Annotated in this window: 53 protein-coding genes (1 of these 53 only partly in view); 19 read left to right on the plus strand and 34 right to left on the minus strand. The window is 37.3% G+C overall.

The window, feature by feature from the left end; genetic code table 11:
* Nucleotides 1–99 precede the first annotated feature (99 nt).
* From AC1RJ8_RS01880 to proS, 4 genes are all read right to left on the minus strand, one after another.
* Nucleotides 100–714 carry a Crp/Fnr family transcriptional regulator gene (locus AC1RJ8_RS01880; protein WP_492952039.1) on the minus strand — a complete coding sequence of 205 codons (615 nt, stop codon included), beginning with the start codon at nt 712–714 and terminating at the stop codon, nt 100–102.
* Between the two features lie 115 nt (nt 715–829).
* On the minus strand, nt 830–1,681 hold the full coding sequence (locus AC1RJ8_RS01885) for a TIGR02757 family protein (RefSeq protein WP_492952038.1): 852 nt from the start codon (nt 1,679–1,681) through the stop codon (nt 830–832).
* Between the two features lie 206 nt (nt 1,682–1,887).
* Complete coding sequence (locus AC1RJ8_RS01890; protein ID WP_492952037.1) at nt 1,888–3,027, minus strand: cystathionine gamma-synthase; 1,140 nt, start codon at nt 3,025–3,027, stop codon at nt 1,888–1,890.
* A gap of 104 nt (nt 3,028–3,131) precedes the next feature.
* Nucleotides 3,132–4,604: a proline--tRNA ligase gene (gene proS, locus AC1RJ8_RS01895; RefSeq protein WP_492952036.1), complete on the minus strand. Its 1,473-nt coding sequence runs from the start codon at nt 4,602–4,604 to the stop codon at nt 3,132–3,134.
* 198 nt (nt 4,605–4,802) lie between these two features.
* Here proS and AC1RJ8_RS01900 point away from each other — a divergent pair, with 198 nt between their 5' ends.
* Both AC1RJ8_RS01900 and AC1RJ8_RS01905 read left to right on the plus strand, forming a co-directional pair.
* On the plus strand, nt 4,803–5,816 hold the full coding sequence (locus tag AC1RJ8_RS01900; RefSeq protein ID WP_492952035.1) for a hypothetical protein: 1,014 nt from the start codon (nt 4,803–4,805) through the stop codon (nt 5,814–5,816).
* 20 nt (nt 5,817–5,836) lie between these two features.
* Nucleotides 5,837–7,366 (plus strand): OmpP1/FadL family transporter, encoded by a 1,530-nt coding sequence (locus tag AC1RJ8_RS01905; RefSeq protein ID WP_492952034.1) that lies wholly within the window; start codon nt 5,837–5,839, stop codon nt 7,364–7,366.
* A 119-nt stretch (nt 7,367–7,485) separates the two neighbouring features.
* Here AC1RJ8_RS01905 and AC1RJ8_RS01910 read toward each other — a convergent pair whose 3' ends face one another.
* The 4 genes from AC1RJ8_RS01910 to AC1RJ8_RS01925 form a co-directional block, all read right to left on the minus strand.
* Entirely contained in the window at nt 7,486–8,883 is a 1,398-nt protein-coding gene (locus AC1RJ8_RS01910) for a SusD/RagB family nutrient-binding outer membrane lipoprotein (RefSeq protein WP_492952033.1), read from the minus strand.
* Nucleotides 8,884–8,907: 24 nt separating this feature from the next.
* A complete protein-coding gene (locus AC1RJ8_RS01915) occupies nt 8,908–11,916 on the minus strand; it encodes a SusC/RagA family TonB-linked outer membrane protein (protein WP_492952032.1) in 3,009 nt (1,002 codons plus the stop codon).
* A 373-nt stretch (nt 11,917–12,289) separates the two neighbouring features.
* A complete protein-coding gene (locus AC1RJ8_RS01920; protein ID WP_492952031.1) occupies nt 12,290–14,128 on the minus strand; it encodes a UbiD family decarboxylase in 1,839 nt (612 codons plus the stop codon).
* Nucleotides 14,129–14,232: 104 nt separating this feature from the next.
* Nucleotides 14,233–14,712, minus strand: coding sequence for a Dps family protein (locus tag AC1RJ8_RS01925; RefSeq protein WP_492952030.1), 480 nt, complete (start codon nt 14,710–14,712; stop codon nt 14,233–14,235).
* Nucleotides 14,713–14,997: 285 nt separating this feature from the next.
* Between AC1RJ8_RS01925 and AC1RJ8_RS01930 the strand changes: the two genes are divergently transcribed.
* The gene (locus AC1RJ8_RS01930) at nt 14,998–16,539 is read left to right on the plus strand and encodes a muramidase family protein (RefSeq protein ID WP_492952029.1); all 1,542 of its coding nucleotides are present in this window, start codon (nt 14,998–15,000) and stop codon (nt 16,537–16,539) included.
* Nucleotides 16,536–17,186: a uridine kinase family protein gene (locus AC1RJ8_RS01935; RefSeq protein ID WP_492952028.1), complete on the plus strand. Its 651-nt coding sequence runs from the start codon at nt 16,536–16,538 to the stop codon at nt 17,184–17,186. Before AC1RJ8_RS01930 ends, AC1RJ8_RS01935 begins: the two co-directional genes overlap by 4 nt.
* 201 nt (nt 17,187–17,387) lie before the next feature.
* On the opposite strand, the gene AC1RJ8_RS01940 is transcribed toward AC1RJ8_RS01935, so the two are convergent.
* From AC1RJ8_RS01940 to AC1RJ8_RS01960, 5 genes are all read right to left on the minus strand, one after another.
* Entirely contained in the window at nt 17,388–18,047 is a 660-nt protein-coding gene (locus AC1RJ8_RS01940; RefSeq protein WP_057934284.1) for a CoA transferase subunit B, read from the minus strand.
* A gap of 57 nt (nt 18,048–18,104) precedes the next feature.
* Nucleotides 18,105–18,806, minus strand: coding sequence for a CoA transferase subunit A (locus tag AC1RJ8_RS01945; RefSeq protein WP_492952027.1), 702 nt, complete (start codon nt 18,804–18,806; stop codon nt 18,105–18,107).
* Nucleotides 18,807–19,103: 297 nt separating this feature from the next.
* Nucleotides 19,104–20,195: a PQQ-dependent sugar dehydrogenase gene (locus tag AC1RJ8_RS01950; RefSeq protein ID WP_492952026.1), complete on the minus strand. Its 1,092-nt coding sequence runs from the start codon at nt 20,193–20,195 to the stop codon at nt 19,104–19,106.
* Nucleotides 20,196–20,450: 255 nt separating this feature from the next.
* On the minus strand, nt 20,451–22,829 hold the full coding sequence (locus AC1RJ8_RS01955; RefSeq protein WP_492952025.1) for an endonuclease MutS2: 2,379 nt from the start codon (nt 22,827–22,829) through the stop codon (nt 20,451–20,453).
* Nucleotide 22,830: 1 nt separating this feature from the next.
* Entirely contained in the window at nt 22,831–23,364 is a 534-nt protein-coding gene (locus AC1RJ8_RS01960; RefSeq protein ID WP_492952024.1) for a DUF4296 domain-containing protein, read from the minus strand.
* Between the two features lie 93 nt (nt 23,365–23,457).
* Between AC1RJ8_RS01960 and AC1RJ8_RS01965 the strand changes: the two genes are divergently transcribed.
* From AC1RJ8_RS01965 to AC1RJ8_RS01980, 4 genes are all read left to right on the plus strand, one after another.
* Nucleotides 23,458–24,159, plus strand: coding sequence for a YggS family pyridoxal phosphate-dependent enzyme (locus AC1RJ8_RS01965; protein ID WP_492952023.1), 702 nt, complete (start codon nt 23,458–23,460; stop codon nt 24,157–24,159).
* Between the two features lies 1 nt (nt 24,160).
* Nucleotides 24,161–24,628: a GNAT family N-acetyltransferase gene (locus AC1RJ8_RS01970; protein ID WP_440824265.1), complete on the plus strand. Its 468-nt coding sequence runs from the start codon at nt 24,161–24,163 to the stop codon at nt 24,626–24,628.
* A 1-nt stretch (nt 24,629) separates the two neighbouring features.
* On the plus strand, nt 24,630–25,898 hold the full coding sequence (locus tag AC1RJ8_RS01975) for an aspartate kinase (RefSeq protein WP_492952022.1): 1,269 nt from the start codon (nt 24,630–24,632) through the stop codon (nt 25,896–25,898).
* A 131-nt stretch (nt 25,899–26,029) separates the two neighbouring features.
* A complete protein-coding gene (locus AC1RJ8_RS01980) occupies nt 26,030–27,217 on the plus strand; it encodes a class I SAM-dependent methyltransferase (RefSeq protein ID WP_492952021.1) in 1,188 nt (395 codons plus the stop codon).
* 258 nt (nt 27,218–27,475) lie between these two features.
* Here the strand turns inward: AC1RJ8_RS01980 and AC1RJ8_RS01985 are convergent, their stop codons facing one another.
* The 4 genes from AC1RJ8_RS01985 to AC1RJ8_RS02000 all read right to left on the minus strand — a co-directional run bounded on the left by AC1RJ8_RS01985 (nt 27,476) and on the right by AC1RJ8_RS02000 (nt 30,345).
* Entirely contained in the window at nt 27,476–27,673 is a 198-nt protein-coding gene (locus tag AC1RJ8_RS01985; protein WP_029276380.1) for a cold-shock protein, read from the minus strand.
* A 208-nt stretch (nt 27,674–27,881) separates the two neighbouring features.
* Nucleotides 27,882–28,517: a peroxiredoxin gene (locus tag AC1RJ8_RS01990; RefSeq protein ID WP_426328957.1), complete on the minus strand. Its 636-nt coding sequence runs from the start codon at nt 28,515–28,517 to the stop codon at nt 27,882–27,884.
* A 160-nt stretch (nt 28,518–28,677) separates the two neighbouring features.
* On the minus strand, nt 28,678–29,772 hold the full coding sequence (locus tag AC1RJ8_RS01995; RefSeq protein WP_492952020.1) for a trypsin-like peptidase domain-containing protein: 1,095 nt from the start codon (nt 29,770–29,772) through the stop codon (nt 28,678–28,680).
* Between the two features lie 6 nt (nt 29,773–29,778).
* Nucleotides 29,779–30,345, minus strand: a complete 567-nt coding sequence (locus tag AC1RJ8_RS02000; RefSeq protein WP_116251787.1) for an RNA polymerase sigma factor — start codon at nt 30,343–30,345, stop codon at nt 29,779–29,781.
* A gap of 202 nt (nt 30,346–30,547) precedes the next feature.
* Here AC1RJ8_RS02000 and AC1RJ8_RS02005 point away from each other — a divergent pair, with 202 nt between their 5' ends.
* The 6 genes from AC1RJ8_RS02005 (at nt 30,548) to AC1RJ8_RS02030 (ending at nt 33,931) form a co-directional block, all read left to right on the plus strand.
* The gene (locus tag AC1RJ8_RS02005) at nt 30,548–30,766 is read left to right on the plus strand and encodes a hypothetical protein (RefSeq protein WP_057934272.1); all 219 of its coding nucleotides are present in this window, start codon (nt 30,548–30,550) and stop codon (nt 30,764–30,766) included.
* Nucleotides 30,767–30,955: 189 nt separating this feature from the next.
* The gene (locus tag AC1RJ8_RS02010) at nt 30,956–31,126 is read left to right on the plus strand and encodes a hypothetical protein (protein WP_493008022.1); all 171 of its coding nucleotides are present in this window, start codon (nt 30,956–30,958) and stop codon (nt 31,124–31,126) included.
* 130 nt (nt 31,127–31,256) lie between these two features.
* Nucleotides 31,257–31,478, plus strand: coding sequence for a hypothetical protein (locus tag AC1RJ8_RS02015; RefSeq protein WP_086545741.1), 222 nt, complete (start codon nt 31,257–31,259; stop codon nt 31,476–31,478).
* A gap of 141 nt (nt 31,479–31,619) precedes the next feature.
* On the plus strand, nt 31,620–31,817 hold the full coding sequence (locus AC1RJ8_RS02020) for a hypothetical protein (protein ID WP_116251791.1): 198 nt from the start codon (nt 31,620–31,622) through the stop codon (nt 31,815–31,817).
* Nucleotides 31,818–31,945: 128 nt separating this feature from the next.
* Entirely contained in the window at nt 31,946–33,292 is a 1,347-nt protein-coding gene (gene purB / locus AC1RJ8_RS02025; RefSeq protein ID WP_492952019.1) for an adenylosuccinate lyase, read from the plus strand.
* Between the two features lie 87 nt (nt 33,293–33,379).
* Nucleotides 33,380–33,931, plus strand: a complete 552-nt coding sequence (locus tag AC1RJ8_RS02030; RefSeq protein WP_121283148.1) for a NifU family protein — start codon at nt 33,380–33,382, stop codon at nt 33,929–33,931.
* Between the two features lie 192 nt (nt 33,932–34,123).
* Here the strand turns inward: AC1RJ8_RS02030 and AC1RJ8_RS02035 are convergent, their stop codons facing one another.
* The 5 genes from AC1RJ8_RS02035 to AC1RJ8_RS02055 all read right to left on the minus strand — a co-directional run bounded on the left by AC1RJ8_RS02035 (nt 34,124) and on the right by AC1RJ8_RS02055 (nt 39,215).
* Nucleotides 34,124–34,912, minus strand: coding sequence for an inositol monophosphatase family protein (locus AC1RJ8_RS02035; protein WP_492952018.1), 789 nt, complete (start codon nt 34,910–34,912; stop codon nt 34,124–34,126).
* Between the two features lie 46 nt (nt 34,913–34,958).
* A complete protein-coding gene (locus tag AC1RJ8_RS02040) occupies nt 34,959–36,107 on the minus strand; it encodes a prolipoprotein diacylglyceryl transferase (protein ID WP_492952017.1) in 1,149 nt (382 codons plus the stop codon).
* Nucleotides 36,108–36,499: 392 nt separating this feature from the next.
* A complete protein-coding gene (gene mtaB / locus AC1RJ8_RS02045; RefSeq protein ID WP_492952016.1) occupies nt 36,500–37,822 on the minus strand; it encodes a tRNA (N(6)-L-threonylcarbamoyladenosine(37)-C(2))-methylthiotransferase MtaB in 1,323 nt (440 codons plus the stop codon).
* Nucleotides 37,823–38,049: 227 nt separating this feature from the next.
* Complete coding sequence (locus tag AC1RJ8_RS02050) at nt 38,050–38,595, minus strand: hypothetical protein (protein ID WP_492952015.1); 546 nt, start codon at nt 38,593–38,595, stop codon at nt 38,050–38,052.
* A 50-nt stretch (nt 38,596–38,645) separates the two neighbouring features.
* Complete coding sequence (locus tag AC1RJ8_RS02055; protein ID WP_492952014.1) at nt 38,646–39,215, minus strand: UbiX family flavin prenyltransferase; 570 nt, start codon at nt 39,213–39,215, stop codon at nt 38,646–38,648.
* Between the two features lie 702 nt (nt 39,216–39,917).
* On the opposite strand from AC1RJ8_RS02055, the gene AC1RJ8_RS02060 reads away from it, so the two are divergent.
* Nucleotides 39,918–41,771 carry a PAS domain-containing sensor histidine kinase gene (locus AC1RJ8_RS02060; protein WP_492952013.1) on the plus strand — a complete coding sequence of 618 codons (1,854 nt, stop codon included), beginning with the start codon at nt 39,918–39,920 and terminating at the stop codon, nt 41,769–41,771.
* A gap of 38 nt (nt 41,772–41,809) precedes the next feature.
* On the opposite strand, the gene AC1RJ8_RS02065 is transcribed toward AC1RJ8_RS02060, so the two are convergent.
* Nucleotides 41,810–42,016 carry a hypothetical protein gene (locus AC1RJ8_RS02065; protein ID WP_492952012.1) on the minus strand — a complete coding sequence of 69 codons (207 nt, stop codon included), beginning with the start codon at nt 42,014–42,016 and terminating at the stop codon, nt 41,810–41,812.
* Nucleotides 42,017–42,313: 297 nt separating this feature from the next.
* Here AC1RJ8_RS02065 and AC1RJ8_RS02070 point away from each other — a divergent pair, with 297 nt between their 5' ends.
* Nucleotides 42,314–42,514: a DUF3606 domain-containing protein gene (locus tag AC1RJ8_RS02070; RefSeq protein ID WP_492952011.1), complete on the plus strand. Its 201-nt coding sequence runs from the start codon at nt 42,314–42,316 to the stop codon at nt 42,512–42,514.
* A 242-nt stretch (nt 42,515–42,756) separates the two neighbouring features.
* On the opposite strand, the gene AC1RJ8_RS02075 is transcribed toward AC1RJ8_RS02070, so the two are convergent.
* The 7 genes from AC1RJ8_RS02075 to AC1RJ8_RS02105 form a co-directional block, all read right to left on the minus strand.
* Nucleotides 42,757–43,077: a hypothetical protein gene (locus AC1RJ8_RS02075; protein WP_492952010.1), complete on the minus strand. Its 321-nt coding sequence runs from the start codon at nt 43,075–43,077 to the stop codon at nt 42,757–42,759.
* Nucleotides 43,067–43,198, minus strand: coding sequence for a hypothetical protein (locus tag AC1RJ8_RS02080; RefSeq protein WP_262711735.1), 132 nt, complete (start codon nt 43,196–43,198; stop codon nt 43,067–43,069). The genes AC1RJ8_RS02075 and AC1RJ8_RS02080 overlap by 11 nt, the downstream gene beginning before the upstream one ends.
* A 212-nt stretch (nt 43,199–43,410) precedes the next feature.
* Entirely contained in the window at nt 43,411–43,992 is a 582-nt protein-coding gene (locus tag AC1RJ8_RS02085; RefSeq protein WP_492952009.1) for an HPP family protein, read from the minus strand.
* 117 nt (nt 43,993–44,109) lie between these two features.
* Nucleotides 44,110–44,973 carry an OmpA family protein gene (locus AC1RJ8_RS02090; RefSeq protein WP_057934262.1) on the minus strand — a complete coding sequence of 288 codons (864 nt, stop codon included), beginning with the start codon at nt 44,971–44,973 and terminating at the stop codon, nt 44,110–44,112.
* A 74-nt stretch (nt 44,974–45,047) separates the two neighbouring features.
* The gene (locus AC1RJ8_RS02095) at nt 45,048–47,558 is read right to left on the minus strand and encodes a beta-L-arabinofuranosidase domain-containing protein (RefSeq protein WP_492952008.1); all 2,511 of its coding nucleotides are present in this window, start codon (nt 47,556–47,558) and stop codon (nt 45,048–45,050) included.
* Between the two features lie 360 nt (nt 47,559–47,918).
* A complete protein-coding gene (locus AC1RJ8_RS02100; RefSeq protein ID WP_492952007.1) occupies nt 47,919–48,311 on the minus strand; it encodes a nuclear transport factor 2 family protein in 393 nt (130 codons plus the stop codon).
* Between the two features lie 110 nt (nt 48,312–48,421).
* A complete protein-coding gene (locus tag AC1RJ8_RS02105) occupies nt 48,422–50,407 on the minus strand; it encodes a sialate O-acetylesterase (RefSeq protein ID WP_492952006.1) in 1,986 nt (661 codons plus the stop codon).
* Between the two features lie 219 nt (nt 50,408–50,626).
* On the opposite strand from AC1RJ8_RS02105, the gene AC1RJ8_RS02110 reads away from it, so the two are divergent.
* Both AC1RJ8_RS02110 and AC1RJ8_RS02115 read left to right on the plus strand, forming a co-directional pair.
* Nucleotides 50,627–50,941, plus strand: a complete 315-nt coding sequence (locus AC1RJ8_RS02110) for an RNA recognition motif domain-containing protein (protein ID WP_492952005.1) — start codon at nt 50,627–50,629, stop codon at nt 50,939–50,941.
* Nucleotides 50,942–51,211: 270 nt separating this feature from the next.
* Nucleotides 51,212–52,462 carry a Na+/H+ antiporter gene (locus AC1RJ8_RS02115; protein WP_492952004.1) on the plus strand — a complete coding sequence of 417 codons (1,251 nt, stop codon included), beginning with the start codon at nt 51,212–51,214 and terminating at the stop codon, nt 52,460–52,462.
* 274 nt (nt 52,463–52,736) lie between these two features.
* Here AC1RJ8_RS02115 and AC1RJ8_RS02120 read toward each other — a convergent pair whose 3' ends face one another.
* Genes AC1RJ8_RS02120 through AC1RJ8_RS02130 form a run of 3 tightly spaced genes read right to left on the minus strand, consistent with a single transcriptional unit; the run spans nt 52,737 to nt 56,676 of the window.
* Nucleotides 52,737–54,413, minus strand: coding sequence for a sodium/sugar symporter (locus AC1RJ8_RS02120; protein ID WP_492952003.1), 1,677 nt, complete (start codon nt 54,411–54,413; stop codon nt 52,737–52,739).
* 39 nt (nt 54,414–54,452) lie between these two features.
* Nucleotides 54,453–55,604 (minus strand): galactokinase, encoded by a 1,152-nt coding sequence (locus tag AC1RJ8_RS02125; protein ID WP_492952002.1) that lies wholly within the window; start codon nt 55,602–55,604, stop codon nt 54,453–54,455.
* A gap of 10 nt (nt 55,605–55,614) precedes the next feature.
* On the minus strand, nt 55,615–56,676 hold the full coding sequence (locus tag AC1RJ8_RS02130) for a UDP-glucose--hexose-1-phosphate uridylyltransferase (protein WP_492952001.1): 1,062 nt from the start codon (nt 56,674–56,676) through the stop codon (nt 55,615–55,617).
* 160 nt (nt 56,677–56,836) lie between these two features.
* Between AC1RJ8_RS02130 and AC1RJ8_RS02135 the strand changes: the two genes are divergently transcribed.
* Entirely contained in the window at nt 56,837–57,535 is a 699-nt protein-coding gene (locus AC1RJ8_RS02135; RefSeq protein ID WP_492952000.1) for an NUDIX hydrolase, read from the plus strand.
* Nucleotides 57,536–57,559: 24 nt separating this feature from the next.
* Here AC1RJ8_RS02135 and AC1RJ8_RS02140 read toward each other — a convergent pair whose 3' ends face one another.
* Nucleotides 57,560–57,671, minus strand: partial view of an SDR family NAD(P)-dependent oxidoreductase gene (locus tag AC1RJ8_RS02140; RefSeq protein WP_492951999.1) — the final stretch only. The gene runs 659 nt beyond the window's last position; only the last 112 of its 771 coding nucleotides appear in the window; its start codon lies beyond the right edge, outside the window; its stop codon occupies nt 57,560–57,562.

Genomic DNA, 57,671 nt, shown 5'->3' on the forward strand with positions numbered 1-57,671 from the left:
GAAAGCTGTTGTTCAGCGATATTATACCCCATTTAACTAAGGATTAAGACCCTTTAAATGCTAAACCCTTATTTAAAAAAACAAGAAAATAATATAGAATTAAATTTTAGCCCTAATTCTACTTAATGTTTCGAGCCTGATGGCTAAAAAAGAAGCAATGTATTTTAAAGAAACACGGTTAATTAAATCAGGGAATGAAAGCAAAAACCGTTTGTATCTTTTTTCGGCCGACGAAATCCGGCACAGGTAAGCACGTTCTTCTGCCGAACGGTAATATAACTCCATCATCTTTCTGCCAACAATATTGGCTTCCGGAAAATTTTCGTAAAGGTATTCTGACAATACATGTGGGATAGCAACTAAATCTACATCTTCTAATGCCTGTAAATACTCATCCGAATCTCCATCTATCCACAAATTACGTATGGTACCTACAACTTCATTTTCTTTGGCAATCCATGTGGTAATCTCATTATTCCCATCCTTAATAAAACCCCTAACTACACCTTTAATAATTAAAAAAAGGAATTTGTTACGGTCTACAGGCGAAACAAGATATTTGTTTTTTTTATAGCTGATCGGAAAGGTATGCTGGTTAATACGCTTTTCTATTTCATCATTAAGTGGGTGGAATTTCTTAAAAATTGAGACTAGAGGAGAAAAATTATTATATTTCTTCCACCTATCTTCATCAGATAAATTAACTGCAATCATAGCGAAACATTGGATAGACACAATCCTGCTAACAGAAGCAGGATCACTACGTAAGTATAGGAAGATTGAATTGAAAAAAGAACTTTTTTTTTGACTTTTCTCAATTTCACAACCTTTAAAGTAATTTTTCTACACCTAATCCAAATAATGCAAAATCATACTTCACCGGATCTGAGGGGTCAAACTGCTTCAAATTGTCGGTTAATTCAATTGCAGTTAGCCAATCGGTCTGCTTTCTATTAATCAGTCCAAGCAATCGCCCTACCCGATCAACGTGCACATCGCAGGGACAGATCAGATTTTTTGGCTGAAGCGTATTCCAGATGCCAAAATCGACGCCTTTTTGATCTACCCTAACCATCCACCGCAAAAACATATTTAAACGTTTACAGGTAGATTTTTGCTTTGGAGAAGAAATATGTTTCTTCGTGCGGTGAGGAAAATCTTCTAAGGAGAAAAAGTATTCCCTGAAATGGTTCAAGGCCTGTTCAATTGAGAAGTTAAGCTCAGCAGCATAACATACCCCAGAAGCGTAGCTTATTTCTTGTTTTATTGATGATCCTTCTAAATACTCCGACCTAAAGACATTTTGTCTTGGTAAAAATGCCTCCTCTAAACTGTCGAAGTTTTGATAATGTTGTTTAAAAAATGAAATAAAATAAAGTAAATCCGTATCGTTAAATGTGCGGTGTTTAAAATTCAACAGGCGCTTCAAATCGTTATCGGTATGGTTAACAACAAAATCGTAAGGTGCATTATCCATCCGGCCAAGCAGTTCCCTGCATTTATTGATAATCGTTTTCCGCTGGCCCCAGGCTAAAACCGCAGCAAAAAAGCCCGCGATTTCTATATCCTGTTTTTTTTCGAAAAGATGGGGAATACAAACGGGGTCGTTTGCTATAAAATTTGGCTGATTGTATTGTTCAACCTTACTATCCAGAAAATTCTTTAACTCAAGAAATTGCATCGTTAGCTTTTTTAGACGTAAATAGCAGCACAATTGTTGCCATTTAAACCGGATTGAAACGGTATCCTTTTTTGTTTCGCTGATTTTGATAAAGCAGATACCTAAACAAAAAAGATTTAGTGTAAAGCCGGGCTACCATTAATTTTAGAATAGGACCTGCTTTACAAAAAAAAACGGGCAAATATTTTGTCTGCCCGCTCGAAATATTATGCTAGTGCATTTGCCAGATCTTCTAAAAGATCGTCGATATCCTCTACCCCAACACTTAAACGAAGTAGATTATCGGTAACACCTACTTTCTCTCTTTCTTCTTTCGGGATAGAACCATGTGTCATCGTTGCAGGGTGATTAATTAGTGACTCTACTCCTCCCAATGATTCAGCTAATGTGAATACTTTAAAATTAGACGAGATTCTAAAAGTTTCTTGCAGATCAGCACCTTTTAAGGTAATCGAAATCATACCGCCAAATCCACGCATCTGTTTCTTAGCTACATCATGGTTAGGGTGATCTTCAAAACCAGGCCAATAAATTTTATCAACCTTTGGATGTGTTTTTAAATAATGTGCAATACGCGCTCCATTTTCGCAATGTGCTTTCATTCGAAGATGAAGCGTTTTAATTCCCCTCAACACTAAAAAAGCATCTTGCGGGCCTGGTGTTGCACCACAGGCATTGTAAATAAACCAAAGGTCTTTATACAATTGCTCGTCATTTGTTACCAACGCACCCATTACCACATCAGAGTGGCCACCAATGTATTTGGTTACCGAGTGCATCACAATATCAGCGCCCAGATCAATAGGGTTTTGTAAATAAGGCGATGCAAATGTATTATCAACCGTAAGGATCAAATTTTTCTCCTTCGTGATTTTTGCCACCCCTTCAATATCGATAATCTGCATGGTAGGATTAGTAGGCGTTTCTATCCAAACCAATTTGGTTTTATCATTAATGTAGGACAATATATTCTCTGGCTTGGATAGATCCAGAAAATGAAATTTGATTCCGTATTTAGTGTATATTTTGGTAAAAATCCGGTATGAACCACCATACAGATCATTTCCGGTAATCACTTCATCGCCAGGCTGCAATAATTTCAATACGGCATCTGTTGCCCCCATTCCGCTCGAAAAAGCCAGACCATATTTGGCATTTTCTAAAGCAGCTAAACAATCTTCCAAAGCTTTACGCGTTGGATTTGTTCCTCTTGAATATTCATACCCTTTATTGTCACCAGGAGATTTCTGCCAATAAGTAGAGGTTTGATATATCGGTGTCATTACAGCACCTGTGGTTGGATCAGGCTCTTGACCTGCATGTATGGCTTTAGTTGCGAATTTCATTTTTTTTTAGTTTTGAGGTACTAGACACGAGATTTGAGACACTAGATTTGAGTTTTGCATTTCCCCTCAGATCTCACGGCTTAAATCTCATGTCTCACATCTAATTAATACGCTCTTGCAAACAGTACCCTTTGGATAGATGGTTTTCCTGAATAAATACAAACGCCATCTTCTAATTTATTATCTAAAGGAATACAACGAATGGTTGCTTTTGTTTCTTCTTTTATCTTTTGCTCTGTTTCTGGAGTTCCATCCCAATGCGCTGAAATAAAACCAGCTTTGGTATCTAACAATTCCTGAAACTCTTCGTAACTATTCGCTTCTGTAATATGCGCATCGCGATAAGCCAAAGCTTTGTTGAACATGCTTTGCTGAATATCTTCCAACAGTTTGATGATGTAAATATCCAATCCTTCCTGAGGTACAGTTTGTTTCACCTTGGTATCTCTACGGGCAATTTCTACTGTTTTATTTTCTAAATCGCGACCACCGATAGCGATACGGATTGGCACACCTTTCAACTCATAATCAGCGAACTTAAATCCAGGGCGCTGTGTATCCCTGTCATCATATTTCACCGAAACGCCTAAACCTTTTAAACGCATGGTTAATTCATTAACGTATGAAGAAATTCTCGCCAGATCCTCTTCACCTTTATAAATCGGAACAATTACCACTTGTATTGGTGCTAATTTTGGTGGAATAATCAATCCGGAATCATCACTGTGCGCCATAATCAAAGCCCCCATTAAACGTGTAGAAACACCCCATGAAGTAGCCCATACATGGTCTAATTTCCCATCTTTTCCGGTAAACTTTACATCAAAAGCTTTAGCAAAATTCTGACCTAAAAAGTGAGATGTACCGGCCTGTAAAGCTTTACCATCCTGCATTAAGGCCTCAATACAATAAGTATCTAAGGCACCCGCAAAGCGCTCATTTGGAGATTTACGGCCTCTGATTACCGGAACAGCCAACCAATTTTCGGCAAAATCGGCGTAGATATGCAACATACGTTCTGTTTCCTCAATAGCCTCTTCTGCTGTAGCATGTGCGGTATGGCCCTCCTGCCACAAAAATTCGGCTGTACGTAAAAACAACCTGGTACGCATTTCCCATCGTACTACATTCGCCCACTGATTGATCAATATTGGTAAATCACGGTACGATTGGATCCATCCTTTATAGGTATTCCAGATAATGGTTTCTGAAGTCGGGCGGACAATTAATTCCTCCTCTAACTTGGCTGTCTCATCTACAACAATATTTCCGTTTCCGTCATTTTTTAAACGGTAATGCGTTACAACTGCACATTCTGTCGCAAAACCCTCAACATGAGAAGCTTCCTTAGAGAAAAATGACTTTGGAATGAATAATGGAAAATAGGCATTTTGATGACCTGTATCCTTAAACATTTTATCTAAAACAGCCTGCATCTTTTCCCATATGGCATAGCCATTTGGCTTTATAACCATACAACCACGCACAGCAGAGTGCTCTGCTAAATCTGCTTTTAACACGATATCATTATACCACTGGGAATAATCTGCTTCTCTACTTGTAATTTCTTTGCTCATCTTATGTATTTGGAACGTAATTTGTACGTTAAAAAGTGTAAAATCCGACGGCAAATTTATAAATTTATGCCTACAAACGATTAACAAAATAATATCAATTATTTTATATCATTTTTTGACTAAATAAATAGTTAATAATTTTTAGTTTTGAAACTTGTTTATTAAATTCGTGAACACACACAACTAAATATAAACACAATGAAACCAATTAAATTTTTACCCATTGTTATGATTGCTGCTGCAGGGTTGGTGGCATCATGCGGTACATCAAAACTGGCTCAAACTAAGCCAGCTGATGATGTTTATAATTCTGTGGCGAAAGCCAGGGAGATTGAAATAGCTCCTCAACCTCAAAACCGACAGGGCCAGCAATATCAGACTCAAGGGCAAGAAGAATATGATGAATATTACGGAACCAGTAATCCTTATTACGATATGGATTACTCCTCTAGGATAAACCGTTTTTATAATGGTTACAGCTTTCAAGGCTATTACGACCCTTACTTTGATAATTATTATTACGGAAGCAGTTATGGCCCTTCAAACTACTTGGGTTATGGCCTGGGTTGGAACAGCGGATACGGTTTAGGTGGCTGGGGCGGTAGCTTTGGTTATGGCAGCATCTGGAGCAATCCCTTCTATTATGGTAATTTTGGCTACGGATGGAACAATCCTTATGGATGGAACGCTTGGGGACCTTACTCTTATTATGACCGTTTTGGTTGGGGCGGTGGATACTACGGCGGAGGCTGGGGTATTGGCGGCGGATATTATGGTGGTGGTTACGCCAATAGAGGTGGTTCTTACAGGCCAAGACCCGGAAGCAATGATAGAGGGGTACCAAGATATGGTGGCAGCACAACTGCCGGAAACGCTGGCAGACCTAGCAGATCTGGTGTTACAAATCCAAATGGTGTAGGTTATGCTCCAAATATTAATGCCGGAAGACCAAGCAGAAACCAAGGTAATGGCAGCTATACACAACCTCAGGGCTCACAAGCTGGCAGACCTACCAGGAATGACAATTATAGTCCTCAAGGTACGCAAAGTAGCAGACCTACCAGAAACGAGAGCTATTCTCCTCCTACCAGAACTGAGAGCAGACCGAGTTATTCACCTCCACCATCAAATGGCGGCGGAAATAGTGGTGGTGGTTCTACCGGCGGCGGCGGTGGTGGCGGTTCAAGACCATCAAGAGCAGGAAGAGGTTAATTTAAATTTAAACACACAACATGAAAAAATATATTTTAGCTTCACTAGTAGCTACAGTAGCTACTATGGGAACAACGTACGCCCAAAGTTACGCCCCTGATGCATTCCGCTTTTCTCAAACCAATTATGGTAGTTCTGCCCGATTTAAGGGAATGGGCGGTGCACAAATCGGCGTTGGAGGTGATATTGGTTCAATTAACGCAAACCCTGCCGGACTAGGCTTATTTACCAAATCTGAGTTTAGTTTAACCCCTGAATTTAATTCTGTATCGAACAATAGTGCATACTTAGGCAATAATACCAAAGCAAGTAAAAGTCAGATTAACCTAAATAACATCGGTGCTGTATTTTACAGCCCGGCAGCAAGAATAAAAGGTGCTGACGTAAATAAAGGATTGGTAAGTACTGTATTTGGTTTAAGTTATACCCGTAACAACGATTTCTTAAATAACATCAACTATAACGGAACAAATAGCAATAGCTCAATAAGAGATTCGTATGTAGACCAGGCCAATAGCGGCGGAATTGAAAATTCGATAGCCGGCGATGCATACAGTAGCTATTTAATTAATAAAAATGCACCTAATTACCCAAACAGGTATTCTGCAGAGCCTTATAACAATGCAAGTTTCAAACAAAACTGGGATGAAGCACGTTTAGGCTCAACTTCTGAATTTAACGTAGCAGGTGCCCTTAATTTTGGCAATAAGGTATACATTGGTGCAACAGCAAGTTTTGTTAATGTAAAATACACCAGCGATGCTACTTTTACCGAGTCGGGTATTGTTAATTCTTTTGATGATGGCTTACCAATACCTGCCTATACCGGCAACGAAAATTACAACTTAACGCATTTCAGAAACCAGGAAACCAAAGGTGGTGGATTTAACCTGAAACTAGGTATGATTTTCAGACCGGTTAATGAATTAAGAATTGGTATAAATTTCCAGACCCCAACCTGGATGAACATTGATGATAATACAAGCGAGACTTTACAGGCAAATTTAGCTGGAAATGCAACAAATGCACCTTCTAACTCAAATAACTCGACAAAATATTATACTTTCAGTTATAACTTACGTACTCCGTTAAAAGCTTCGGCTGGTATTAGCTACGTAATAGGTGGTAAAGCATTAATATCAGCAGATGTTGATTATGTAGATTACGCTTCTATGCGTTTTTCTGATGTTGATGGATATGACCGCAATACAATAAACGACAATAATGCTTTCATTAAAGAATCTTATAAAGAGGCGATTAACTACAGAGTTGGTGCGGAAGTAAAAGTTACTAACGAATTTAGCTTACGTGCGGGTTACGGTGTAAATGGAAACGGCGTTAAAGGTGGCGACAATAAATTTTACCAGGGTCAATACTACACTGGTGGAATTGGATACCGCGTAGATAACTATTATTTCGATGTAGCGTATCAGAACTACAAAACAAACTTCAGTTCAAGTCCGTATTTATTGGATGATTACAGTGAACCTGTTGCAGATGTTAAAAGCAATAGAAACAATGTATTCTTAACTTTTGGGGTAAGATTTTAATAATAGCTGTCATACATAATTAAGAAGCGTCAGTTTTCAACTAGAGAACTGGCGCTTTTTTACAACAAAAAGGATACCCGGTTGGGTATCCTCAACATTATCAATTAACTAGTACCTGTTTAATTAACATCCCACCATAACCTATCGGTAATTTTGGCCTTTTGTTGCGGCTGTGGGTTTGCTGTAATTTCGCTATTTGGGTAAAGTACCCTTCTCGGAATTTCAGAGAGTGCATTTTTAACTTTGGTTAAAGCCGGGAATCCGGTACGGCGCCAATCTGTATAATTTTCAGCATTAAGAAAGTTTGCAACCGACTTTTCTTCCATAATTAAACGGAGTGCATTTGTACTGCTGAGTGTCCCCCGCGAAGCAATGTAGGTATCCATATCAGTTGTGCTCACCCCTACCTTAGTCATGTGCTGTTTAATACCATCCTGATAAACAGGTTGTGCAGCTGCAAAACCCGATACCACAAGCGTGGCTTCGGCTTTTATAAATAATGCCTCGGTGTAATTTACCAGGTAATTATTGGCATTGGCACCCGCGTAAAAATCGGCAGGGATTGAGTAAGCCTCCAGACTCCCAATTTCGTCTAAACCAATCTGCCGGCCCGTATATAAACCGGTTTGTTTGGCGGGTTTAACCATTTTGCTTAATCTTGGATCGTTTCTGGTAGTAAAAGCATCAACAAAGGTATTGGCAAGCACAAAAGTAGTACCTGGTAAAAAATTCTGCTGCCATGGATTTTCTGCTCCTGCTGCACCACCGAAAGCAATTTTTGCATCATCATTATTGCTCTGCATGCCATTTGTTAGTGCAGTCAAAGCCAACTGTGCCTGCGCAGCAGCTGTATTTCCTGGTGCTTTACTCAGGTGCATGTAATAGCGTGCCTTTAAAGTATAAGCCAATTTTTTCCACTTTGCCATATCGCCAGCGTACATCAGATCGTCACTGCCAGGAGCTAAGCCAGCATTGCGACCGATATCTGCAATCCCATCATCTAACAAGCGCTGTAGCTGGGTATATATTTGTTGCTGGGTATCGTAAGTAGGATTGGCTACATCAACTCCCTTGAAAGCCTGACTGTAGGGAATATCTCCCCATGCATCGGTTGCGTAGCCCAAAGTATACGCAGTGAGTATTTTAGAAATCGCAGTATAATTAAAATTGCCGTTTGCAGCTGCTTTTACATTTAGTAGGCTTAAGTTGTTCAGTGTGCGCACGTATACATTATTCCAGTCGCCATCCATATCAATATTGTACATCTGATAAGTGCCAAAATTTGGGGCTACCTGGTTCAGAGCCATTACCTGCAGGTATTGCTGAAGCACTACACTTAAATTCCCATCACCGGATGCATTGATGTTCTGGGAGATCAGCATCTGTACTGGTGGCAGCATGAGCGATTCCTTAACATCTATCGGTCTGTTGGGGTCATAGTTAACATCAATGTATTTTTTGCACCCGGCAAAAGCCATCATAAATGCAAAACTTAAAATGAAATATATCTTTTTCATGTTGATTCTTTTTATGTGTTGGGCCTATAATGTTAATTTTAAACTAAAATCTACCGAGCGGGATGTTGGGGTTGAGAAGGAATAGATCCCCTGAGATCCGTTTGAAGAACCAAAAGAACTTACTTCCGGGTCCCCACCTGTAAAGTGTGGTGCATATATCCACAAATTTCTACCCGTAACCTGCAAGCCAATGGTTTTGAAAGGTGTTTTTTGCAGCCATGTTGGTTTTAGGTTATAACCTATGCTAACATTTCTCAATTTTACATAAGTACCATCCTGGATAACCGATTCTAGTACGCCATTGGCCCGCTGGTAATAGGCCTGTCCTGATACAGATACTGTATTCGGCAAACCTGTAGTCGCATTTACCCCCTCAACAACACGTGGGCCACGGTCTTCGGTAACTTTTGGTGTACCATAAAAATAGCCGTAACCATCTACGTTATTCTGAATATCACCTCCCTTTTTCATATCAAAAGAGAAACTAAGCGTAAACTGTTTATACTTGAAATTATTAACAATACCGCCCATCCAATCTGGATTAATATCACCGATTATGCCTTGTTCATCTGCAGCAAATGGCAGCCCATCATTACCTATTAACAGTTTTCCTTCACTGTTTCTGGCATAACGGGTACCATAGATTACCCCATATGGCTGGTTTCGAAAAATAACGGTAAAGCCATTGCCGATGTATTCCTGATTACCAAAGATTGCAAGGACCTTATTTCTGATCCTGCTATAATTCAAGGTCAGATCCCAGCTAAAATCCTCCGTTTTTATAGGTTTTGCATTTAAAAGCAGCTCGATGCCCCTGTTGCGCATTACGGCTGTATTTACACTCGTAGCGTTAAACCCGGTTGACGGTGCCAGTGCTACATTGGGAATGATCCCGTTTTTTGTCTTTTTATCGAAATAGGTAACTTCCAAGCTTAAACGGTTTTTAAAGAAACCTGTTTCTAAACCGATCTCAAATTCGTTGATCCGCTCATTTTTTAAGTTCGGATTGCCTAGGGTCGGACTGATCAAAAAGCCCGACTGTTGCAGGTACGGAAAGGCAATATTTCTTACCGCTTGTGATTCGTACGGCGTAAGCAGGTTATATGGCCCAATGCTGGCATTCCCCACTGTACTATAAGATAATCTTAATTTTCCAAAGCTCATGATATCCGAAAGTTCTTTCGAAAAGAAATTGGAAAAGATAAAACTTGTAGCAGCAGAACCATAAGGATAAAAACTGTTGCTTTTGGCCAGTACCGAAGTACCGTCGTACCTTCCGGTAAGGGAGAGGATTAAGAACTTTTTATAATCGATATTGGACTGTAAATAGAATCCTACTTTTCTGGTCAGAAAACTTGTTTCCGTAAAATTTATATTTGATGTAGATCCAATGTTCTCAAATCCCGGAACGGTTATACCCAGGCCGTTGGCATTCATAATTTCACTATAGGTTGATAATATATTGTTGCCCAATAGCGCATCGATGGTAAAATCGCCAAAACTTTTGTTTGCACTGATAATCAGGTCATTATTATATTGCCTAAAATTGCTGTTTCTGTTTATAATCCGTCCATTTGGATTTGAAATTGAACCTAACGATTCAATGTATTTGCCCTGTTCAACATAAACATCAGCACCAAAACGCTCCGTTATGGTCAGCCAGCTCAAGACCTTGTAATCAGCATTAAAAGTCGGCAAAAACCTGTTTACTACCGAAGTATTGCTGATGTTATCCAATACCCAATATGGGTTGTTCCTGGAAAAACGGAACAGCCTCTGCGTGCCATCTGGGTTGACGGCAGGCTGTAAATTATAGGAAACTGGCGCTGTAAAAATAGTCCATACAGGGCTTTCAAGGGCATATCCTTCAGGCAGCCTGTTATTTTTGGTATTGGCATAATTTAAGGAGAAAGTAACATTCAGATCTTTAATAATTTGCGTGGTGAATTTCCCAAAAACGGTATTCCGGTCGAAAGAAGTGCCAGGTACCGTTCCATCCTGCGCAAAATTGGTATATGATAAAAAATAAGAGTTGTAAGCCCCGCCCCCATTTACGGCTACCGTGTTAGTATATGTTTTTCCGGTTTTAAAGAATAAATCAGACTGATCATATACCTGTGCAGGCTGGCCGTTAATTTTTAAGGTATCCATTCTTGCCCCCCACGAAGTACTTGTTTTTTGGTTCACACCATCAAAATATACGCCATTTGAGCCAAGAGAATATTTATTCTGAATTTCTGGTAACAGCGGTTTCTCCATTGAAAAAGATGAAGAAAAGCTAATACCAGGCTTTTTATTCAGGCTACCGGCTTTTGTAGTAATAATAATCACGCCTTTTGCACCATCAGATCCATATAGCGCTGTTGCTGCACCACCTTTTAACACATTAATGCTTTCAATAATATTAGGATCAAGATCTGCAATACGATTGGTGCCGGGACCAGAATTAAGGTTGCCGGTTTCATCATTATTAACCGGAATACCATCAATTACCATCAAAGCTTCGTTGTTGCCATAAAGAGAATTGGCTCCCCTGATTACAATTCTGGATGAACTACCCGGCGTACCCGACGAACTTGTAATCTGTACACCCGAAACCTTACCGGCCAGGGCATTTACCAAATTAGGCTCTTTGGACTGGGTTAATTGCTCACCTTTTACCTCCTGAGAACTATAGGTGAGGTTACGTTTTTCCCGCTTTACACCTAGTGCAGTTACTACAATTTCATTCAGGCTTTGCTGGTCTTCACTTAATGTGATGGTTATGTTGCTTTGCCCGCTATAAGCAAATTCTTTGGTTGTATAACCAATGCCACTAAAAACCAGTGTAGCCGGATTTGCAATTTTAATTGAAAAAATTCCGTTCGCATCGGAAGAAGTGCCAATAGCAGTTCCTTTAACTTTTACCGATATGCCTGGGATTGGCTGCCCTGATGCATCGGTAATTTTGCCGCTAATCGGCGACGTTTGACCATAAATCTGCATGCAACAGAGCATAGTCAAAATGAACAAAGTAATCTTTAATCTGGTCATTGTATTCAGTTTAGTTAGTAGTATGACCAAAATTAGGCTTATAAAAAGCCAGATAGAACGATGATTTTAACACGTATTGACCAGAAATTAACGCAAATGTTACAATCGTATTAGATAAGTTAATAAAGTATGTTTTGTTAACCCGATCAAACAAAATTCTGGACACCGAGCCGATGTTAGCGTAATTTGTTGGGTGTTTCAGCTTTCGGCCAACTGATTGTTGTTTTCACCAACCAGATTTTCGCACTGATTCGGTTGGTTAGAAATCAAGCGATTTGCAGATGCACAAAGCAATACTAATAAAAAGTAGTTAACCAGGATGTTGAAAGCATAGCGTATGTATGCTTAAAAATCGGCTTTTTATTTTGATGGTTTAACTAAATATTCCATGCAGGCTACTACCCTCTTGGGCTAAAGTATCAAGTCTCTTTTCAACTTCAGGATCTTTGATCAACTCTGGTGCATGGTGAGGCTTTTTCCTTGCATCAATAATTAACGAACCTTTACAGCCCCAATGTTTATTGATGGTAAAATCGTTGATGCCATATATATCAGCGGCCGGATTGCTTCTTGTAAAAGCTACCCAAACCAGATTATCAATATTGGCCGCCGTAAATTCTGCATCATCAGCCAATATAATTAAAGGTAAGCCCGATAAATCCTGGTCCATCAAAGACATATTCAATAAAGCAATTTCTGCGGCTGTTTTCTCAGGATTTAAATATTTTTCACTTCCTAAAACCAAAACCCCAGGAATGGCTATTTTGGGTTGGTAAAATCCATCGCTCAGTTTTAGTCCAGCAGGAATCTTATCCCAAAGTTCACGCTGCTTCTCCCCTGCTGCCGCAATTACGACCTTCGATCCGCTGTTTAATCCATCACCGCTGTAATCAAGCGTGTCAATTGTAGTATTGGTATAAAAATGAACATCCCTTGTTAAATCGATCCGTTCTAAAATATGTGAAAGAAATGCTTCAATATGGTGTGTGCTTAAATGTTGGTCATCCTCTTTGGCTGCAATAAACAGGTATTTAGCCAGACTCAATTGGTTTTTCCCTAAGATGTGATTAGCTATGGTTAAAATTTCCTGAGGTCTGCGCGCTTTTAAATAAGGCGTATAACGCTCACTGCCGATCGCAAAAAGCAAAGGATGAACGCCAGCCGCATCAACCGCATGAACTTCTTTTAAACCATGAATTTCCTGTGGTATGGCCGAGCCTGTAATTTCATGAATCAAAGCACCAAAACTGGTATCCTCCTGTGGCGGACGGCCAACCACCGTAAATGACCAAATGGCATCCTTTTTATGATATACATTGTGCACCTTCATCAAAGGAAAAGGATGCGTTAAACTGTAATAACCCAGGTGATCGCCAAAAGGCCCTTCTGGTTTATTTTCGTTCGGATAAACCGTTCCCGTAATAATAAAATCAGCATCTGCAGAGATGCAAAAACCTTCATCATCATAAAAATAACGGAAACGCCTATCGCCCAACGCACCTGCAAATGTCATTTCAGACAGCCCTTCCGGTAACGGCATCACCGCAGCTAAAGGATGCGATGGAGGCCCGCCAACAAAGATGCTCACTTTTAAGGGCTGGCCTAATGCATTGGCTTTTGACTGATGTACCCCAATCCCCCTATGAATCTGATAGTGCAACCCGATCTCTTGATCCTGGATATAATCGTTCCCACCCAATTGGATACGATACATGCCCAGATTTGCATTTAAAACACCTGGTTTATCTATATCTTCCGTATAAACCTGCGGCATGGTAACAAAAGGACCACCATCCATAGGCCAGTTTACAATTTGTGGTAACTGACCGATACTTGTTTTTAAAAATTTGCTTTTTGCCGAAGGTGTTTTAAGCGGCAAGGCCGATAAAGCCGACATTGCAGAACCCGCATATTTAAATGGATTTTTTAATGCTTTTATAGGATCATTCCTTAACGATACCAACTGTTGTACTTTTGGTAAAGTGTCTCTAAAAATAAACTTTGATCTTTCTAAGGTTCCAAATAAATTCGAAACTGCAGGGAAAGGGCTTCCTTTAACTTTTTCAAATAAAATAGCTGGTCCTTTATTTTCGTAAACCCTTAAATGGATGGCTGCCATTTCTAAATAGGGATCTACTTCTTCTTTTATTCTGATTAAATGACCGTGCTTTTCAAGATCGGATACACATTCCGCTAAACTTTTGTATGCCATGCCCAAAGATAAATAATTAGATTTTCTCCAAAACAAAAAAGCCTCATATAAGCAGATTTTACAATAAAGCTACTTACATGAGGCTTTTAACCTACCTAAATATATTATTTCTTTCCTGCGAAAGAGCGCAACATCCAGGTGTTTTTCTCTTTAAACTGCATAAAACGGTTAACCATATCGTTAGAACCATCGTCTCCGGCCGTATCTGTAGCTTCTAAAAGTTCTCTTTCCAATTCGATCAATGCAGCCATATCACCTAAAATGGCATCAACCATGTCAAGATCTTTAAGGCCAATAGTATCAATTTCTTTAATTTGAGATTCTTTTATATAATCAGCAAAACGGCTATGCGGTGCTTTACCCAATGTTAATACACGCTCGGCTATCTCATCAATAGTTAATTGTGCATTGGTATATAATTCTTCAAACTTAACGTGTAAAGTAAAAAAGTTCTGACCTTTTATATTCCAGTGGCAGCCTCTTAATTTTTGATAGTGGATATGATAATTAGCCAAATAATCGTTTAAAAGATCTACAACAGGTTTAACTTCTTTTTCGTTTAAGCTTATTTCTTTAGCGTCCATTTTTTTAAATTATTTATGATGTTTTTGATGTCTACGTAACAACCCAAATTTATAAAAGTTTTGCTCAATTTTGTCTTTTGAACAATACGTTATTTATTAGATCGTTTAATATTCAATATTACAGGGAACAACAATTTTATAAACATTTGTTAATGAATAGCATATCAGTATTAAGGTATTAAAGTCATCTTATTTTTACTTAAAAACGAATAGCTGAACATAGGCCGATTAACAATATTATTCGTATAATTGCTCCCTTTGACTTAGAAATTTACATACAAATAAATGCATAAAATATATTTATCTGCTGTCGTGTTATTTGCCTTAAACATTGCAAATGCTAAAGCCAACACAGCAAGAGACTCTATCGGTGTAGAAAATAATAAAGGCAAAAAACTAATTGTTCACCAGACTGTAGCAAAAGACACTTATTATTCAATAGGAAGAAGATATAATATTTCGCCAAAAGAAATTATGAGCTTTAATGACAATAAATACCTCCAGGTTGGGGTAATCATTAAAGTACCAACAAATATTCCTTTTACGGCAACAGGATCAACTAACAGCACGCAAAACCAAAGTGTTTCTTCTGGCAGTATAATAGAGCATACGATCAAGCCAAAAGAAAACTTAAATATGCTCGCCGAAAAATACGGCACAACAATTAATGAAATTAAAGCTTTAAACAACCTGAACAGCAACAACTTAAGCATTGGTCAGGTTTTAAAAATCCCTGTTAAAAATGGAGAACAAACGGCAACAGTTGCACCGGTAACCCCGCCAGCGAAAAATAATACAGATACACCTCAAGCCAATACATCATCTGCTGATCAAACCATGATCGAGCATACTGTTGCGCCTAAAGAGTTTTTAGGCAAAATAGCCGAGAAATACGGCACTACTGTTGAGGAAGTAAAAAAAGCCAACAACCTTTCCGGAAATAACTTGCGCATCGGTCAGAAACTTAAAATTCCGGCAACTAAAAACATAGATGAAAATAAGGTAGTTGCTGCTGAAGAAAAAACTGTACAGGAGAACAAATCTACAGATGCAGCCGGCACACACACGGTTTTAAGAAACGAAACTATTTTCACTATCGCTAAACAATACGGCATTACCGCTTACCAGATTAGAAAACTAAACGATTTGCCTGATAATGCCATTACCATTGGGCAGGTTTTAAAAGTACCTGGAGGTATTATTACTGATGTTCAGGTTCCAAAAGAAAAGCAGGCAGAAGCTAAAGTTAAAGAAGTAGAAGCAAAAGTTAAAGAAGCCCCTGCAGCAAAAGAAGAGAGTTTTATCCATACCGTAGCTTCCGGAGAAAACATTTTTACCATTGCTAAAAAATACAATTTAACCGCTTATCAGATCAGAACGGCAAACAAACTTGAAGATAATGCCATTAAAGTTGATCAAAAACTGATCATTCCTAAACCGCCACAACCTAAATCGGTAAATGATTTATCGAAAGAAGAGCAGGAAAACGAGCCAGATAGTACCATGGTTAAAGACCCTAAACTTCGCCGTGATCCGAGCGTATATGGTTTAAGTCAGATCGAAGAAAAAGGAACCGCAGTTTGGATTGCAGACCAGGATCTGGATGGCACAAAAATGTTGGTCTTACACCGTACAGCACCTGTGGGCAGGGTAATTAAGATTACCAACCCCATGACCAACCGCACTACCTTTGCCAAAGTTGTTGGTAAATTTACGGAGAACGAATCCACAAAAGATGTTATAATTGTAATGACTAAAGCAGTAGCCGATTCATTGGGCGCTTTAGACAAACGTTTTTTCTGCAATTTAACTTATAGTGCTCAATGAGTTCAAACAAAAAACCATTTATAATTGGTATTGCCGGTGGTAGCGGATCGGGTAAAACATTTTTCTTAAACTGCTTTCTTCACCATTTTAAACAGGATGAAGTAACACTCGTATCGCAAGATGATTATTATATCCCTGCAGGTGAGATGACACAGGAAGAAAATAAGTTATACAACTTCGACCTTCCTTCTACCATTGATAGCGAGCAGTTTTTAAGGGATATTAAGCAGTTAATGAGTGGTGAAGTTGTTTATAAAAAAGAATACAACTTCAATAATCCATTGGCCGTTGTTAAAATTCTGGAAATTAAATCGGCACCAATCATTATTGTAGAAGGTCTTTTCATTCTCCACTTTAAAGAAATTGCCGCACTGTTGGATCATACCATTTTTGTTGATGCAGATGAACAGGTGGCTTTAGACCGCCGTATAAAACGTGATGGTTTAGAACGTGGTTACCCAGAAGATGATGTATTGTACAAATGGCACAACCATGTAGTGCCAGCCTATAAAGAATATTTATTGCCGTATCGCGAACAATGTAATAAGGTAATAATGAATAATACTAACGAACCTGAAGAAATTATCGGTATCACAGAAGATATCTCCAACGATTTAAGGAACAGCATTTTGGTAGATATAGCTTAACTTTTTTTTGAATAACATTAAAGCAGCAATGACGGCCGCGATAGATCGTCATTTCGACCGCAGTGTTCCAAAGGAACTCCTTCGGAGGAGAAATCTTTGAAATCTCATTTAAATAATTTGATTCATAGGTCTCTCCATTTCGCTGCGCTCCAGTCGAGATGACGACTACCCCCATGGCTCATGTCCCCGCAAACCACCAGTTTAATCCAGTCTCATTTCAGGAATCTCTCCTTCCACTACCAGTCTTCCAGCTGTAGATTGTTGTATAAATTCGATACTTACACCCGGTGCACGCTCCAAAAGTTTAAAACCACCTTCAGGCAAAATATCCAGAACAGCCAGTTCAGTTACAATTTTTTTGATGCATTTTACACCGGTTAAAGGCAACGTACATTTCGGCAATAATTTACTCTCTCCCGCTTTATTAATGTGTTGCATCGCCACAATAATATTTTTGGCTGATGCTACTAAATCCATAGCCCCTCCCATTCCCTTTACCATTTTACCGGGGATTTTCCAGTTGGCAATATCACCATTTTCTGACACCTCCATGGCTCCCAGAATAGTCAGATCTACCTTTTGTGCTCGGATCATCCCAAAACTCATGGCCGAATCAAAAATAGACGATCCTGGCAAAGTGGTGATGGTTTGTTTCCCTGCGTTAATTAAATCGGCATCTTCCTCTCCTTCGAAAGGAAATGGCCCCATACCCAATAAACCGTTTTCTGATTGTAATACGACGTTAATTCCCTTGGGAATATAATTGGCGACCAAAGTAGGTATGCCAATACCCAGGTTAACATAGTATCCGTCTTTTATTTCTTTAGCAATGCGCTGTGCGATTTCTTCTTTTGAAAACATAATTTTTTAAATGATTAATTGAAAGAATTTAGAATGAGTGAATGATTCACCAATGAACTATTGAACCTTCCTCACCGTTCGCTGCTCAATTCTTTTCTCGTAATCTTTCCCTTGAAAAATGCGATGAACGTAAATGCCCGGGGTATGAATAGAATCTGGATCAAGTTCGCCGGCCTCTACCAACTCTTCTACCTCCGCAATGGTTATTTTACCTGCCATAGCCATAACCGGATTAAAATTCCGGCTGGTGGACCTGAAGATTAAATTTCCAGCGGTATCACCTTTCCAAGCTTTAACGATAGCAAAATCGGCATCAAAAGCATATTCCATTAAATAATCCTTGCCATCAAAATTGCGCACTTCTTTACCTTCTGCCACTTCAGTGCCCACACCTGCAGGCGTAAAAATTGCAGGCATACCGTATCCGGCAGCCAGACAACGCGTAGCCAAAGTACCTTGTGGAATAAGGTCTACTTCGAGTTCGCCACTCAGCAATTGCCTTTCAAATTCGGCATTTTCACCTACATACGAAGAAATCATTTTTTTAACCTGACGTTGTTTCAGCATTAAACCAATACCAAAATCATCAACACCAGCATTATTAGAGATACAGGTTAAATTTTTCACCTGCTTGTTTACCAAAGCATTAATGCAATTTTCTGGAATACCGCAAAGTCCGAAACCACCGAGCATGATGGTTGCACCATCTGATATATCTTTGATAGCCTCCTCAGCTCCAGATACCACTTTATTTATCATTTTATGAATTTTTTGGTTAGTTCGCTAAATTACAAATTGCCTTCAAAAATGTAGCATTTATAATTTTTAAATCTTTGCGGAATATTAATTAATTGGAATTAATCTAAATAACTGTTACCTTTGTACTGCAATGATTTACGAGAGAGAAGAAAGTCTATTCATATTACCTACTGACCCTGAATTCCAAAAAGGAATGGGTTTTATTTTCAGCTGTACGGCTGAGCACAAAAAATGTTGTGAGAAATTTAAGAAAGGTAAACGCTGTAAAAAGTGCCCGGGGCGGAAAAAATAATTAATCTACTTCGCAATTTCTACAATTTTATCATCACTTCCATTACTGGTACAGATATAAATTTTTCCTTCCGGCGACTGGCAAACAGCCCTTATCCTGCCAAAAGTGCTTACATAAAAATCTTTCGTTCCAGTAATTTTTGTTTGAGCATCGTCTAACTTAAGCTGCATCAATTTAGTTCCTTTTAATACAGCCAGCAACAACGAATTTTTAAATTGCGGAATATAATCGGAGTTGTAATAAGTTAAACCACTAGGCGCAATAGTTGGTGTCCAATTGATTAATGGCTCTACCACATTATTGGAACTGCAAAATGATTGCTCTCCACTTTCATTACAAAAACCTTTAATATTTGGCCATCCGTAGTTTCTTCCCTTTTCGATAATATTAATCTCATCATCAGAATCCGGGCCATGCTCTGATGAGAAAATTTTGTTGCCCACCTGGGTTAATCCTTGTGCATTTCGATGCCCTAAAGACCAAACGGGGTTATTTGGATAAGGATTATCAGCAGGAATAGATCCATCTAAATTTATCCTTAAAATTTTCCCTGCTAAAGAATTAACATTTTGGGGATTGCCAGTATCAGCAGCATCGCCGGTACTGATAAAAAGTTTACCGCCACTGATCAGCAAACGCGAGCCGTTATGGATTGAAGCAGCAGGAATCTGATCCAATAAAACCTGCGGACTTGTTAAATTTCCTCCGCTATAAGTATAACGTACCACTTTGGCTTTATATGTACTACCATAGCCATACACTATATAAACGTAAGGATTAGTGCTGAAATCGGGATGTAATGTCATTCCAAGCAAGCCACCCTCTCCATTGGTACGCACTTCGGTTATGGTAAGTAGAGCTGTTACTTGCCCGTTGGCGGGATTTAAACGACTAATTTTACCTGCTTTTTCCGTAAACCAAATAAAATTATCAGGTCCATACACCATTTCCCAGGGCAGGTTCAATCCGGATACAACTACTTTTGATTTTAATTCCACATCAGGTAAGGTACCCGGATCTTCATTATCATCACCACCGTTCTTTTTGCAATTTGTAACGAATAGCATTACAAATAAGCAGAGTAGTATTGTCCTCATAACCGTAACGTTTTAGAAATAACAACGTTACGGTTATAAAGTTTTGCTTTTTCAGCATGCTATTCAATGTTGATGTGCTGTCACATGTTACCATCTGACAGATTTTCAAAAAAAATGATTTGGTGTCGGATGCTAACATCCGACACCACAACTATACTTATGCCCGCGCTCGTTTTTAAAGAGTGCATAAATAGCATTGCGATTTGATCGCAAAATATTATTTACAGTGCCAGATGGCAACATCTGACACCACGATTAATTCAAATACACGTAAGTAATCCCATCCCCGCCTCTATCAGCATGTTCATCTTCCATCCTATTTACCTGACTATATTTACGCAGGTATTCTCTAATCATTTTACGCAAAATACCGTCACCTTTACCGTGGATCAGTTTAATGGAGGGAAAGCCGAGCATAATGGCTTTATCCAAATATTTCTCTACTTCAAACAGGGCGTCTTCAGTACGTTTTCCACGAAGATCAAGTTCGGCCCTAAAGCCAGATACGGCATCATTCATCCGCCCAGCAAAAGAATTTGCACTGCTTTGAATTACTTTTTTAGCTTCGCGGTTACTCACCTTTTGAACGCGGTTCTTTTTAACAGTCGAACGTAAATCGCCAATAGCCAAAACCAGTTCATTGCGGTTAATTTCTAAAACCTGACCAATGGTTTCGCTATCCGTAAATTTCACTAAATCGCCAATTTCAATTTCACCACCAACAACTATCTGTACTGGTTTAGGGCGCTCTTTTGGTACAGTATTTTTAACCAGCTCTTTTTGCAGATTCTGGCGGAGTTCTTTAGTTATTTCCTTATCGGCTTGCTTTTCTTTAATCTCGGCTATGGTGTTTTCAACCAGTTTATTGGCATTTTTAATAATATTCTGTGCCTCTAGTTTCGCCTCTTTAATCAGTACCTTTCTATTCTCCTCTAAAAAGCTTTTCAACTTTTCATTTTCGGCAACCAGGTTTTTAGCTTTATTCTGCTGATTGGCTAAACTTACTTTGGCATCGTAAACATTTTTCTTTTCGCGCTCCAGATCAACAAGCATGGTATCTACGCGGTTCTGGTTAGATCCTGTTTTTTCTTTAGCCAATTGGATTACCTCTTTTGGTAAACCAATATTCTGAGCAATTTCGAATGCATAGGAACTGCCGGGTTTACCCATTTCTAAAATGTAGAGCGGCTTCATTTTGGCATTATCAAAAAGCATTGATGCATTTTCTAAACCTGGTGTATTACCTGCAAAAAGCTTCAAATTAGAGTAGTGGGTCGTAATTACCCCCCTCACCTTTTTATTGTTCAATACTTCTAAAACAGCTTCAGCCATTGGCCCCCCAAACTGCGGATCGGTACCAGTACCAAATTCATCAATCAGCACCATTGTTTTTGGCGAAGCATGCTCTACAAAATAGCGCATCTTCTTTAGGTGTGCACTGTAAGTACTTAAATCACTTTCTATCGATTGATCATCACCAATATCAGCAAAAATGTTTTCAAAAATACCTACTTCACTATTCGCATCAACCGGAATTAACAAACCTGTTTGCAACATAATCTGCAGAAGGCCAACGGTTTTCATACAAACCGATTTACCGCCTGCATTTGGCCCTGATACTAATACCACCCGGGTTTCGGCATCTATATGGATATTTAAAGGTGTAACGGTTTTCTTTTCGGCCGCAAATGAGATCGATAACAAAGGGTGCCTTGCATTAATCAGTTTGGTTTTAGGCTCTTTTAACAAACCTGGCATTTCAGCTTCGATATCCATTGCAAATAAAGCCTTTGCACGAACAAAATCCAGTTTGGTAAGGAAACCATGGTAAGAAAGCAATAATGGTGAATATGGTCGCAGATCGTCCGTTAAGGCAATTAAAATCTTAATAATTTCACGGCGTTTGTCAAACTCTAAGTCGCGCAGCTTATTATTTAAGGTAAATACTTCTTCAGGTTCAATATAAACTGTCTGTCCTGTAGCCGATTCATCGTGTACGAAGCCTTTGAGTTTACGCTTGTTTTCAGCCAAAACCGGAATACACATTCTACCATCACGGATGGTTAAACTCCCATCAGCAACCCAATTATTGGCAATAGCCTGTTTGTAGATCGAATCCATACGCTTACGCACATCTTGCTCGGCTTTCGAAATCGCAGAGGTAATTTCCTGCAATTCTTTTGATGCATTGGGTTTGATCTTTCCTTTGGCATCTATAACGGTTTCTATTTTACGAAGGATCGTTTTTTCGATCGGAAGATGCTCAAATAAAGCTTCTAGTGTAGGGTATACTTCTGCACGTTCTTCAAAAAAACGCAGTACCGAGAAAACAGTATGCAATGAAGTATATACCTGAAACCACTCATCTTCTAATAGATAAGTGCCTTCTACCCTGATTTTTTCAACCAGCGACTTAATGTCAAAAAAGGTATTAATCTGTAGTGGTTCCTGATTTTGCAGGATACTTTTAAACTCGTTTGTTTGACGTAAAAACTTATCAATCTGATCAAAACGGTTCATCACCTGCATCTTCTCTACCATTGTCTGCCCCATCGGACTTAAACAATGTTTGCTAATCAGTTGCCTGATCTCAACAAAACCTAAACGTTCTAAACAGTTTTCAGGATATAACATATTATTGTACCGGGGCTGGACTTGGAACTGCTTCCATTACTCCAGCTTTCTTTATATTAATTAATGAATCGGCCTGTTTTTTCTTCTTTGCAATTTCAGCAACTGCTTTAACCTTCGATAAAGAATCTGGTTTCATTTTTTTTCTGATCGCAAGAGAATCGGCCTTAAATTTCTTTGCGATCACCAGCGAGTCGACTTTAAATGCCTTTTTCCTGATCATTAAATCGGCTAACGCTGTTCCTTTTTTTTGCTTGGCTAAAGATTTTTGTATGTTTTTGTACATCGTCTCTAGCTCTTTAGGGTTGGTATTGTACCAAATTAAACTCCTGTTATATTCGGCAGAATCCGTTCCAAATTTTTTATAAATGCCCTTATAGTATGCTGCAGCCACCTTCTTTGCCGAATCTACTACATAAATGCTTGAAAGGTAACCATCAACAATGTGCATGTCATATAAAATCTTTTCCATTTTATCAGGTTTAATAATGCCATCAGGTATACCGGGTTTGCAACCAAACCATAATATAGCTGTCATTAAAACCCATATTAATCTCTTCATGCTTAATTTAAATATTATTTTTTGCCCAAATTGCGGCAAGGTTATTAATTTTACCAAAAATAGTTATAAATGAGCATAGCTGATAATCTTAAACAATATAAAAGCGAAGTTGAATCAGACGGGGTTAAACTAATTGCAGTTTCAAAAACACAACCAATAGAATCAATTTTAGAAGCATACAACGCCGGACAGCGCATTTTTGGAGAAAACCATGTACAGGAAATGGTAGATAAACAGGCGCAACTTCCAAATGATATAGAATGGCATCTTATTGGCCATTTACAAAGCAATAAAGTAAAATACATTGCCCCTTTTGTTAAACTTATTCATGGGGTAGATAGTTTGAAACTGCTACAGGAAATAAATAAACAAGCGGCAAAAAACAAACGTGTAATTGATTGTTTGTTACAGGTTTATATTGCTGATGAGGACACTAAATTCGGACTTGGTTTTGATGAAGTAATCGAATTATTGCGGGCTGAAGAGTTAGCCGAATTAAAAAATATCCGTATAGTAGGTTTAATGGGAATTGCCACCAATACCAAGAACGAAAAACAGATTGCGACCGAGTTTCACGAACTAAAAGTATTTTTTGATGGCATTAAAGTAAGCTTTTTCCGTAAAGATGATGCTTTTAAGGAAATATCGACCGGAATGAGCGCAGATTATAAAATTGCAATTGAAGAAGGAAGTACAATGGTACGCATTGGTAGCAGTATTTTCGGAAAAAGGGTAATCAAACATTTCAAAAACGATATTACGACCAACTAATATGGATTTTAACATCAGATTTGCAACTGCAGAAGACTGCCCAAGAATATTGGAATTAATTAATGAGCTGGCCATTTATGAACGTGCCCCTGAAGAAGTAACGGTTACTTTAGATCACTTTATCGATGCTGGTTTTGGCAAAAACCCGGTATGGAAAGCTTACGTAGCCGAAGTAAATAACACAATAGTGGGCTTCGCATTATACTATACACGTTACTCTACATGGAAAGGATGCAGGTTATATCTTGAAGATTTTATCGTAACAGAAGAATTTAGAGGAAAAGGCCTGGGTAAAGTATTATTCGAAAAAGTGATAGAAGAAGCTAAAAATGGCAATTATAGCGGCATGGTTTGGCAAGTATTGGACTGGAACGAACCTGCAATAAACTTTTACAATAAATATAAAGCACATTTAGAAAGTGGGTGGTTAAACGCAGCTTTCTCTAAAGAACAAATCAAGGCATTTTAATATGGATATTTTTAAGTTTGGCGGTGCCTCGGTAAAAGATGCAGATGGAGTAAAAAATCTGGCCAATATTGTCCGAGATTACAAAAAAGGAAACTTGCTGATTGTAATTTCGGCGATGGGTAAAATTACTGATAAACTGGAAAAATTAACGCAGGCATTCTTATCACAAAGTGATGAAGCGCATGCAATTTTTGATGAGATTAAACATTTCCATTTCAGCATTATAGACGAGCTGTTTCAAGGCAAAGCCAATCCGGTTTATGATGATGTGGCCAACACATTTGTCGAAATTGACTGGCTGATTGAAGATGAACCAGATAACAACGCAGATTACATTTACGACCAGATTGTATCTATCGGCGAAGTGGTTTCAACAAAAATTGTGGCTGCCTGGTTAAATGAAACAGGTAATAAAGCCCTTTGGGTAGATGCACGGAATTATATCCAGACCGACAATACCTACCGTGAAGGAAAAGTAGATTGGGTAAAAACCAATCAGATTATACAAAAGGACTTATTACCACTCTTAACCGACAACATTATCGTAACACAGGGATTTATTGGCGGTACAAGCGAAAACTACACAACAACTTTAGGCCGGGAAGGTTCTGATTATTCGGCAGCCATATTTGCTTCCTGTTTAGATGCTGCTGCACTAACCATCTGGAAGGATGTTCCTGGGGTATTAAATGCAGATCCAAAATGGTTTGATGAAACAGAAAAAATTGCCCAGCTTTCTTATCACGATGCAATAGAGCTTACTTATTATGGAGCAACTGTAATACACCCAAAAACAATAAAACCACTTCAAAATAAAGGGATTCCGCTTTTTGTAAGATCATTTATCCAACCAGAAGGCTCAGGAACAGCAATTACCAAAGAAAATAATCCATTGCCTATCCCCTCTTTTATTTTTAAGGTTAACCAGGCGTTGATTTCTATTTTCCCAAAAGATTATTCTTTTATTATAGAAGAAAATCTGAGCAATATTTTTGAGCTTTTCCATACACACCGGATCAAAATCAATACGATGCTCAACTCTGCTATCAGCTTTTCGGTAAGCGTTGATGATCATCCTACTCAAATTGAAAAACTGATCAAAGACCTTTCTCAAGAATTTACAGTAAAATACAATAAAGGCCTGGAGCTGGTAACCATCCGCTATTATAACCAACAAACTATTGATCGTGTAACGGTTGATAAAGATATTTTATTGGAAGTTAAGAGCCGTCATACCTGCCAGATGGTGATGAAGAATAAAACCGCATAGAATTTGGTCACTGTGAGCATTAAATGTGTTCGTCATTTCGACCGCAGTGGAGAAACCTATCTGAATAGATTTCTCCATTTCGTTGCACTACAGTCGAAATGACGATCTCTTTTGAAATAACAGATTAACACATGAACAATAAACTTTTAGCCAAAGCCGTACAAGAGTATATCAACGCAAATTTAAATGCAGATGTAAATCAGATTGCTTTGGCAAAAAGTCCGTTCGAGGGTATTACTGCAGCCGAATTATCCACACAGATTACCGCAAAAAAAAAATCAGAAAAGAAATTACCCACCTGGTTTAATACCCAGGATATTTATTATCCCCCTGTACTATCCATCGAGCAAACTTCTTCTGAAATTACTGCGAAATACAAATCCAAACTAGCGAAAGGCAATACTTTAATTGATATTACCGGAGGTTTCGGGATTGACAGCTATTACTTTTCTAAAAATGTAAAAGCAGTTACACATTGCGAAATTAACCCTGAACTATCCGTTATAGCCCGACATAATACGCAGGCTTTACACGCAACAAATATCGAATTTAAAGCCGAAGATGGCATTGCTTATGTTATGGCTAGCAATACATCATTTGATACCATTTATGTAGATCCAGCCCGACGAGCCGAAAAAGGCAAAGTTTTTATGCTAAAAGACTGTACTCCAGACATTGCAAGCAACCTGGACGCCTTATTAGAAAAATCTTCGAGAATAATCGTCAAAACAGCTCCTTTACTCGATATTTCAGCGGGATTATCAGAATTGAAACATGTTAGCGAGATCCATATTGTGAGTGTAAAAAATGAGTGTAAAGAACTTTTATGGATCATTGATAAAGCTTACATCGGAGACACGAAAATTATAGCTGTGACTTTAAATAACGGAATTGAAAAAGAATTTTCCTTTTACAGATCGTCTTTAAATGGTTCAATTCAGTTTATTGATGGTTTAAACACTGGTGATTACTTGTACGAGCCAGATGCTGCTTTATTAAAATCAGGTGCTTTTAATTTAATTGGTACAACTTACAATCTTTTAAAACTACATCCTCAAACACAGCTGTTTAGCTCAGTAACTGTAAATAAAGATTTCCCAGGCAGAATTTTTAAAATTGAAGCCATACTCAGTACCGCAACACTTAAAAAACAAGGAAATTTAAAAGGAAATGTAATTGTTCGGAACTATCCGGCAAAGCCTGAAGATTTAGTCAAAAAATATAAAATCAAAGCAGATCAAAATCAGTTTTTAATTTTTACCAAGGTGGGCAACGGAGAAAACATCGTTGTTAAAGCCTCAATTATTCAATACTATTAGATTGTCATTCTGATCGTAGAGAAGAATTTGCAACCTATGAATTACTACTTTTCACTTACACGATATATACCTTATCGTGAGATCGTCATTTCGACCGCAGTGGAGAAATCTATAATAGAGTAACTACTTTATAGATCTCTCCGTTCCGCTATGCTTCAGTCGAGATGACGATTTCGTCCAGACAAGACGTTTAATACAAAAAGCCTCTCAATCGAAAGGCTTTTTGTAGGGATGAAGAAATAATCGTTATATTATTGCTTAAACTTTCTTAACGTTTACTGCCTGTAAACCTTTTCTGCCTTCAGCTACTTCAAATTCTACTGTGTCGTTTTCTTTCAAGCTTTCGATTCCACCTAAAACATCTTTAAAATGTACAAATAAGTCTTTATTGTCTTCTTGCACAATAAATCCAAAGCCTTTTTGAGTGTTAAACCATTTAACTTTTCCGGTTGCCATAAAAAAAATAAAAAATTGTATAAAATAAATAAACTTTTACGCCTTGATCAGCATTTCATTTAACCAATTGAGTATTAATATGAATAAAACAACCAGTTTAAGCGCTAATATTAAAACAAAACTACCAAATATAATAATTTACCAATATAATGCAACCTATTTCTGTCCGTTCAACAAGAATGTTGCGTTATTAAATAAAATTTTCAAATTATTTATTTGGCTGAGGCGTAGTGCGTAAATATGGTTTAATTACTTTGTGTCCCTTAGGAAATTTAGCTGGAATGTCTTCCGTTTTAATGCTGTTTACCACAATTACATCTTCTCCATCTTTCCAATCGGCAGGTGTAGCCACGCTATAATTGGCCGTAAGCTGTAAAGAATCAATCACACGTAACACTTCATTAAAGTTTCTTCCGGTTGATGCTGGATAAGTAATGATTAATTTCACTTTCTTATCGGGACTGATTACGAACAATGATCGCACTGTTAAAGTTTCTGAAGCATTTGGGTGGATCATATCGTATAGGTTTGCTACAGTTTTATCAGGATCGGCAATAATCGGAAATTCAACCGAAGTATTTTGAGTTTCGTTAATATCATTAATCCATCCTTTATGCGATTCAGCAGAATCAACACTTAGGGCTAAAACTTTAACGTTTCTTTTTTCAAATTCACCTTTTAAAGCTGCAGTTCTACCTAGTTCTGTGGTACAAACAGGGGTATAATCGGCAGGATGAGAAAATAACACTCCCCAGCTATCGCCTAAATAATCGTAAAAATCTATTTCGCCTATGGATGTGTTGGCCTTGAAATTCGGTGCGGTATCGCCTAATCTTATACTCATGATATTATTATTTTAAATTTGACTAAAACAAATCTAAACAATACTATACTAAATACATAGATTTAATATTAATTTAAGACCTCTAAATTACAATTCCAATAAAAAACCCTGAAGAATCAATCTTCAGGGTTTAAGAATATTAATTTGTTTGGGGTGTTACTTAGTATGCTTTTATCATAAATACATAATCCTGTATTTTTTCGATCTGTTTGGTGCGTTTTAAACCAGACAACAAGCTCTTTTTATTGGCAGAAAGTTTATTTGCGCCCAGTGAATCTTGAGGAATGGCCCTCATGGCCTCTAAAATATATTTTGATTTGATGGCAAAGGCTGCACCTTCAGTCTGATCTGGCTTACCACTAATAATACCTACCAAATTTCCGTTATTATCTAAAACAGGACCACCGCTATTACCTGGATTAACTGAAATAGCTACCTGATACTGAGTAGTATCTCCAATAAAACCATTTTTAGAACTTACGTAACCCTCTCCAAGTACAGCATCATCTTTTGGATAACCTAAGGTATATACAATTTCACCAATGTTACTCGTATTTCTTTTAATGGTATAAGGAATAGAAGATAAGTTATTGAAGTGTTTATCGTTTATTTTAAGAATTGCAATATCGTTTTGAGGATCTGTGTAAACTGATTTTACCTTAAACGATTCGCCTCTGCTGTTTTGCACATATAAAGAATCAGCGCCATTAATAATATGCAGGTTAGTTAAAATGTAGCCATTTGTAGAAATGGCAAAACCAGTACCTCCAAAACTATTCTGGGCATTTGGCTTGCCAGAGGTTGTATTATTATGCTTAATATTTCTGATTAAGCTATTTTGTGTTTTGATTGCATTATTTACCTGATTACTTAACTGCCTGTAGCGCTCTGCCTGTTGAGTGTTATGCTGAATAGAGTAAATAGAAACCAGAGAGAGTACAACGAAAGATGCGGCAACTGCAATTGCAGATTTATGTTTGCGCCACAATTGAACCACACGTGAAGGATGAGGCCTAAGTGTAGAAGCTAATCCCTCTACATCAATTTCCGAATGAATATGATTTAACTGTTCTTTTAAGCGCAACTGCTCAGCAAATGTTCCCATAGATTCTAAAAAGAACTTATGCGAAACTACTTTATGATCTACTGTGGCATCATTACGACGTAACTGTTCAAAAGCTTCAGTTTCCTGTGCATTAAGTTTACCTAAAAGATAATCTTCAATAATTGCATCTAACTCCAAATCGTTTCTCATTTCAAATTATGGTTGAAAAAATATTTTCTTTAACCGCTGCAGGCATTTATATTTCTGCGTTTTTGCATTATCGGTATTGGTATAGCCGAACTTTTCGCAGATATCCTGCATGGATAAATTGTGGATATAAAAATCCTGAATAATGGTTTTACAAGGTTCACCCAGATGATCGAGTGCCGATTGCATTTTTACAAAAGCAGCATCTTTTTCCTCGTGGTGCTCTACATCTTCTTCAACAGCAAATACATCTTCATAATCGGTAATATTACCGGCTTTTTTACTGTTTAGGCTAAGTTTCTTTAGCCAAATGCGCCGGCAAACCGAATAAATATAGGTTTTCAGTTTGCTGCTCAGCTCAAAATTGCCTTCCTTAATTTTGTTATATAAAATTATTATAGCTTCTTGATAAACATCTTTTGCATCATCCTCATCCCCATTATTATTCAGGATAAATTGCAAAACCATTGCATAATAAGCCTTGTATAACTTGTTAAGTGCATCTTCTGAGTTATTTAGAATACCTAAAATAACCTCTCTATCTGTTGGAACTGAACTCTTTAAACTGTTATTCACTAGTTAATACATTTTTCTATAAATAGTAACCCAATATTAGACAAAAAAATATTTATAGCTACTATAATTGCTTAATACAAACTTAATGCAAACGGTAACCCAAACCCTCAAAAAAAATATTTTAACTTTTTTATAAATTATCGGGTTACCTTTTTACCTTTGCGGCATTAATAAGAAATTAATTACTTAAAAAAATTCAAAAATGAAAAATGCATTCAAATTAGGCTTTTTAGCTTTAGCTTTATCTTTATCAGTTGTTGCTTGTAACTCAGAAAAAAAAGCTGAAGGTGCTGATACAACTTTAACTGATTCTTCTACTATCGTTACTGATACTACTGCAAAAGATACTACAGTTAAAGATTCTACAGTAAAAGATACTACTGTAAAAACTACTACAACTACAGAAGAAGTTAAACACTAGTCTAACTTTACTCATAAAAAAAGGCTCCTGATTTAGTATTGGGAGCCTTTTTTATTTTTTTTTATTTTTTTGGGTTACCTTTTTAAATAAGCGGTATTAACATGTAAATTAATTAATTACTTAAAAAATACTCAAAAATGAAAAATGCATTCAAATTAGGCTTTTTAGCTTTAGCTTTATCTTTATCAGTTGTTGCTTGTAACTCAGAAGAAAAAAAAAGCAGAAGGTACTGATACAACAGCTACAGATTCTTCAACTATCGTTACTGATACTACTGCAAAAGATACTACCGTTAAAGATTCTACAGTAAAAGATACTACTGTAAAAACTACTACAGAAAAAACTGAAGTTAAACACTAGTCTAACTTACTCATAAGAAAAGCCTTTGGAATTCATTTTTCAAAGGCTTTTTTATTTTATCAGAAAAAACGGGTTACCTTTTAAGATTTTTGGCATTAACAGTAGATTTAACCCTAAAACAGATATCAAAATGAAAAATGCATTCAAATTAGGCTTTTTAGCCCTAGCTCTATCTTTAACAGTTGCTGCTTGCGGCGAATCAGGTAAAAAAGCTGATGGTGCTGATACAACAGTTACAGATTCATCAACTATTATTACTGATACAACTGCTGTTGATACTACCGTTAAAGATTCTACTGTAAAAGACACTACAGTTAAAGCTACTACTACAACAGAAGAAGTAAAACACTAGTTATTTCACTAAATAACACATAAAAAAGGTCGCGTTTTTATATCGCGACCTTTTTTATTTAAGAAAACAGGGTTGCTTTCTTGGCTTTTTTGTATAAATTAGTAATTAATTAATTTTTAGAACCAAACAAATTAAAAAAAAATGAAAAATGCATTCAAAATGGGCTTTTTAGCTCTAGCTTTATCCCTATCCGTTGTTGCTTGTAAATCAGAAAAAAAAGATGGTGCAACTGATTCATCTAAAGTTGATTCTACAGTTGTAGATACTACTGTAAAAGATACTACAGTTAAAGATACAACCGTTAAAGACACTACAGTAAAAGACACAACTAAAAAATAGTTTTAGCTATTACTGCGAAAAGGCCTTGGAAATTCTAAGGCCTTTTTTATTTTGTATTAATTTCTAGAGATCAAGACCTTAAAATCCATCAATTGTAGTAAATTTGCAGCAAAAATATAATCCGCATAATGAATTTAACATCACTACAAGCTATTTCACCAGTTGATGGCCGTTACAGAAAAACAACCGAAAGTTTAGCTGCTTACTTTTCTGAAGAAGCCTTAATCAAATACCGTGTTTTTGTAGAAATCGAATATTTTATCGCACTCTGCGAAATCAACTTGCCTGGCTTAGAAAATTTTGATAAAAATCTTTATGCCCAATTACGGAAAATCCACGAAAACTTCTCAGAAGTTGATGCCTTAGAAATCAAGGAAACTGAAAAAGTAACCAACCACGATGTTAAAGCTGTTGAATATTTTATCAAAAGTAAATTCGACGCCTTATCACTTCAAAACTATAAAGAGTTTATTCACTTTGGCTTAACTTCTCAGGATATTAACAATACCGCCATTCCATATTCTATAAAACTGGCATTAAATGATAGCTATTATCCGGCAATCAATAACTTAATTGAAAAGATAAATGCATTGGCAACAGAATGGAAGGACATTCCAATGTTAGCACATACACATGGACAGCCTGCCTCTCCTACCAAATTAGGCAAAGAATTTTTGGTTTTCGCCGAGCGTTTGGCTATTCAGGTAGAAAGTTTAAAAAATATTCCTAATAGTGCAAAATTTGGCGGCGCTACCGGAAACTTCAATGCACACCATATCGCTTACCCTACAGTAAACTGGGTTGATTTTTCTAACCAGTTTGTGAACGAGACATTGGGCTTAACGCGTGCTCAACATACTACACAAATTGAACATTATGATCAATTTGCAGCTCAATGTGATGCTTTAAAACGCATAAACAACATTATTATAGATTTGGACAGAGATATCTGGACGTATATTTCAAAAAACTATTTCAAACAGAAAATCAAAGCAGGAGAAATCGGTTCGTCGGCTATGCCACATAAGGTTAACCCAATCGATTTCGAAAACGCTGAAGGAAATGCAGGCATTGCAAATGCCTTATTCGAATTTTTTGCTGCCAAATTACCAATCTCACGCTTACAGAGAGACTTAACAGACTCTACTGTTTTAAGAAACGTAGGCGTTCCTTTTGGACATACCTTAATTGCCATTAATTCTACTTTACGCGGATTAAACAAGATTTTGTTAAATGAAGCTGCCTTACACGCTGATTTAGACGAAAACTGGGCAGTTGTTGCAGAGGCTATTCAAACGGTATTAAGAAGAGAGAACTATCCTAACCCTTATGAAGCCTTAAAAGAATTAACCAGAACAAATTCAAAAATCAATGCTACAAGTATTGCCGAATTTATTGAAGGTTTAGCAGTTTCGGAAGCTATTAAAGTACAATTGAGAACCATTACGCCTTTTAATTACACTGGCGTTTTCTAGTTAAATTAAATTGACGTTAAGCAGACAGCTAACAAAGGTTTTATTAGTGAGTAATTGTTAATTTTGTTTATTCAAATTGATTAAGACATGACGATTAACGTATATACAGAACAGACTCCAAATCCAGCTACCATGAAATTCATGGTAAATAAACTGTTAATAAACGGCAGTGAGGATTTTGCGACTAAAGAGAGTGCAGAACATTCGCCTTTTGCTAAAGAGTTATTTAAGTTCAACTTTGTTTCTGGCGTTTTTTTCGCCAGTAATTTTGTTACCATTACCAAAACAGATGATGCAGAATGGGCTGATATTGAAGCCATTTTAAAAGAATTTGTTAAGGGAGCTGTAGAATCTGAATTAAAAATTAAAGAAGCAACTGCCGAAGAAGCGCCTGCCTTTGAAGGTACTGAAACGGAAATTAAAATCCAGCAGATCCTGCACGATTATGTACGCCCAGCTGTTGAACAGGATGGTGGTGCTATCACATACAAATCTTTCGATGAAGGTGTGGTTACGGTAGAATTACGTGGTTCTTGCAGCGGTTGTCCGTCTTCTACCATTACGCTTAAATCTGGTATCCAAAACTTATTGCAGCGAATGGTACCGGAAGTTACAGAAGTTGTTTCTGAAGCGCTTTAAAATTGTGCATTTTTCATAGTACATATAGTGAAAAGGTCCCGATGAGAATCGGGACCTTTTTTTATTGTGTCATTTCCTGACTGAAGTACAACCCCGAATTTTCGGGAGAGCGATCTACCTTTAGGTTTAAATATAAAAGCTTACAGATTTCTCCACTACGGTCGAAATGACGATCTACGAGGGTAGCTCTTATTAAAAATACTGCTTAATTGCAGTCAACATCTCAGCAGTAAGTTTACCGTTGGTAGCCAAAATTTCTCTTTTGGTAAAATAATCATTTCCACCAGCGAAATCGTAGACCTCTCCTCCCGCCTGCTGCACAATAAAGCATCCGGCGGCAAAATCCCATTGTTGCAGGTTGTATTCAAAAAAAGCATCGAAACGCCCACAGGCTGTATATACCAGGTCTATTGCTGCCGCACCTATTCTACGTACACCATGGCTTTTCTGCATCATTTCGGTCAATAATTTTAAATATTGAGGCTGTTTATCAAACTGATAATACGGGAAACCTGTAGCCAGCAAACTCGATCCTAGATCAGGATTAGTAGAAACCCTGATTTCTTTTTTATTCATAAGGGCGGGTCCGCCTTTATACGAATAAAACATTTCTCCCCTGTTTAATTCGTAAACTACACCAATCACAGGTAATCCATCTTCATAAAGCGCCACACTTATACCATAAGTCGGAATGCCATGGATAAAATTAGTTGTACCGTCTAAAGGATCAATTATCCAGGAATAAGTTTTACCGGTTCTATTGATGGTTTTCTCTTCCGTAATAAAACCGGCGTCTGGAATTAATTTCTCGAGGTTTTGAACCAGTTTCTGTTCTGCTGTTTTATCAACATAAGAAACCATATCATTCAATCCTTTGTATTCTATTTTTTGAACATCGAACTGCAGTGCTTCTTTACGGATAAAGTTTCCGGTGAGTCTTACAATCGATATTACTTTTGTGCACAGTAATTCGTAATTCATAATTATTTAACAGTAAAACGAGGCGTTTATTGGGTGAGAAATAAACTTAAGCCAGTTGATTTTTGTTCCTTAACGCATAAACACTTAATGCAATACCGCCTATAACAAGAAAAGTAGAAATCATTTCTGCCTGGGTAAAAGACAAACCAAAAACATGGTATTTTGAATTTACACGGATTAACTCGATGCAGAAACGCTCTATACCGTTCAAGATCATGTAGATACCAAACATTAAACCAGGTGCCTTTATTTTATCTCTGATCTTCCATAAAAAGGCAAAAAGGATTAAACAGATAATTACTTCATAAATCGGGGTTGGGTACACCCCTTGAGCCAATTCATTACAAAACTTACCGGTACAGCCGGGAATTGGAATGCCTTCGCCAACTACATTATTCGGATATTTGTAAGACCACAACCAATCTGGAAGCCAGGAAAATGGCTTTGGATTATTGTTTACGATCCCCCAGTCGCCATCGCCGGCTAAGTGACAACCAATACGGCCTACAGCATAAGCCAGCATCATTCCCGGCCCACCAACATCAAGCATATGGAGCGGTTTAATACCATTTCTTTTAGCAATTATCAATACCGCTGCACCACCACAAATTAAACCACCATAAAAAGTTAAACCACTAAACGATAATAAGCGCTCAACAGGGTGTTGAACAAAATCATCCCAATACTCAAGGTTATCGAAAAACTTTGCCCCTAAAAAACCCCAGATGGCTGCCCAAACAATCAGGTTACTCATGGTTTGGTATGGGTGGATGGTTACCTGCGTTTCTTTCGGTTTATCAAGCTTATGTTTATTCTTTTCGGTATAATCCCAATAAGCAAACAGCCCTGCAAAAAACAACCCGCCGATTATATTTCCTTTGGTCGACATTAAAATCGCCTGTGCATCATTTACAAAAAGTTTGTAGTTTAACAACGCATAAACCAGTTTATAACCAATAACAAAACCGAAAAGGCCATTCATGACCAGCTCTGATGTAGTGGCAGCTTTGCCAACCACAATTGTCTTTTTAATGGGGTGGAGTATGCCTAATGCTTCCTTACGCTTAAGCTCTTTGGTAAAAGCCCAGTAACCAGCAACAAACGCCAGTGCGACAAAAACGCCAAAAGTATTAAATGGAAGCGGTAAATTAATGCCGAATAAATATTCTAAAAAATGTGAAACGGTAGGAAACATACAAATAATTTGTTGCGAAGATAGGAAAGAAAGACCAAAGCTGAAAGATTAAAGCGGAAAGCTAAAAGACTAAAGCGGAAAGACTAAAGACCAGCGGTTAAAGCTGGGAAAAACAGGTAAAAATCTTTTTTTATTTTGGAAAGGAAAGGTTCTGTATTTCATCGGTTAGTACAGTCCTGCTCTGCGCTTTACTGCGTGTTCGCTCCGATCAGGTTTAGTTAACTGATTGCAGTAGTTCTTAGGGGTATTCTGATCGAGCGATATCAATTCTATCATCCATCTTATAGTTTTCCATATTTAAGGTCCTTCGACTACGCTCAGGATGACTAATCGAGTGGATGCGAAAATATAAATTTTGAATCAGGACTTCCGAGCAATGACTCCGGACTAAATTAATGATGCGCGTGAATAGTTTCCAGTTCAGCTACTTCTACTTCTCCATCGGCAGTAATTTCTAAAAGCTTAACCGCTTTCAATTCATTTACCATAACCGGATCGTATTTTGCACGTACTTTTACATAGTTTTTGGTAAAACCATGCATGTAACCCGATTTCTGATCTGCCTCAAAAAGCACTTCAGCTTCAGTACCAATCTGAGATTCGTAGAAAGCCCTACGTTTTTTATCAGATAAAATATGGAGCATTTTACTGCGCTCATTACGCTCACTGCCTGCCACAACACCTTTCATTTCAGCTGCAGCTGTTAATTCGCGCTCAGAGTAGGTAAATACGTGTAGATAAGAAATATCAAGTTGGTTTAAGAACTGATAGGTATCCAAAAAATCTTCTTTCGTTTCGCCGGGAAAACCAACAATCACATCAACACCAATACAACAGTGTGGCATTACCTCCTTAATTTTAGCAACACGCTCAACATACAAATCGCTTCGGTAACGACGGCGCATTAAACCTAAAATTTTATCAGAACCCGATTGTAAGGGAATATGAAAATGCGGAACAAACCTTTTCGAAGTGGATACGAACTCAATAATCTCATTACTCAAAAGATTTGGTTCAATAGATGAAATACGGATTCTTTCAATTCCTTCTACCTCATCTAAAGCTTTAACAAGGTCAAAAAATTTATCTTCACGCTGGCCATTTCTAATTCCAAAATCGCCAAGGTTTACACCGGTCAAAACAATTTCCTTTACACCGCTTTCTGCAATCATTTTTGCACGATTTACCACATTTTCAATGGTATCGCTACGACTTGCACCACGTGCTAAAGGAATGGTGCAGTATGTACAAGGATAATCGCAACCATCCTGTACTTTCAAAAAAGTACGTGTTCTATCGCCAATCGAATAAGAGGCAATAAAATTATGGTTTACTTTCTCTATATTCTGCTGATGAATAAGGGTTTTTGGTTGTTTAGTTAAATCGGTAATATATTCTACTATTCTGAATTTTTCGGCAGCGCCCAAAACCATATCAACACCTTCTATTTCGGCAATTTCCTGTGGTTTTAACTGCGCATAGCAACCTACAATGGTTACAAAGGCATTAGGAGAATATTTTAAAGCTTCTTTAACAACTTTACGGCATTTTTTATCGGCATGCTCCGTAACAGAGCAGGTATTGATCACATAAACATCTGCCTGATCCTGAAATTCTACTACGGCATAACCCGCATCGGTAAATAAACGACCGATGGTTGATGTTTCGGAGAAATTGAGTTTACAACCTAATGTATAAAATGCGACCTTTTTCATTGAGGCTGCAAAGATAGGAAATTTGTTCGGAGTTGTCGGTTCTGAGTTTTGAGAACTGACAAATTACAGACTATAAATTGTTTGGAACGCAAATAGTAGTACCGTCCTTTAAACGTTGTTCGTGCATACCTTCGGGGCAAGCTTTTTTTTCACAGCCAGACAAACATATACCTGAAACGAACAAAACAATTACAATAAAGCTTAATTTTAGCATGAGTATCGGCTATTTAGTTTGAGTTATATAATTTAATGCATTCCTTTACAGCTTCAAAGCTATAACTATCATCTTTCTTAAATTTCTCTAACAGTTCTGGTTTATCACTTATTAAGCTGTATAACCTATCTTTGCGATCATTGCGAGAACCGAAGATATGGTTACTTTTTACCTCAAACAGTTCCCCATTTTCTTTACTGGCATACCAAACAATATCAACCTGATTATTACCACTCTGTCTGTAATATTCGAACAAATCAATTTTGCCTTTAACCAATCTTTGTAAAAAATCAGGACTTCTTTTGCCAGGACGTACCTTAACAAGATAATTTATCTCTTTTTCTACTTTATAAAATTCTTTTGTTTCGCGGATTGGGATCTTATTGAAACTGGCACCTCCATCTGGCTTGAACCGATAAAAACCAATAAATTGTTTTTTTATTTCACCTTTTAAAGTGTCGTTCTTTGAATTAATCAGAAAATCCTGCTGAGCGTTAACCTGAGAAAAAAAAGCACATAACACTGCACAACATAAGATAGGGCGTAAATATAGTTTCATGGGATTATTTTAAATTAACCAAAAATATCTAAACTTTGGCAAAATAAAAATTACTGCTCCTGCCACCGATAACTTTCCTGTTCAAAACCTGCCAGATCTAACACCCTGCTAATTACGGTGCCGGCAACTTCCTCTATGGTTTGAGGCAAACTGTAAAAAGATGGGTTGGCCGGACAGATGATTCCACCCGCTTCAGTTACAGTTTTCATATTATTGATATGGATTAAACTGAACGGGGTATCTCTTACTACAGCTATTAATTTCCTGCGTTCTTTTAACACAACGTCTGCTGCCCTCGAAATCAAATCGTTCGATATTCCATGTGCTACCCTACCCAAAGTTCCCATAGAACAAGGAATGATAATCATGGTATCGTATTTTGCCGACCCTGAGGCAAAAGGAGCATTAAAATCGTTTTTGTTATAAAAGGTAAAGTCTTTAAAATGGTTATAATCCTGGTTTCCCAGTTCGAATTGCCAAACCGCTTTTGCATTGTCGCTCATCACTACACCAACCGCCTCAATCTGATCTTTTAATGTTAATAACCGGTCAAATAAAACTTTAGCATAAATAGAACCGCTGGCTCCTGTAACCGCAACAATCACTTTCTTTTTAATCATAATACAAAAATAGTTTTTCTAAATCCATTACCACAAAAAAGGGCCAGAACATTGTTCTGACCCTACATCTACCTATGAAAAACATACCCTCGAAAGGGTAAGAACAAATATATATAAATTTTTAAAAAAATGTAAGCGAGAAATGTTAAATCGCTTAAATCAAATATTTAATTCAAAAACAAAACATAACATACTGATTATCAAATAAATAATTTTATAAAAAAACACGAAAAAACTTTTTTTCTGCTTAAAAAGACATCATTTTTAACAAAATACCGCTTAATAATGTCTTACAAATCAGTCATAATTACCAAGTAAGAACCTACTTTACAGTTAGGCTATCAATTTTTACACATTTGCCTTTACAATTTGTTGATATTGATATAATACAAAATAAATTCGATTGCATAAAAATATTAGGGTGATTTTTATCACTTATAGTCTTGAATGAGTGCCCTTTCGTAAGTGGAGAGCAAGCGAAATATGATTTACCACTTTCTATAGTCTCACTATATAGATGAAATATTTAACCATAACGGGTAAGGCACCAAATAAGCGCACTAAATACTGAACTACAACAACTTACAAACAACACACTTACAAATTATACCATTCCGTATGATAAATATTATATCATCCTTACAAATCGGTTGGTGATTAACTACTTAACGATTATATTTGGGAAAGTGTCAACTTAAATTTATGATAGATTTAGCCTCTCCATTCTTAAAAGCACTGTTAAAACATTCTAAGAACCCCATAATCATTTTTAAAGTAAAACCGATATTGGTGGTGGTAGAACATAACGATGCTTACCAAGCTTTAATAGAGCGGGTAGGAGGAAAATTGAAATTCTATGATATTAACGCTATCCCAAACCTTCTGTCTGCTGCCGAAAAAGTGCTTCTGATTAAAGCAGTTCAGCAAGTAAGCGAGCTTAAGGTAAAAGGCACGCTGGTTATCCATCCCATTTATTCTACTTCGCCAAACGTAAAATGGGAATTGGAATTTTCTCCAGTATTACAAAACGATCGCCCGGTTGAATATATCATCTGTTCATTAAGGGAAATTCCGCTAGATGAAAATGACCTTGAGCATATTTTATTTGAACTTTCAGAAAGTGAGGCACGTTTTAGAGGATTTTTTGAGCAGGCCCCTTTGGGCATGTGCGTACTAAAAGGTCCGGAACTCATTACAGAATATGCAAACGATAACATATTAAAACTTTGGGGCAAAACCAGGAAAGAAGTAATCGGGATTCCACAAGAAAAGGCACGACCAGAACTCGAAAAACAGCAAGCACTTGTAGTGCATGTAAAAGATATTTTTAAAAACGGTCAACCCTTAACAATCAATGAATTAAAAATTTCGTCAGCTATTTCAGACGGTTATTTCATCGCTTTCTACGAGCCCCTAAAAAATGATAAAAATGAAGTAACCAGAATTTTAGTGATTATTAAAGATATTACAGAGCAGGTAAACTTTAAAAAAGAATTACTTAAAGCTAAAGATATCTTAAAAATAGCCATGGATGCATCTGAAATGGGTTCATGGAACATCGACCTGGAAAGCAAACAGGTGCTTTTGTCAGAACGGGCACAACAAATTTACGAACTGGAAAATAACAGGTTGGGTATAGAAGAAGCTAAATCATTGATAAGCCTGGAAGATATCGAACATCTTACCAACGGTATCAAGCGTGCATTACATCACCGCAGTGCTTTCAATATTGAATACCAGATTAATCTGAATGGTATAAGCGCTAAAAGCAAGTGGTTAAGAACAGCAGGAAAAGCCTATTATAACGAAGAAGGAAAAGCTGTTTATATTGCTGGCGCTGTTTTGGATATTACTGAACATAAACAGGATGAAATTAGAAAAAATGATTTTATCGGTATGGTAAGCCATGAACTTAAAACTCCTTTAACATCCTTAAGTGCCTATGTACAACTTTTGCAATATAAATTTAAAGAAACAGATAACGACTTTACTATTCAGATACTTGATAAAGTAAATGTTCAGTTAAAAAGAATGTCGTTAATGATTGACGGCTTTTTAAATGTGTCCTTATTGGAATCGGGTAAAATTTTATTGAACAAAACAAATTTTAACCTTGTTGATTTGATTAAAACCATAGCTGAGGAAAACAGAATTGTTCTACCAAGCCATTTTATCCAGGTAATCGGTGCGGAAGAAATGATGGTAAATGCAGATATAGAGAAAATAGGCAATGTAATCAATAACCTGATTGGCAACGCGGCGAAATACTCAAAAAAAGACTCTTTAATTGCAATTAAGTGTGAAATACTAAAAGGTTACGTGATTGTAAGTGTAGAAGATGAAGGCATAGGCATCAGTGAAGATGACATACCCAAACTGTTCGACCGCTTTTACCGCGTAGAGAGCCCCGACACTAAAACCATTGCAGGATTTGGAGTTGGCCTGTATATTTGTGCCGAAGTAATTGAAAGGCATCAGGGAAAAATTTGGGTAGAAAGCAAATTGGGTAAAGGTTCTACATTTTTTTTCAGCTTACCTGCTGCAAATGACCTATAATAAAATGTATAACATTAATTTGCTTTGGGTATGTAAAACTAACCTCTTACTTCTTCCATTTCTAATTTAACGTTAACCGCTACCAAACCCTGTTCGCGCAATTCTATTTCAAAAATTATTTTCGAATTTATATTAATTTGATCAGATATATTATCTAATTGAAAGTGAATATCCTGGCCATTTTCGTCAATAATGATTCCATGTCCGTATTCAAAGTCAATCTGAGTAACGTCTCCCTTCCTCATATCACCCATTACAGAATATTTTTTTTTATAAATAATTAGCAATTATAGTCATTTTATGTATAATTAAAGATACATGAAATTATTTTTTTGCATAATTATTAATTATGACATATAGGTTAATTATTACAATAACGAATTAAAAGAAAAAGTGAGCGGTTTCGGCGCTATTTTAATTGTGATTAAAATGTTTTTTTTTAATTAGCTGTTTTACAAATTGTTATTATGAATAAAAAAATCTATTTTTATTGAACCAAATCGAGCTTGTGCGTGTTATTTACTGAATTAATCATCCTATTTATGAAAAATCTCATCCAAACTCCAAGCATTAAAGAAGAAATCATCTTATTATCCGAAGAAACAGATCGAAATTATTGGGCTAACCGTTTAGGTGTAAGTTCTGAAGTTTTGAAATCTGCGGTGAGGGCAACAAGAAGCATCATGTTAAATCAAATCGCAGCTTATTTAAACCAGCAAAAGAAAAAAATCAGCATTTCCTGATTAAATATTAGATAATTTTCCATATTCGAATTTGTCGCGCGGAGCTTATTCAACGCTTAGGAATGTCTTCGACAGGCTACAATGACAGATTCTAAAAATCGGCGTCATCTCGACCGGAGCAACGCGTAGTGGAGAGATCTGTGGACTATATTAAAAAGATCTCTCCTCCAAAGGAGTTCCTTTGGAACCCTACGGTCGAGATGACGATTCATTGTAATGATACACCTTCTTCTATTTTACAATTAATACTTTAACCTTCCTGTACAATAAGCCAATAGATTAACTGATTCTTTTGAAATTTTCTTGGGATTAAGGTTATCTTTGATGTTGGCAACTGCGGTTCCAAGCTTCTCTTGCAAAAGATTGAGTATTCCAATTATATTTTCGGGTGCTATGGTTAAGGATAATAAAGGATAATATTTATTCTCCAGGTCCTTTTTCTGATTATTTGTCGCCAAATCTAAAGTCCATTCTTCAGTTGCTGAAAAACCATATTCGTGCCGTGTATTATTAAGTTCGTACAAAAAAACTTTTGCCTGAACTTTCGGATCGTTACTTGCCATTTTTACCTGGCTTTTTTGCAAACAGATCTGTCTCAACCTTTGCCGACTTACCTTTTCCGGATTGATAATCTGAGGGTGCTTTCTTGTTTACACTTGCCTCTTTCTTTTTGTCTCTACTCATCTTTAAATGATTACAGTGTGATACGACCAATCATCATTGCATAAACAATTCGGTGATTGGAATAAAAAATACTCATCTAAAATTTAAGATTAGAGAATACCGTAATGGTACATCAGTGAGAGAAAATTGGTTTAATAAGATTACTGATATAATCAAATATACATTTATAATAGGTTAAAATCGTCATATCAATATCGTTATCGAGATATATTTTACCTGCGGTAACGGTGCCAAACCCTATACCATTTTTTATTGTTGGGATAACTGCGATGTGAGGTTCGGTTATTTACAAGAATAGCAACCAAGAGTAAAATGCTAGCACCAGATAAGACCGGGCACAGTACATAAAAATAACCTAACGATTGTATTTTAGCCGAACCAATATTGGCGATAAGTGCTGTAGCTCCGCCAGGAGGATGCAGTGTTTTGGTGATCTGCATCAATACAATAGATAAAGAAACGGACAAGGCAGATGACAACCACACTTCTCCAGGAATAAGTTTATGAATGGTAACACCTACTATAGCACATAAAACATGCCCTCCAATTAAATTCCTAGGCTGTGCCAGCGGGCTATTTATAATCCCATAAATAAGTACCGATGAGGCTCCAAATGAACCGATGAGAAACAGATTATCGTTGGCGGTAAAGTATTTAGAATGGAGTAAGCCAATAATGCCAATGCCTAAAAACGCTCCAATAAATGTCCAAACATGTTCTTTAAAATCGATTAAAGTTTCTTTGTATACGATGTATTTTGCTGTGCGAAGGTGTTTTCTTATGCGTTTTCTCATAACCTGTACTGGAGCGCGTGCAAAATTAGCAAAATATTAAAGGGAAAAGAGAAAGCTTTAGAAATAAAAAAGGGCTGAAAATTAATTTCAACCCCTTAAAATGATTATTATTCTACTTTATTTTTGAGACTGTTCAGGCGCTTTTCCGATCAGATCCATAAACTGATCTAACTTAGGCGTAATAATGATCTGTGTACGCCTGTTTTTCGCTTTCCCTCCTGCTGTTGTATTATCAGCAATTGGATTGAATTCACCGCGTCCGCCTGCTGTTAATCGCTTAGGGTCTACAGCATATTTGGTTTGCAATACCTGAACTACTGACGAAGCACGCAAGGCACTTAAATCCCAGTTGTTTCGGATATTGGTCTGCGCGATAGGCACATTATCGGTATTACCCTCAATCAGCACATCATAAGTATCGTAATCTTTAATGATTTTAGCAATTTTGTTTAAAGTTTCTCCTGCTTTATCAGAAACTTCGTAACTACCTGATTTATACAACATATTATCAGCCAAAGAGATATATACTACGCCTTTAAGCACCTGTACATCAACATCTCCCAACTCTTCTTTACTTAATGATCGCGTCAAATTATTAGTCAACACCATATTAAGCGAATCGCTTTTGTTTTTGGCATTTACCAATTGCTTGATGTATTTATTCGAACTGTTAATTTCATCAACCAGTTTCGAAATGTTAACATTGCCCTGGCTACTAGAATTTAAACATTTGTTCAATGCATCCTGCAATGCAGTTACATTGGCTTTTTCTGAGGCAATCTGTTCTTCTAAACTTTTAACCCTGCTGGTGCTTCCGCTAAGCTCGCGTTGGCTATCCTGGTATTTATTACTTAACTCCTGGTTTCTTTCTCTCAACTTGGAATAGGTATCCTGAAGTTCTGCATATTTCTTATTGCTTACACAACCAGCTGCAAGCGCAAGGGTAAAGAGCATTATTGGAATTGATTTGTATAATTTCATAATCTTATTTTTATTTATTGATAATAGGTTAACAAATTCCTTGCCGCAAAGTTTAATACCGGCCTGAACCGATGTTAAAAAGCGTTAATCTTTACCGAATCGAAGCTAGCCAGAGCTTTATACGCTCTTAATCCTATACTACCTGATCGATATTGACTATCTGTTGCAGAAAGAATAGGTTTTGCAGACCCGTTTATAAAAATATCAAATTCATCTCCCTTCGCCACTATTTTTATAGTATACATTTTGTTCATTTCAACAGGATATTTTCCTGAACTTATAACGGTCCATTTTTGCCCGTTAGCTTTCCCTAGCAGTACTGTTCCATTGGCCTGGTCTAAACCCACATAATACCCTTGGTAAGCATCGGCGCCTATTGCCGGATTAGCAACCCTGAACATTAAACCTGCATCGCCGGTAGTATTGATTTTAACATTTGCCTGATAAGTAAAATCTTTAAAATCTGTTCCATTAGCCACATATTTAGATCCATTTATGCCATAACCACCAGAGCCTGCATTTGATGCAGAATTAACCTCTCCATCTTTCCAAAACCAGCCACCGCCATAAAAAACCCAATTGCTGGCCATTCCCCGATCAAAATTTTCGACCAAAGCCTTATTTATTTTTTTTGACTGGCCGATTACAGGAAAACAACTTAGGCGTATATTTTCAGATCCATATGGCACCAAAATAACTTCTTCCTGCTTTTCGGTTGAGGGAATTGGACTAAAAGGCACATCAAAAGCAGCTACTTTGTTGTATCCTAGGGTCCATGACGGAATCTTTTTTGCCTGAACCTTTAATTTAACTGGTGCATTCACTGCAATAAAAGGATTTTCGGGCATTGTACCGCTCACCACACTAACATTGCTTAAGTTACCCTTATCTAACACTAAACCATAATTCCATGCCGATTCCGGACGAATTTCGTAATCTGTAAAGCCAGCAACCGGATGCGTTTTGGTTACCTTATTTGCTGCCTTAATTTCTAATGCATATACAATAGGTCCACGTTCTACACTAACAGAATTATTAACTTGGGCTTGAGTAGTAATTTGCATCGGAAAATTCAGTTCTAATTGATCCTGATCTTTCCACTCGCGGGATATGGTAAACATTTCACCAGCTTTTACGCCTTTTAATAGCGTTCCATTTAATGTAATACCTGGTTTTACACTCCAGGCTGGGATTCTTAAAATCAATGGAAAGGATGTAGAAGTGCTAAGCCCTATTTTTAACCTGATCTTTTCTTCGAAGGGGTAATTGGTTTCTTCAGTAATTTTTATTTTTTTTTTTTCGGCTACCACAGTTTCTATCTCCATTGGGCCATAGGTAATTACTGCCAGGCCTTTCTCTGGAGTAGCCACAACACTACTTTTCACAAAATAAGGCCAGCCCATGTGCATATTATAGCGGCAGCAGCCATAACCAGAATAAGGACTGGAAACAATACCAGAGCTATAATCTTGATTAAAGCCATGCTCGCCATGAATGCTTTGAACCTGATTGGGTAATGTGTAATATGAATGGTTTTTAAAATCGCGGCTAAACTGGGCTGGCAAAGCATTAAAAGCTATTTTTTCCAATTGATCGCCAATTCTTGCATCATGAATAACCTTTGCCGCAGTTTCTAAACTCTGCATCCACTCTACCACAGTACAGGTTTCTACGCCTTCTATGCTGCTTGTACCTGCCAGAAATTCAGTTCCTGAGCCTAAACCTTCTGGCTGACCATGGTCGTGCATAATGTGCATTATACCTTTGGAAAATGCTTCAAGATTAGATGAGCGATCTTGAAGTTGAGCATAAAGCACTGGAAATTTTAAGGCTTGAGCTACATTAACCATATGTTTTGGCTGAAAATCATCACCAAAAAAGTAAAACCCGTTGTTGCTATAAATATCGATCCAAGGGTATGCCTGTTGTTTTAACTTTTCTACGAGTCGTAATAAATCCTGATCACCGGTTTTATTGTAAAGCCACATGACTATTTCCATATTATCGCCTGCTCTCGATTTACCCCATTCCTTTAATGGATCAGCATCGAGGTTATTGAGTTCATATTTAAAATATTTTGACAGAAAAGGAATTACCCTTTTATCATTTGTAGCCTCGTAATAGCTTTGCAAAGCATACATCATTGGCATACGTGGCCACCAATCTTTCATTTTAGGCGGGCCGAATAATCCGTTGGCTTGCTGATTGTTTAAAGTCCACTCGATATACTTTTGTGCTTTTGCTTTTAGTATTGGATCGTCTAAGGTATAGGCCAATGCTACTAAACCTTTAACATAATATGGCACCCGCTCCCAGCCATTTCCATCGCCTCCCAGCCAATCGGAGTTTTTGCCCAGATTATCTTTTTCTGGATATAACTCTTCTGCCATTCCCGTTGCACCATCTCTTTGCTGTTCTAGTTGCTTTAACAACCATCCTTTGGCTTTTATACTTCCAATGGGCAATTGCACATAAACATGCTGTTTTAAGGGTACTTTGTTGAATTCAGTTAAATTCTGAGCATTTAAAGTATGAATAGATAGACAGGAAACCAGAAAATAGATTGAGGTAAATATTTTTTTCATAAAAGGACTATTGGTTAGATAATATTTTATAAAACTAATAAATATGAGTGAATATTAAAACGTTTTAGTAACCTTATATTCAAACAATTAAAAAAACACTATTAAGTTGGTTAAAGCAAACTTAAACGCTGAGCATGAAAACTGAAAGATAAATAATTATACAGTTTGCAAAGCCTGAGGTTTACACCAGATTGTGATATATACCTATTTTTAACTCGCCAGGGTAAGGACCAGGATTGTTCGCCCACCAAGCTTTTGGTTGAAACGGAGATTAGTTCTATATTAGATCCAGAGAGCGTTAATTTAGAATCGGGGGATAGCCATTGGTTATTCCCCGTTCTTATTTTTAAGCAGCTATTTTTATACTGAAATACTTGTACAACTGGCAGAAATTACTTTCCAATCTTCACTCACTTTAGCCCAAACCCTTAACCATTGATATTTGCCGTTAAGCAAAATATCTGAATAACTTCCCTTAATAAAAAGACTTGCAGAAACAATAACAATTGATTCAAAAACACGCATTTCCCGTTTGGATACTTTGATTTTGGCAATTTTGATCATGCCACTCCGGTAGGCATCCAGATCCATCTCTTTATCCAACACATTTCCATACTGATCATGAAAAAGCATTCCATCGGCAAACAATAAATCGAGTGTGTTCAGGTCTGTTCTTTTAAACCCATCTAATAATTTTTCTTCTAGGTCGGCAATCAGGAGAATGGTTTCCTGGTCTGATAAAATATTTGGCATAATTTCCGGTTAGCAGGTAAAAATATAAAGTAAGCCACAAAGAATGGCGTAACTTTAAATATTGCCTGCATTACACGGTTTTAGCCACACAGATTGCACAATTTTATCAATTATCTCTTTGCAAAGGTAAGGCCCTGCCAGGTATCTGTTCTGAATGGTGATGCTGGCAAGCCATCATTACTAACCAGGTTACACACAGGATTATTTCCCCACGCATAACGAACCGCAACAGGATTTGCCACCTGATCGCTACTTACTATGATCTGATTCCCCTGGATGTTTGCTTTGGCCCAATAAAATTTCTTGTCTGCTCCAGCAATGGCAAAACCGGTTAGTGCTGCGCCATCTGCGGCTTTTAATCCATTTTCTGTATTGCCAAAAGTTAAACGGATCTGTTTCCCTTCTACTTTATTGGATTGATAAACGGGGCCAGAATAGTTTATTTTCTGACCATACGTTTTAGCCAGGGCAATTAAGGCTAACCTTCTACCCACCTCTTGTTTGTTTTTAGGATGAATATCTTTTGCATCACCGATATCAATAATGGTAGCCATGCCGGTATTTGGCAGTGCAAGTGTTTTTTGTTGGGCTTCTCTAAGCTCTGCCCAGGCAGATTCTACAGGCGCATGATCAATCTGCATAAAATTAGCCAGTTGAACGAAATAGAATGGAAAATCTCCCTGCCCCCATTTCTGGCGCCAATCTTTAATCATCGTTGGAAATAATTCGCGGTATTGGTAAGCTCTATCGGCATTACTTTCTCCCTGATACCAAATTGCACCTTTAATTGAAAACTGCAGGTAAGGATGAATCATTGCATTGTACAATACGGTTGGTCTGTTAGGGCCATTTTCTTCGTAAGGTTTAGCTTCAACATTTTTAAAATCTACCCCCACTTTGTACTTCCAGTCGCCAGCTAAAGAAATTTTCTCTGTTGTGTTGTTTGTTAAACTCAAATCTTTGGCATTGCCATATATACCGCCGCCACCGCCACTATCAAAAACCCTAACGGTAATGGTATTTTCACCTATTTTGAGCAGGCTTGCAGGTATTGTGTATGTTCTACCCACATTATATCCCACTGTTTCACCTACTTTTACTCCGTTTACGAAGGTAATATCGTTATCATCAATTGTACCTAAATTAAGTTTAGCACCATTTGTTTTCCAGTTTTCGGGGATATTAACCTTTTTTGTAAACCATACTATACCATCAAAATTTTTAAGTGCTGCATCTTCCCACAAGGTCGGCAAAGCCATGCTTTTCCAGTTTGTGGTTTCTGCCAAAGCCCATTTTGTTTCGCCAGCCTGATAACCCGAATCTTTCTCTGTTGTCATTTTAATCCAATTCTGCAATTTTTCTTCGTAAGAAACTGTTGAAGGATTTTTAGCTAATTTTTGTATCTTATCAACTGCAGCAGAAAAATCGGCCATTTTTTTAAGCGATTCGGCACTTGTCCAGGCTTCAGCAATTGTTCCTCCCCACGAGGTATGGATTAGGCCAATAGGGATTTTAGTTTTTTCATACACTTCGCGGGCGAAGAAATATGCGGTAGAAGAAAACTCAGCAATATATTTTGGACTACATTCCTGCCAGCCACCATTGGTCACTTTGGCGTCGTTAAGCGGAAAACTACTGGTAACATGTTCTGCTTGCAATAAACGGATGTTTGGATATTTAGCATCAGCAATTTCTTTTTCGCTATTGAGGATTTTTCCCCAACCTGCAAGTGGCATTTCCATATTCGATTGGCCTGAGCAAATCCAAACATCGCCTATTAATACATTGTTTAGCACAAACAGTTCTCCATCGGAAATGGTGATGGAATATGGACCGCCATAACCTGGTGTTGCCACTTTAATTTTCCAATTGCCACTGGCATCGGCAATAGCCCCATAATTAACTTTATTCCACGAAACCGTTATCTTAACCGCTTTACCGGCTGTGGCCTTACCCCAAATGGCTGCATTTGTTTTTTGCTGCAAAACCATATTGTCGCTAAATACCGACGGCAATAAAATTTTTGACTGTACGAGTAGCGAACTGAAGAGGAATAATGCGATAATGAGTATAGACTTTAACTTAGAGATGCTCATATTTTAACCTATTTTTTGATGATTAGAAAGCGAATGTACATTTTATGTCTGTCAACATCAATATATATGTCTGCTCTGCACAAATTTATGATAAAAATGAGGCAAAATTCAATCAATTAGTTTGGGTAAGAATATCATTTTGCTTATTTTGCAGGTCTAAAAGAACAATTCTGGATTTAAGTTTGATTTAACCGGATGTTCTCTCAAATTACTGAATTAATGGTTAAGATTTTTATAGGTGGCCTTCCTGACAATATCCAAGAGATGGATTTGGCAATATTGGTTAGCCTTCATGGTAGGGTAGAAACGATTAAAATTGTTCGCGATAGAGCTACTGGCAAGTGTAAAGGCTATGCTTTTTTAGAAATATACAGTTTACCGGATGCTAAAAATATTGTATCTACCTTAAATGGAGAAACTTTTAAAGGCAATGTCATTACAGTTAAAATATCGGAAGAGGAAAGTGGTGTTCCGGCAGCAAAGCCAAAAACCAACCAACCTTTTAAAAGCAAAAGACCCAGGCTACAGCGTTAGTTTCTTATTAAGGCTTTCTCTTGCCTGCTTTGCTATAATTTTCCGGTATCTTAAAAGGTATTGTCCCGTTTCAACAATTAATTAGCGTTTCCTTTTTGTTGACCATTAAGGATTTCTCTATAAAATTTAAATGTATTTGTCGCAATAAAATTCTAGACATCCCCCTATTTCATCGATTAATTTATTTCGGCCAGAAACTTTTTAATTCAGTTCTAAGCCTATATTTTGCATTAAGTGTTTCGACATCTATTAAAAACACGTTTTGCAGATATGGAAAATTATGCCATTGTAATATTTATTTTAGCTGTGATGATTGGCCTTTCTGCTGTTGCCGATCGAATTAAAATCCCCTATCCTATTTTATTGATTGTAGCTGGTATAGCAGTGGGTTTTGTTCCGTCTTTACCATCAATTGACATTAATCCTGAAATTATATTTTTGATATTCCTACCACCATTGCTTTACGATGCCGCTTTTAATATCTCATTCAAGGAATTTAAAACCAATATCAACACCATATTTACATTGGCCATTACGCTGGTTTTTATCACCGCTATTGGTATTGCTGTGGTTGCACACTATATGATTCCGGGGATGAGCTGGCCGGTGTCTTTTGTATTAGGTGCAATTCTTTCTGCTACTGATGCTGTTGCTGCCATGAGTATTACTAAAGGTTTGGGTTTATCTCACAAAACAAATACCATATTGGAGGGCGAAAGTTTAGTTAACGATGCTTCTGCACTGGTAGCGTATCGTTTTGCGGTTGCCGCGGTAACCGGAACTGCCTTTGTATTTTGGAAAGCATCGCTTGAATTTGCCATTTTAATGGTTGGTGGATTCTTAATCGGCATGGTAATATCGAAAATTCTCGCCTTCATCATCAACAGAATACATAGTAACCGTTTGGCTACCATCAGCTTGATGTTATTGATGCCTTTTGTTACCTATTTAATTGCGGAACAAGTACATGTTTCTGGTGTTATTGCAGTTGTTATTTTAGGATTGGGCATTTCGAGGTTTAGCAATAATGTATTTCCTGAGCAACTTAAAAACCAATCAAAAAACATCTGGGACATCATTATCTTTTTATTGAATGGGCTGATTTTCATTTTAATTGGGTTACAATTCCCTTATGTGTACAAAAACATTAACAATGCCGATATTTTACTTTACATAGGTTATTCGCTGGTGATTACCATTGTTGCGCTGTTATTAAGAATAGCCCGTGTTTTCCTACAAAAATTCAATCTTCAAAAAGCCTTTCAGAAAGGGAAACACCGTATTACAGCGGATGCATTGCTTGATTTCAAGAACAGTTTGATTATCAGTTGGTCGGGCATGAGAGGTATTGTTTCTTTGGCCATTGCAATTGGGTTACCAGCTACTTTATCGGATGGAAATGCATTTCCACAGCGTAATGCTATTATATTTATATCTGTTGTAGTGGTATTGTTTACTTTAATCGGACAAGGACTTACCTTGCCATGGTTGGTGAAGAAATTGGCTACTGAAGATAAATAACTGGTTATTAGCGTAAATTATAAAGCAATCATTAATTTTAGCTTGTTTTATAGGAAAGATGCTGAAATAAATCCGATAGTATCGGATCAGCATGACGATTGCAAGAGAGAATCGTCTACCTGAACTTGTTTCAGGATCTTTTAGGATGGTAAGCTTTATCATTAAGGAATTAAGAACATTAAGGTTTAAATTTAAAAGTGATCGGATATTTTAAACCAAAAAAAAGGGATAAAATCTAATGACTTTATCCCTTTCCCATTTTGTACACTATCGTTTACCAGTATACACTATAAAGTGCTACCAATAATCCGATGATGATTAATGCCCCTACTGCAAAACTGGTAGAGGTTTTGAACATTTTAGCATCGATAGCCAGTCCTTTAGCTTCTGCCTTAACTTTGTTGCTTGCTAAACTGATGATCACCATACCAAGGATACAGAATACAAATACAAAGCCCATCCGATCTAAAAATGGAATTTCGTAAACACCCGCTGCATTTTTAACAGAGAAACCCATTCCTGATAACCATGAAAGATCGGTAAGTGTAGGCAAGAATTTAAGTAAAATCGATAAACCGAAACCGCCAATTGTAGCAAATAGTGCTGCACTTGAAGTTGTTCTTTTCCAAAAGAAACCTAAAATAAACATGGCAAAAATACCTGGAGAAACAAAACCTGTATACTCCTGGATATATTGGAACCCTCCTTTTTTATCGATTCCTAAATGCGGTGCAATTAACACGCCAAGGATCATCGCTACAATAATCGAGATCTTACCTGTTGTTACTAAATTTTTCTCGGTAGCATCGGTCTTTAATACTTTCTTGTAAATATCCAGCGTAAAAATAGTTGCAATACTGTTTGCTTTACCAGCCAAAGAAGCTACTACTGCCGCGGTTAATGCGGCGAACGAAAGTCCTTTTAATCCGGCAGGAAGCAAATTTAGCAATACCGGATATGCACGATCTGGATTTACTGATCCATCTTGCAGCATTTCTGCTTGAAAGGCACCATCTTTATATAAAACATAAGCTGCAATACCTGGTAACACGACAATAATTGGCATTAATAATTTTAAGAATGCCGCAAAAAGAATACCTCCGCGGGCAGTCTCAAGATTAGCACCCAAAGCACGTTGAGTAATGTATTGGTTACAGCCCCAATAATTTAAGTTCACAATCCACATACCGCCTACAAGCACACTTAAGCCAGGTAAATCGATATAATTTTCGTTATCTGGTTTTAAGATCATGTGGAAATGTTCAGAAGCTTTTGAAGTCATTAAGCTATAACCTTCAAAAATACCTGTCGTTCCATAGTGGGTAGAAACTAAGTTTAAAGCCAAATAAGTAGTGGCCAAACCACCCAGAATTAAGAAAAACACCTGAATAACATCGGTATATCCAATAACTTTCATTCCACCTAGTGTAATAATAATAGCAAAACCTGCAATGGCGTACATACAGAAGCTTAAATCGAAACCAGAAATACTACTTACTGCTAAAGCACCCAGATAAAGAATTGAGGTTAAGTTAACTACAACATAAAGCAATAACCAGAAAACAGCCATAATCATGGCTACCGTTCCGTTATAACGCTGATGTAGGAATTGTGGCATTGTAGCAATTTTGTTTTTCAGGTAAACCGGAATAAAAAACACTGCCACAACCACTAAGGTTAATGCGCCCATCCATTCGTAGGTTGCAATGGCCAATCCCATTTTAAAACCTGATCCGCTCATACCGATAAACTGCTCTGCAGAAATATTAGATGCAATTAACGATGCGCCGATTGCCCACCAGGTTAAAGAGCCTTCAGCAAGAAAATAATCTTTAGAACCCGTAGATTCTGACTTTTTCTTGTTGTAAATGTAGAGCCCATAAGCGGCCACAATAACGAAGTAAATTGCAAATACAATGTAATCCTTCGTGTCTAATAAGTTATTTTTCATTGATTTATTTTGGTTAGTATACCTTGGGTTATTTAAATTTTAGCTGTATAAGCTGGTTCCATTATCAGTTTGAACGGTATAGGCACCAAGCTTGAGTCCGAACTGCAATGAATATTTTGAAGATAACTCTTCAATTAAATCAGCAATTTTTTCTTCTTTAACAATATTGATGGTACAACCACCAAAACCACCGCCCATCATCCTCGCACCTAACACATAATCAAGAGGTTTAACCGCATCAACCAGGAAATCTAATTCTTTACAGCTCACTTCGTAATCTTTGCTTAAGCCCTCATGGGTTTCAAACATCAGTTTGCCCAAACCTTGCAGATTACCATTTTCCAGTTGCTCCGCAGCGGTTAATAAACGGCCGATTTCTTTCACTACAAAACTACATTTGGTGTAAACTTCCAGATCTTTTGGTTTAACATGGGTTTCTAACATGGCCAAATCCACATCGCGAAGCGTATTTACATTTGGATAATGTTCCTTTACCCAGGCAACACCTTGTTCGCACTGTGATCTTCTTTTATTGTAGGCAGAATCGGCAAGTGCGTGTTTTACATTCGTATTTAAAAGCAAAAGTTTATAGCCATCCAGCTTTAAAGGAATGTAAATGTGTTTCATCGATCTGCAATCGAGCATAATAGCCTGATCTTTCTTACCAAATACAGAGGCAAACTGATCCATGATTCCACAGTTAACACCAGCAAAAGTCTGTTCTGCCTTTTGTGCAATCAATGCGATATCCATTTTCGGAACAGAAAGCGAAAAAAGTTGATCGAGTGCAAAGCCGGTTGCACATTCTACAGCAGCAGATGACGATAGACCAGCGCCCAAAGGCACATCACCATCGATATAAAAGTTAAAGCCGCCCAACCGATGGCCCCTTTCTTTTAACTGATCGGCAACGCCTAAAATGTAATTGGCCCAACTATTCTCTGATTTTTTCAGGCTTTTGATCGATGAAATATCAAATTGCTGATAACTTTCTGAAAATAAATGTATTTCATCATCTTCTCTTTTTGATATGGCTACATAAATGGCTTTATCAATGGCAGCAGGCATTACAAAACCGCCGTTATAATCGGTATGCTCGCCAATAATATTGATTCTTCCAGGCGAACGCACTAAAATAGGCTCAGCGTTGAAAAGTTTTTTAAATGTATTTTTTAAATCCTGTGCATTCATTACTTAATATTTAATCTTCAGTTTTGTTGATTTTATAGTGGATTGCAGACATCTCTTTTAAACGGTTAGCGGCAAATTCAGGGGTAATATCGCGTTGAGGGTTAGCCAACATTTCGTAACCGACCATAAATTTTTTAACTGATGCCGAGCGCAACAACGGTGGGTAAAAATGCATATGCCAGTGCCATTCAGGGTAATATCCATTGTTTACTGGTGCCTGATGCATGCCGGCAGAATACGGGAAAGAAGTTTCGAAAAGGTTATCATATTTAGTTGTTAACACCTTAATCGCTTCAGCTAACGACTTCTTCTCAGCTTCTGTAAACAATTTAATACTATTCACATGGCGTTTACTGATAATCATGGTTTCGTAAGGCCAAACTGCCCAAAAAGGAACAAGTACCACAAAATGATCGTTTTCGAATACAATACGCTCTTTTTTCTTTTGCTCCAGTTTTAAGTAATCGCCAAGCAAACTTCTTCTGTGAATAGCGTAGAACGTTTTCTGACGTTCGGTTTCTTTAGCAATTTCTAATGGAATATCACTCTGCGACCAGATCTGACCATGTGGGTGTGGATTACTACAGCCCATTATTTCGCCTTTATTTTCGAAAATCTGAATGTATTTGATCCAATCATTTTCGGCAAGGTTATTAAATTCATTTTGCCAAACATTTACTACAGCAGTTATGGCTTCGACACTCATTTCGGGAAGTGTGAGGTTGTGTTTCGGACTAAAACTGATCACCCTGCAAAGTCCTCTCTGATTATTGGCTACCAATAAATCATCTTCATTCATATTGCCAGCAGGCGTATCTTCAAGCAATGCAGCAAAATCATTGTTAAAAACAAAGCTTTCGGTATATTCTGGATTGCTATCGCCATCTGCCCTGCCATTACCAGGACATAAATAACATTTAGGGTCATATTCCGGACGGTTATCTGACGTTACATCTTCAACCTTACCCTGCCAAGGCCTTTTAGTACGGTGCGGAGAAACTAAAACCCATTCGCCAGTTAATATATTTAACCTGGTGTGTGGATTACTATCGAGTTCGAATGTTTGGTTCATTTTATATTTTCAATTGGTTAGAGAAAAGAAAGCATTTAGCTTAATCTATCTAAGCTGCCAAATTATAAAATTATTATTAATTGTCAAAAAGACAATTAATAATAATTTTTATTTTCGTGAAAATTTGAACATATTAAGCCTTTAAAATCTCGGATAAAAAATGATTGAATATTCTGGGCAGCCACATTATCTGGTTGCTGTTGATTGCATCGTGTTTGGGTTTGATGGTGAACACCTTAAAATTCTGTTGGTTAGGCGGGGTTTAGAGCCCGAAATAAACAAATGGAGTTTAATGGGTGGTTTTGTGGGTGCAAATGAAAGTCCGGATGATGCAGCGAACAGGGTACTCAAAAAAATGACGGGTTTGGAAGGTGTTTACCTGGAACAGATGCAGATTTATGGAGAACCTGGCCGTGACCCAATTGAAAGAACACTTTCTGTTGGATATTTTGCCCTTATTGATATCCATAAATATGAGGCACAGTTAAATGATGATTACGAAGCAGAATGGTTTTTGATCAACGATAGGCCAAAACTTATTTTTGATCATAACCAAATGGTTGCCGATGCCCGAAAAAAATTAAGGTACAAGGCTGCCCTCCATCCTATTTTATTTGAAATGCTTCCTAAAAAATTCACCATCCCACAATTGCATATTCTTTTTGAGGAAGTAAACGATACTAAAATCGACACCAGAAATTTCAGCCGTAAAATTACCTCGACTGGATTATTGATTAAACTGGCCGAAAAAGATAAATCGGGTTCAAAAAAAGGTGCATTTTATTTTAAACTAGATAAAAAAAAATACAGTGCCAATGCGCAGGCTTTCTTAAACTTAATGCCTAATTTAAAGGTTTAAATTAAATTTCATTGTATGATTAGCCTATTGTTCTTCATAATGATAGGTTAATCCTCCATCTACAAAATAAGTTGATCCTGTTACATAAGCGGCATCATCAGAAGCAAGGAAAGCCACTACTGCTGCAACATCTTCT

The sequence above is a fragment of the Pedobacter sp. GW822-FHT03F06 genome, from assembly GCF_058801365.1.

Coding starts and splice junctions, on each gene's coding strand:
- AC1RJ8_RS02085 (WP_492952009.1), bottom strand. CDS start 43,992: ATGAGAAAACGCATAAGAAAACACCTTCGCACAGCAAAATACATCGTA.
- AC1RJ8_RS02065 (WP_492952012.1), bottom strand. CDS start 42,016: ATGAGGAAGGGAGACGTTACTCAGATTGACTTTGAATACGGACATGGA.
- AC1RJ8_RS01970 (WP_440824265.1), top strand. CDS start 24,161: ATGGATTTTAACATCAGATTTGCAACTGCAGAAGACTGCCCAAGAATA.
- AC1RJ8_RS02115 (WP_492952004.1), top strand. CDS start 51,212: ATGGAAAATTATGCCATTGTAATATTTATTTTAGCTGTGATGATTGGC.
- AC1RJ8_RS02055 (WP_492952014.1), bottom strand. CDS start 39,215: ATGATTAAAAAGAAAGTGATTGTTGCGGTTACAGGAGCCAGCGGTTCT.
- AC1RJ8_RS02040 (WP_492952017.1), bottom strand. CDS start 36,107: ATGTTTCCTACCGTTTCACATTTTTTAGAATATTTATTCGGCATTAAT.
- AC1RJ8_RS01885 (WP_492952038.1), bottom strand. CDS start 1,681: ATGCAATTTCTTGAGTTAAAGAATTTTCTGGATAGTAAGGTTGAACAA.
- AC1RJ8_RS02135 (WP_492952000.1), top strand. CDS start 56,837: ATGATTGAATATTCTGGGCAGCCACATTATCTGGTTGCTGTTGATTGC.
- AC1RJ8_RS02035 (WP_492952018.1), bottom strand. CDS start 34,912: ATGAATTACGAATTACTGTGCACAAAAGTAATATCGATTGTAAGACTC.
- AC1RJ8_RS02050 (WP_492952015.1), bottom strand. CDS start 38,595: ATGAAACTATATTTACGCCCTATCTTATGTTGTGCAGTGTTATGTGCT.
- AC1RJ8_RS02070 (WP_492952011.1), top strand. CDS start 42,314: ATGAAAAATCTCATCCAAACTCCAAGCATTAAAGAAGAAATCATCTTA.
- AC1RJ8_RS01920 (WP_492952031.1), bottom strand. CDS start 14,128: ATGGCATACAAAAGTTTAGCGGAATGTGTATCCGATCTTGAAAAGCAC.
- AC1RJ8_RS02080 (WP_262711735.1), bottom strand. CDS start 43,198: ATGAGTAGAGACAAAAAGAAAGAGGCAAGTGTAAACAAGAAAGCACCC.
- AC1RJ8_RS02090 (WP_057934262.1), bottom strand. CDS start 44,973: ATGAAATTATACAAATCAATTCCAATAATGCTCTTTACCCTTGCGCTT.
- AC1RJ8_RS02130 (WP_492952001.1), bottom strand. CDS start 56,676: ATGAACCAAACATTCGAACTCGATAGTAATCCACACACCAGGTTAAAT.
- AC1RJ8_RS02060 (WP_492952013.1), top strand. CDS start 39,918: ATGATAGATTTAGCCTCTCCATTCTTAAAAGCACTGTTAAAACATTCT.
- AC1RJ8_RS02005 (WP_057934272.1), top strand. CDS start 30,548: ATGAAAAATGCATTCAAATTAGGCTTTTTAGCTTTAGCTTTATCTTTA.
- AC1RJ8_RS01965 (WP_492952023.1), top strand. CDS start 23,458: ATGAGCATAGCTGATAATCTTAAACAATATAAAAGCGAAGTTGAATCA.
- AC1RJ8_RS01900 (WP_492952035.1), top strand. CDS start 4,803: ATGAAACCAATTAAATTTTTACCCATTGTTATGATTGCTGCTGCAGGG.
- AC1RJ8_RS01985 (WP_029276380.1), bottom strand. CDS start 27,673: ATGGCAACCGGAAAAGTTAAATGGTTTAACACTCAAAAAGGCTTTGGA.
- AC1RJ8_RS02075 (WP_492952010.1), bottom strand. CDS start 43,077: ATGGCAAGTAACGATCCGAAAGTTCAGGCAAAAGTTTTTTTGTACGAA.
- AC1RJ8_RS01990 (WP_426328957.1), bottom strand. CDS start 28,517: ATGAGTATAAGATTAGGCGATACCGCACCGAATTTCAAGGCCAACACA.
- AC1RJ8_RS01950 (WP_492952026.1), bottom strand. CDS start 20,195: ATGAGGACAATACTACTCTGCTTATTTGTAATGCTATTCGTTACAAAT.
- AC1RJ8_RS01915 (WP_492952032.1), bottom strand. CDS start 11,916: ATGACCAGATTAAAGATTACTTTGTTCATTTTGACTATGCTCTGTTGC.
- AC1RJ8_RS01925 (WP_492952030.1), bottom strand. CDS start 14,712: ATGGACGCTAAAGAAATAAGCTTAAACGAAAAAGAAGTTAAACCTGTT.
- AC1RJ8_RS01930 (WP_492952029.1), top strand. CDS start 14,998: ATGCATAAAATATATTTATCTGCTGTCGTGTTATTTGCCTTAAACATT.
- purB (WP_492952019.1), top strand. CDS start 31,946: ATGAATTTAACATCACTACAAGCTATTTCACCAGTTGATGGCCGTTAC.
- AC1RJ8_RS02120 (WP_492952003.1), bottom strand. CDS start 54,413: ATGAAAAATAACTTATTAGACACGAAGGATTACATTGTATTTGCAATT.
- AC1RJ8_RS01890 (WP_492952037.1), bottom strand. CDS start 3,027: ATGAAATTCGCAACTAAAGCCATACATGCAGGTCAAGAGCCTGATCCA.
- AC1RJ8_RS02100 (WP_492952007.1), bottom strand. CDS start 48,311: ATGCCAAATATTTTATCAGACCAGGAAACCATTCTCCTGATTGCCGAC.
- mtaB (WP_492952016.1), bottom strand. CDS start 37,822: ATGAAAAAGGTCGCATTTTATACATTAGGTTGTAAACTCAATTTCTCC.
- AC1RJ8_RS02020 (WP_116251791.1), top strand. CDS start 31,620: ATGAAAAATGCATTCAAAATGGGCTTTTTAGCTCTAGCTTTATCCCTA.
- AC1RJ8_RS01945 (WP_492952027.1), bottom strand. CDS start 18,806: ATGATAAATAAAGTGGTATCTGGAGCTGAGGAGGCTATCAAAGATATA.
- AC1RJ8_RS01980 (WP_492952021.1), top strand. CDS start 26,030: ATGAACAATAAACTTTTAGCCAAAGCCGTACAAGAGTATATCAACGCA.
- AC1RJ8_RS02125 (WP_492952002.1), bottom strand. CDS start 55,604: ATGAATGCACAGGATTTAAAAAATACATTTAAAAAACTTTTCAACGCT.
- AC1RJ8_RS01975 (WP_492952022.1), top strand. CDS start 24,630: ATGGATATTTTTAAGTTTGGCGGTGCCTCGGTAAAAGATGCAGATGGA.
- AC1RJ8_RS01960 (WP_492952024.1), bottom strand. CDS start 23,364: ATGACAGCTATATTATGGTTTGGTTGCAAACCCGGTATACCTGATGGC.
- AC1RJ8_RS02105 (WP_492952006.1), bottom strand. CDS start 50,407: ATGAGCATCTCTAAGTTAAAGTCTATACTCATTATCGCATTATTCCTC.
- AC1RJ8_RS01955 (WP_492952025.1), bottom strand. CDS start 22,829: ATGTTATATCCTGAAAACTGTTTAGAACGTTTAGGTTTTGTTGAGATC.
- AC1RJ8_RS02030 (WP_121283148.1), top strand. CDS start 33,380: ATGACGATTAACGTATATACAGAACAGACTCCAAATCCAGCTACCATG.
- AC1RJ8_RS02110 (WP_492952005.1), top strand. CDS start 50,627: ATGGTTAAGATTTTTATAGGTGGCCTTCCTGACAATATCCAAGAGATG.
- AC1RJ8_RS02095 (WP_492952008.1), bottom strand. CDS start 47,558: ATGAAAAAAATATTTACCTCAATCTATTTTCTGGTTTCCTGTCTATCT.
- proS (WP_492952036.1), bottom strand. CDS start 4,604: ATGAGCAAAGAAATTACAAGTAGAGAAGCAGATTATTCCCAGTGGTAT.
- AC1RJ8_RS01940 (WP_057934284.1), bottom strand. CDS start 18,047: ATGTTTTCAAAAGAAGAAATCGCACAGCGCATTGCTAAAGAAATAAAA.
- AC1RJ8_RS01995 (WP_492952020.1), bottom strand. CDS start 29,772: ATGAGAAACGATTTGGAGTTAGATGCAATTATTGAAGATTATCTTTTA.
- AC1RJ8_RS01935 (WP_492952028.1), top strand. CDS start 16,536: ATGAGTTCAAACAAAAAACCATTTATAATTGGTATTGCCGGTGGTAGC.
- AC1RJ8_RS01910 (WP_492952033.1), bottom strand. CDS start 8,883: ATGAAAAAGATATATTTCATTTTAAGTTTTGCATTTATGATGGCTTTT.
- AC1RJ8_RS02015 (WP_086545741.1), top strand. CDS start 31,257: ATGAAAAATGCATTCAAATTAGGCTTTTTAGCCCTAGCTCTATCTTTA.
- AC1RJ8_RS01905 (WP_492952034.1), top strand. CDS start 5,837: ATGAAAAAATATATTTTAGCTTCACTAGTAGCTACAGTAGCTACTATG.
- AC1RJ8_RS01880 (WP_492952039.1), bottom strand. CDS start 714: ATGATTGCAGTTAATTTATCTGATGAAGATAGGTGGAAGAAATATAAT.